The following is a 47,632-nucleotide window of genomic DNA, read 5'->3' as shown; positions in this document are numbered from 1 at the left end:
CAGATCTTCCGCAGATCCCGCATCAGCCCCAACCGCATGACCGTCATCGCCAAAGCCGTCCTCACCCTGGAGAGGCAACGCTGAAAACGCTCAGTAAGGCACCGTGCGCCACGTTCACGCGTGCCCGACCTGGGCTCACCTGGTGGCCACTCACAGGGGTGCAGCCGGACTCTGCAGCGCTGCGGGTTGGGATACGGACAGACAGTAGCTTTCCGGTGGTCATCGTCGCGCAGCCGCCTTTACTTACGGCGGTCCTGCTCCCCATCGTGGCTGGTCAAGCACACCCTCCCCATGCCCCCGGCCTACGGACCGCCGCCTACGACGCGACCCTCCGCAGCGTCCACCGCGCCCCCTTGATCACCGAAGGCCTGCTCGTCTTCAGCCCCAGCACTCAGCACTCCCAGCGCAGTCCCTGGAGCGCAACCAGGACAGCCCCTGCCAACACGATGTCTACGTCGCCGAGGCCCGGGGCTGCAAACGCCACATCACCGTCGACGGGCAGACCCACTACACACCGCTCCCCGTCGAGGAACTCAAAAGAGACGCTTCAATCGCACCGAGCACCTCCGGCAGTCCCGCCCGACACACCCGCAGGCCGCCGTCTCAAAAGGCTCCGCCAGGACAGCGAATCCACACATTCACGATTCGGCCAGAGCTACCCACATAAGTGGGTTCCCGCCTACGGAGCCGAAGGGGCCTGCTCATCTACATCGGCCACGCCTGGCTGAACAACTCCGTCACGCGAGCCATGCACCACCAGGCGCCCCTCGTCGCCTCACACCGTCCCTCGCCCGGACCCGCCGGCTCAGCACCCGCTCCGATGCCCCCAGTCAGTTCGACCCAGGAACCACTGATCACACACCGACACCGATCTCACCCGACCCGCTACACTGTCGGCGGTGGCCAGTCCTCGCCGGTCTGCCCACTACGACACTGTCGGCAGCAGGTCTGAAGCCCACCGTCATCCGCGCCGGGTCTTGGACACGTTTTCCGACAGATCCCCGCCTTCGTAGCTCAGGGGATAGAGCACCGCTCTCCTAAAGCGGGTGTCGCAGGTTCGAATCCTGCCGGGGGCACAGAGAAACACCAGGTCAAAGGCCCTGTCGCCCGAGTGGGCGGCAGGGCCTCCGGTCTTGCGGCACATATATGGCACACATACGGTGCGCACTGAGGGTGGGGAGTGGCAGACGATGCCTGTGAAGGACGAGCTGGCCCGGCGCCGGTACGAGAACCTGGTCGACCGCCTGGAGCCGCTGATGAGGGCCGCCCTCAAGCCCCAGTACAAGGGGTTCTACGGCCAGCTCGTCCTGAGCATCAGCGACCTCGAAGAGATGGGCGAGCTGAAGGACGTCCGGCGCGCTGCCCGCGAGGCCGGCCGCCGTCTCGGCTGGAAGCCCACCACCACGCTCGTCGGCGGTCGGCTCTTCGCCATCGACGAGCGAAAGGTGCCGGAGGAGATCGAGCAGCTTGCTGCCGATGCGGCTGCCGAGGCAACGGACCGGGCCTTCCGCAAGGGCCACTGAGCGCGCGGCTGGACCCGTACCAAGAGGAGCCGAAGGGGCCGCCCCGCCATGTCAGCACGGTGGGTGGCTCCTTCGGCACCGGCTCCTCGGCACGGATCAGACACACCTCACGCGGCGGCATCCTCCAGGACGGCCACCGTCTCGGCGGCCTTGCGTGCCTTCTTCTCCGCCTTCTCCAGCTTGGCCTTCGCCTTGGCCAACTGCTTGGCCCGGCGCTTGTGCATCTTCTTCGAGACCTCGTCGAGGCGGTCGGGGAAGAGATGGCCGTACGTGTCCAGCGTCAGCGTCGCGGACTTGTGGCCGAGCATGGTCTGGACGACGTTGATGTCCGCGCCGCTGGCGATGGCGAGAGAAGCCGCCGTGTGGCGCAGCTTGTGCGGCGTGAGCTTGAGGTGGCCGAGGCCCGCCTTGGCAACGGCCGGGGCGAAGAACCGTTGACGGAAGTTCCGGGCCCGTAGCGGTCCGCCCTGCGGAGCCGTAAACAGGAGCTCGCCCTCGCCCCGCCCCTCGACATGGGGCTTCAACTCCTCGGCGAGGAACCGAGGGATCGGGACGGACCGGCGCTCATGGTTCTTGGGCGAGTCGAGGTAGAGCTTGCCGTTGTCCTCGACGTACGCCTCGACGATGTGCGCGCGGCAGGCGTCGAGGTCGACGCGCCTCACCTTCAGCGCGGACGCCTCGCCCCAGCGCAGCCCCGTGTAGGCCAGCAGCAGGATGAAGACCCGATATGCCCCCGCCGCGTCGGCGAGCGCTTCGGCTTGAAGGTCGTCGAGGTAAACGTGGTCAGCCGGTACCGGCTTCGGCAGGGGAACGCCGGCGGCCGGGTTGAACGCCAGGCGACGGGACTTGACCGCGAAGCCGAGTACGCGGCTGAGGACGACGTACGCCTTGCGCACCGAACGCGCGCTGAGCTTCCTGCCTCCCGCCGCCTCACCGGACAGCATGTCCGCGAGCCATTCGGCGATGTCCTCGAAGCGGACGCGGTCCACTGGCGTGGTGCCCCACTTGGGGATCACGTGCACGTCGAGCACGCCTCGGTAGCGGTTGCGAGTTGACCGCTTGAGGTGGACCTGCGCAGCCAACCAGGACTCCGCCACCTCGGCGAACTTCACGCGCGCTGCGGCTGGGTCGCGGTAGGTGCCATCGGCGATGCGGGACTCCACCCTCGTCCGCTCAGCTTCGGCGTCGACCTTGCGGGCCAGGGTCTTCATCTTCGGTTTGCCGTCCGGGTCGTACCAGCGCACGCGATAGCGCCCAGGAGGGGTGCGGCCTGCCTGCTTGGCCGCTGCCACAGCCTGCACGTATGCCGTATGCCCAGCGCGGTCCTCTATCCAGACGCGCGCCATCAGACCCCTTCTCCAACGCCGTTGGACACGGCGGTCGCAAAGTCGGCTGCGGAGGAAGGCAGCAGCAAGGCCAAGGGCGAGACGCCGAGAGCGGCGGCGATGGCGACGAGGTCGTCGATGTCGCAGCGACGCCGGGCCCGTTCGGTGCGGCTGAGGACGTTGCTGGTCATCGGGCGGCCCAGGGTGGTGCATCGCTCGGCGAGCTGCCGCTGGGTGAGGCGGCTCGCCAGGCGAGCGGCCTCGATATTGCGGGCTGCGCGGATTCCGGCCGGGCCGAATGCGATGGGGTGAGTAGCCATGACGGATAGCTTTAACTCGAATTCGGCAGGCATGGCAAGAGTTGGTTCTTAAACTCTATAGAACTTGCAGAGGGCAAGTAGTTGGCGGGGGAAAAGCGGTCTGGAGTGCCGGGGATTCTGTGTGCGGTCCACGCCGCTGCAGCGGTGCCAGGTGGCGGCGGGCATCGCTGCGTGCTCTCGACCTGCCGATTCCCGTGCTGAGTTGCCGAGTTCCTATGGGATCGACCGGAGGGAACTGGATGGTTGGGCAAACTTTTTGGTTGACCGGCGATTTGCCCTTACGGTTATGGCCGCTTCGTTCGACCTGCGGTTTGGGTCGTCCGTTGAAGTCCACGAGATGGTCGTGGCCAGAGTTCGAAGCGTGTGGCTTTCTTGCCCATGCATGTCGCCTGCAATCGATATGGAGTTCCCTTGCCCAACGGATTCCCTCGCCGCGCCACGGCCGCCGCGCGCGGCCCGCTCGCCACGCCCGCTGAGATCGCCGCCTACCTCGGGGTGCCGGTGAAGACCCTCTACCAGTGGAAGTACCGGGGTACCGGCCCGATGGTCCACAAGGTCGGCCGGCACCTGCGCTACCGCTGGTGCGAGGTCGACGCCTGGCTCGACCAGCAGACCGCGTACGACCTCACGGCATGACCCGAGGGGAAACAGAGCGGCCCTCGGCGCGCCAACGCCGGGGGCCGGAGATTCCTCTACGCATCGCCCATCCCTGAACGAACGAGCCTGTGAGGGGCGGGAGCTAGCCCGTCCTGCCCCTCACCAGAGAGGAACGTCTATGGACAACTCTACGTCCTCACGTGCTTCGAGCCCATCTGCTGATGCGGAAAGCAGGCCCAAGGCCGTCTGGCCGCCAGTGGCGCCGGTCCCCGGCCAGCAAGCCCTCTGGCGGGGCGGGGACCGAGCCGAGTCCCGGTCCCCTCGCGTGGGGACCGGGGACCAAGCACACCATCGGATATCCGCTGACGTCGAAGAGACGCAGGCCAACGGCGTGCGGACGGGACCACCGGCAGAGGGGGACCAGGAGCCTGGTCCCGGTCCCCGGGTCCCCAGCTCGGGGACCGGTCCCCAAAATGCGGCCGCAGCAACAGGGGACCGTAGTGGGGACCGTGACCACGGTCCCCACCGGGACGCGGGGGCCGGCGGTCCCGTGGGGACCATGCAGGAGGGGACCGTGGCCTCGCACGACGCGTCGGGGACCGGGGACCGCGATGGCGCCGACGGCGAGGCAGACGGTGCTGCGCTGCTGACCGAGCTGCAGGCGGCGATCGGTCGGTACGTGGTGCTGCCGAGCGAGGAGGCGCTGACTGCGATGACGCTGTGGGTGGCGGCCTCCCATATCCAGCCGGCTCTGCAGCACGCGCCACGTCTGGCGGTGGTGGGGCCGACCAAGGGGTGCGGAAAGTCCCGCGTGCTGGATGTGCTCCACGAGACCGTGTACCAGCCGATGATGACGGTGAACACCTCTCCGGCCGTGGTCTTCCGCGTCATCGGCAAGAACCCGCCGACGCTGCTGGTGGACGAGGCCGACACCATCTTCGGCCCCAAGGCGGGCGAGAAGGAGGACCTGCGCGGCCTGCTCAACGCAGGGCACCAGCGCAACCGGCCCGCCTGGCGCATCTCCGGGCCGGAACACAAACCGACGGCCTTCCCCACCTTCGCTATGGCCGCACTGGCCGGGATCGGCGACCTGCCGGACACGATCATGGACCGGGCGATCGTCATCCGCATGCAGAAGCGCAAGCCGGGTGAGCGGATCACACCGTTCCGCTCGCGGTACTCCGTGCCTGAACTGCACGCGGTGCGTGACCGGCTGACTGCGTGGCTCACGCCGCTGCGCGAGGCCGCGGGCCGTCTGGTACCGAAGATGCCGGTCGAGGACAGGGCCGCAGACACCTGGGAGCCGCTGATCATCGTCGCCGACCTGGCCGGCGGCCACTGGCCCACCAGCGCACGCGCGGCCTGCCTGGCGATGACGCGGCATGAGGTCGCCCAGGACGAGCAGACGACCCTGAAGACACGGCTGCTGCGTGACGTCCGCCGCATCTTCGAGCAAGAAGGCAACAAAGAGGCCCTGCGCACGCAGGACCTGCTCGCCACACTCCTGGGGGACGCCGAGTCTCCGTGGCCGGACTACGGCGCCAAAGGGCTGAACGCCTACCACCTGTCGTCGCTACTCAGGGACTTCGACATCCGCCCGGCCAACTACCGCTTCGAGCAGGGCCGCCAGGCCAAGGCGTATGCCCGCAACCAGTTCCTCGACGCCTGGGCGCGCTACTGCCCCGACCCCGCACAGCCCACCTCCGCAGCCGGGCACGCATTCGCGCCTGGGCGGCCAGCCCAGGGCAAGCCGCCTGCCCCTCCGACCGGGTCGCTGCCTGTCGGCCCGCCCGGCGGCACTGTAGGCCCCAAGCCCGCCCGCTGACCCACCCTCTGGGTCCGTCTCAGTCCGTCGCATCCGTCCCCGCGCAGGTCAGCGCGGGGACGGACTTCCTCGCTGGGACGGAGTTAGCCGTACCTGCGACCGAGTCCGTACCTGTCCTGACCAGCCACGGGACGGCTGCGACGGACGTGACGAAGCCCTGCCCACATGCCACCGGAGCACCACCATGCACGACAACAACACGGACGACGCCCCCTCCCGCCACCGCAGGGGACTGTTCAGGCTGGCCCGCCGAACAGCAGCAAGCTGGAGCGAACGAGCCTCTAACGAGGCTTCGTCCGCGCTTGTCCCCGCCTCAGGGACGGCGGAGGAAGAGGCCGGGCGCCAGCGGGCGCCCGGGCCTGGGGAGGGGACGACCGAGCCCAGCATCGCACCCGTCGCCGACTGCGCCACCCCGTGCCCCGAGCAGCCTGCCGATGCCTCACCGCCCGTTGAGCAGCCTGCCGATACGACGCCTTCCGATGAGCAGCCTTCGTGGCGCGAGCCCGACGCCCCGGCGCTGCCCGCGCTGATGAACCGCAAGCGCACCACCGAGAAGCGCGACCAGGAAAAGACCATCCGCTTCACCCCGACCGCGGTTCGCATCATCGCCAAGGAGGCCGAGCGGCGCGGTCAGAAGTTCGCCGGGTTCGTCGGCGACGCCGCGCTCGCTGTCGCCGTCGGCAAGGCGGGCATGGTCGGCAGTCCGGAGGACGATCCCATCCGCCCGCTGATCGAGGCCGTCGAGGCTCACACCGTCGCGCTGAACCGCATCGGCAGCAACCTCAACCAGATCACCGGAGCCATCCACCGGGGAACCATTCCCAAGCAGGCGGAGGCCGTGCTTGCTCGCGTCGAGCGGACGGCCAAGAGTAGTTACCGGCTGATCGACCAGCTCCTCGCGGAGGGGGCCAGCCATGGTGCCTGACGTCTCCACCGGCTCCAGCAGCCTCGGCCTGATCAACTACCTCTTCGGCCCAGGGCGGCGTGACGAGCACATCGACCCGCACATCGTCGCAGCCTGGGACATGACCGGCGCCCCCGACCCCGGCCGCGACCACGAAGCCACCTACAGCCAGCTCGCCAGGCGCCTGGACACCACGTTGATCTACGCACCCGCGAGCTGGGCGGCCACAAACCGCCGCAGCATGTGTGGCACTGCCCGGTACGCACCGCACCTGGCGACCGCTACCTCACCGACGCCGAGTGGGCAGAAGTCGCCTGCCGCATAGTGGCGGCCACCGGCATCGCGCCCGAGGGCGACGAGAAGGCGTGCCGGTGGATCGCGGTGCGGCACGCGGACAACCACATCCACATCATGGCCACCACCATCCGCGCTGACGGCCGACGCCCCCGCACCCACCGCGACGGCCAGCGGGCACAGCAGGAGTGCCGCAAGGTCGAGGCCGAGTTCGGCCTGCGCCGCTTGAAGTCCGGCGACCTCACCGCACCGCCCACACCGACCGGCGCCGAGCGCGCCAAGGCCGAGCGCCAGGGCCAGGACGTCACCGCGCGGGAGTGGCTGCGCGAGCAGGCGTACGCCGTCGCTGCCGCCGTACGCAGCGTTGACGACTACTTCACCGTCCTCACGTCGCTCGGCATCCAGGTCAGGCCGCGCATCGGCCCCGAGTCAGGCCAGGTCACCGGCTACAGCCTGGCCGCCCCCGGCGACACCGCTCAAGGCGATCCGGTCTGGTACGGCGGCTCCAAACTCGCCCCCGACCTGTCCTTCAACCGCCTGTGCGAACGCCTCCCCACCCAGGACGTAACCGACCGCCCGCAGCACATCGAGGGCCCCCACACGTCATGGCGCCGTGCCGAGTGTGCCGTGCGCACAGTCCACACTGTCCTCGACTCGGGCGACGACGACGCCGCCCAAGGCCACCTGGATGCCTTCAGCGACGCCCTGCACAACCTGGCCCGTGCCGCACATGGCCCGCACCAGGCCGAACTGCAGGCTGCAGCAACGGTGTTCACCCGTGCCCGCCGCTCTGCGATCCGGGCCGACCACCAGGCCGCCACCTCCCTGCGGGACGCCGTCAAGGAACTCGCCTACGCCACACACGAGCCGGGCGGGCTCGCCATAGCCGTGCTCTTCGCGGCCCTTCACCTGGCCCGCACCGCCGCCAAGTGGCACGCACAGCGCGGCCACCAGCAGCAGGCCGCCGCGGCCGAGGAAGCTTTCCGCCACCTCCAGGCGGGCTACCAGCAGGCCAGCGAGCCGGTCCTGGCAGACCTCTCCCGCCGAGCCCCACGCCAGCAGACCATCGACCGATTCGAGGCCACCGTGCGCCAAGCACTCCCCGACCACGCCGACCAGATCCTGGCTGATCCAGGCTGGCCCGCCCTCACCACCACGCTCGCCCGCGCCGAGACCGCCGGCCGCAATGCCCGCCAACTCCTGAGCGAGGCTGCCGCCGAGCGTGAACTCGACACCGCAGACTCACCGGCACAGGTCCTGGTGTGGCGCATCACCGCTCAGCCGAACAAGCGCGTGCAAGCAGCGCGCAGGCGAAGCACCGTGAACGCCACGTCCTTCATGTCCGCACCTCAGCCTGCGCCCACGGCAGTGCGCGAGCAGAGCGCTGATCGCAGCCAACGCCAAGCACGTGGCGGACCACGCCATGGTCGGTGATAGCGAGCAGTCAGTGGGTCTGCTTCAAACCTGCCTGTGCCTGGCCGCAGACAGCGCCGCCACGAGCGCGTCCAGGTCTCCGGTGTAGACGATGACTTCTTCATCGTCGGCCGGGGGGTCGAATCGGGCGAAGAAGTCGTCGAGGGCTTCGGGTGTGACGGCGAGGGCGTTGGCGTCCTCACGCTGGTTGCGTTCGGCGAGGCGTCCCAGCAGCTCTTCCCTGCCTGCAGGGAGGTAGACCACGAGCGGGTGGCTGCCCGCTTCGCGGGCAGCCTGCTGCCAGGCGTCGCGCTCGGCGCGCCGCCACAGCCCGTGGTCCAAGACGACGTCGTTGCCGGCCTCTAGCTCCTTGACGAACCGCTGCCGGATCGCCTCGACCACGGGCCGTTCGCGCTCGAAGTAGGTGTCCTCGGGGTAGTCCACGCCGTATCGGCCGTGGAGGCGGTGCACCTCCTCGTCCACGGACAGCCGCATGTAGCCGTGGTCGGCCAGGGCCTGGGCGACGGTGGTCTTCCCGGAGCCGGTGATGCCGGCCAGGAGAACGGCGAGGGGCACGTGGTCATCCCTTCCGCGACGAGCTGTCCGTGGGCGCGTTCATTGTCTCTGCTCCTGGCCGGCCTGCGCGTGCGGTCGCCAGGCCGTGACGATGCTGCGGGCCTCGCTGGACCAGCTGAACGGCATGCGGTCCAGGCTCACCCGGCGGAAGGCGAACCGCGGATCGCTGGTGTTGATCACGCCGCCGTGCTGGCCGACGTGCGACAGGAGGCGGCTGGCCTCGTCGCGCACGGCCGGGGTCTGTTCCTGCCATGTGCCGGTCGAGAAGTGCTGGACCCGGCGGCGGAGGTCGTCCAGGACGCCCGAGCGCCACTTGAAGTGGTGAACCGCACAGATACGGTCGGCATCCGGACGCTGTCCGGGGGCCCTGTGGTTGCCGCCCGCCACGGTGACATCGTGGCGGGCGAGAACGATCTTGCGGGGGTCTCCGTGCAGGAGCCGGTGGGTGAGGTGCCCGCCGAGGGGATAGGCGAGATCCAGTCCGCCTTCGGGCCTCCAGCCGGTCAGGCGCCCGCTCGCGGCGATCCGGTCGAGCATCAGGCCGCCCACCACGCGGTGTCCGGACTTCTCGGCCTGGGCGACCACCTCACTCAGCGGGGCGGGGTACTGCTGGAACTCGTCGGCGTCGGCAAGCAGGTGCCAGCCCGGGCCAGCCCGGTGCCGCAGGGCTTCCCTGAGCTGGGTGTTGGTGTGCTCGTGCCACGGGCCGGTGCTGGTGCCGGTGGGGATGATGCCCAGTTCGCGGCTGGCGGCCTGTAGTTCGTGCCGCTGCTGGTCGGGCACGTGCTCGGGGAAGTGGAAGGCGATCAGGAACCGCTCGACGCCCAGCCACCGGTAGTGGTGGACCCAGGCGGCCAGCAGCGGGGGTTCGACGGGGCCGACGACGGCGATCAGCGCGGGAGGGGTGCTCAGCATCGGGAGTCCTTCGTACGCAGTGAGGCGAAGGTGCGGGTGAGGAAGTCGGCCTGCCCGGCGGCCGACCACATCCCCAGCAGGCCGGGAGCGTCGGGGTCGGGCAGCGGAGGCGGCTGGCAGATGACGGTATGCAGGGCGTCGGCGAGGGCGTCCGGGGCGCTGGCGGTGAAGGTCAGGGCCCAGGGCCGGCCGCTCAGGCGGGCGGTGAGACCGGGGTCGTGGTCGGAGACGACCAGGGGGACGCCGAGGCGGGTGGCGTCCATCACGAGCCCGGACTCCTTGCCGACGCCGGGGCGGCGGGTGACCAGGGCGGCGTCGGCAGCGGCGTAGACCAGCCGCAGCACCGATTCGCTGACCGGTCCGGGCACCGTGTGGAGGCGTACGTTCGGCAGGTCACGCCATCGGGCGAGCACGGCTTCGTCGAGTGGGATGCCGGTGACCACCAGGTGCAGCGGCTCCTTCAGCAGGGGCAGGGCGGCGTCGATGACTCCGATGTCCTTGTAGGGCCACCAGCCGCCGACGAGGCACACCGCGGCTTCGCCGGTGGGGATGTCGAAGGCGGTACGGCCGCCGTCGCGTTCGGCGTCGGTGAGGCGGCGGCCGTCGTCGACCGCGAAGGCCCGCACCACCGCGGGCAGGTTCGGGAAGGCTGCCGTGAACTGATCGCCTACGGCCTGGGTCGGGCACACCGCCAGAACCTGCCTCTCGCCCCGGCGGGCGAGCCGGCCGAAGAACCGCACTGCGGCGTCCTCGGTAGTGACTTGTTCGTGGACGAACCGCAGGTGCGGCAGCCCTCCAAGGAGAGCGACGGCACCGTGCAGGGCCTCGCTCGCGCTCAGGATCACCACCGCCTCGGCGCCGGGCTCCAGCCGGCGGGCGGTCCGCAGGGCCGACGCCTCCGCAAGGCACCGGGCGATGAGGGTGATCTGGTGCGGAAACCGCCGCAGGAAGCGCGGCCAGCGGCGCGAGCGGAAGACCCGCAGCCCAGCCCTGGAGAGCCCGGCCGCGAGGCGGGAGGCGGCCAGCAGTACGGCCGCCGAGTGCCCGGCCGGTGCGGTCACCAGCCGGGCCCCGGCCTCGCGCAGGGCCGCCACCGCCTCGCGGACGATCCCGTGCGGGGTGATCACCAGGCTGCCGGGCCGGGCCTGGGCGAGGGCCGCCAGCGTGCGCTGGTGGTGCCCGCCCAGGCGGTCGGCGTACGGCTCGATCAGCACCAATGGGCTGGTCACCCGCCCACGCCCTGGTCCCCATGGGCGGCGGTGAACCTCGTCCGCAGCCACGTGGGGTCGTTGAGGTGGTCGAACTGTCCGGGGGCGCGGGCGAATTCCCTGGCGAAGGCGACCCCTTCGCAGGCCCCGGCGGCGGCGTACGGGGCGAACTCGCCGTTGCGGCTCTTGGTCCATGCCTCCACCCGTTGGTGGGCGTCGTCGTCGGCCATGCCGTACTCGCTGCCGCGGGCGAGCATCGCGCACTCGCGGAAACCGGCCTTCCACGCGTGGAAGGGGCTCTGGTTGAACCTCGTGATCCCCGCGGTCTGCTGGGCAAACTCGATCCGTCCGGGCAGGGCGGCCAGCACGTCCACGGCCTCGCCCATCTCGCGCAGGGCACTGCGGCGGACTAGTTTCAGCCCGCCGTAGCCGTAGGTCAGACCGTTGACCGGGTTGACCGCCCGCCACACCCGCATTGACACGCCCTCGTCCAGCGGCTCCACCGCGGCGGGGTCGAAGCCGGCGTCGATGGCGAAGTCCCCATCGGCGAGGAAGAACTGCTCGTGGTCGACGACCTCGGCACACAGACGGTAGGCCCGGCGCATCCCGTGTACGCCGTGCAGGCGCTTGACCTTGCCGCCGAGCGTGCGCTGGAGCCGGGAGTGCAGAGAGGTGGCCATCGGCTCGTCGTACGAGAGGAGAACCGCGTCGAAGCCGTTCACGAGACGGCCTCCAGGTAGCGGGCCGCGATCAGGGCGGGGGCGAAGTCGGCAGTGGAGGCGTGGGCCCGCTTGGCGTGCAGGGCATGGAATTCGGCGTCCGTGGCGAGCCGTTCGGCCAAAGCAACGGCCTCGGCCGGGGTGGTGAAGCACAGCTCGGGGTCGATGTGCTCGGCGAGCCAGCCAAGGCGGGGCGAGATGACCGGAAGGCCCATGCCCTGGCAGTCGATCACGCTCATCGACCGGGGGCAGCCGGGCCGGAACGGGGCGATGCCGAAGCGCGCGTCGGCCAGCAGGTCCTTGTAGCGGACGCGGTCGCCCCGGTCGGAGACGACCTGCACGTGCGGCAGGGCGGCAAGCTGGTCACGCATCTTCTCGGGGCTGTCGTCCAGGCCCTCGCGCTCCGCCCGGCGCTGGCCGAACAGGTCCATGACCCGCAGCCTGACGGTGCCGGACGCAACCAGGTCGCGGGCCAGGTCCACGAACTGCCCGGTGCCGTAGTGCGCATACAACCGGTGGTTGTAGACGCCGATCGCCCCGGCGCCGGAGGCGGGCTGCGTGGTGGCGGGGTCGCGTACCAGACGCTCGTCACGCGGGGCGGGCACCACTCGTAGCTGCTCGCCGATGTCCACGGTCATCCGGGCAGCTGCCGCCGACACCCAGGACGCGGCCGTGGAGGAGTGGACCAGCACCCGGTCACAGGCGGCCAGTCCGGCGGCGAACGCCAGCAGCACCGGCCACCCGAGCCCCGCGTCGTTCAGGGACGGGTCGAGCTGGAGCCGGCCGCCGCCCGTGAAGGAGAACGGCAGGTAGTGGCAGTAGCCGGCCAGTAGGGCGTTGGATCCGGCCTCCAGTAGGGCTGTGCGGATCGCCGGGGCCTCCTCGATCTGGTTGGCCACGACCACGTCGGGCTTCTCCCCCCGGATCAGTGCCACCAGCTCGTCAATGTCCGCGGAGAAGCGGGCCCTGTACTTCGTCCCCGGCACCTTCATCTGGTGGAATCCGCAGCGTGCATCCCCGGCCGGAGCCGGGGATGCGACCGTCACCTCAGCCCCGGCATCCGCCAGAGCAGGGGCAAGCAGGTCCGCGAAGATCCACCCCGAGTCGGCCGAAAGCCGGTCGGGGTTGGAGATGTTCAGCAGGTACAGCACGCGCATGGCGCTTCGCCTCCCTCATACGCCCGGAGGGTCGTTCCGGGCCAGTAAGGGAAGGAAAACGGCGACGCAGACCGTGACGGGATGGTGAACTTGGATCACTCACGGTTCATTCATGCTCACCAACGATGACGCGGGGCTTCGATGGAAGCGCAAGGCGAGGAGATCACCGCCGAGCAGGCGGCCGAGGACTACGCGGCCGAGGTGGCGCGCTGGCGGGAAGTACGCGGCATGTCCAAGAGGGCGTTAGCGCTGGCCATGGGCTTCGACCCGTCCTACGTCAGCCACGTGGAGTCGGGCCGCCACAAGCCCAGCGAGGAGTTCTCACGTCTCGCCGACGAGTCACTGAACGCCGGAAAGGCGATCTGGAGGCGCTGGTGCGACTACGAGCAGGCAAAGGCCCGTACCCGGCGGCCAGCGGCGGCGCCGCCCGCCCAGCGCAGGCCAGAACAGCCGTATGCGACCGGATCGGCCCTCGTCGTCGAACACGACGCGGCACGGCTCCAGTACGACGGCACCTCGTACCGGCTGACCATGCGCCGACGGCTGCGGAACACCGGCGAGGAGCCGGTGACCCGCTACCTGATCCGCATCTCCGTGGACCGCTACCCCGGCGACCCTGAGGAGTCCAACGCGCACTACCGAGCCCACCCGCTGACCTGGGATGAACTCGACCTCACCGCCACCTGCCGGGGCGAGGCGATGCGGTGGCAGGTCAAGCACGACCGCGACGCCTTCAAGGAAGTCTGGCTGCTGTTCGACAACGAGCACGGCCGCTTTCCGCTCTACCCCGGCGAGTCTGTGTGGATCGAGTACGCCTACACCGTCGGCGACGACAAATGGGGCAACTGGTTCCAGCGAGCCGTCCGCCTGCCCACCGAGCAACTGGAAGTCCAGCTCGCCTTCCCCGCCGCCCTTGACCCCGTCGTGTGGGGCACCGAGACCTCTATGACCGCCGAAGCCTCCCCGCTGCGAACCCCTCCCGTCCGCAGCGACGTCGGTGAACTACGGCAATTCACGTGGATCACGACTACACCCGCCCTGCACGCTCGGTACCGTCTGGAGTGGCGATTTCGGGCACGGACCGAACGCGACACAGATCAAGGGGAGTCCAGGTGATTGACGTGCGGCCCAGCCAGCAGATGCGAGACCTCGGAGTCGTCCAACACGGCGCCGGCATCCTCGCCGAACCGGCCCGCGCTTTCGACCTGCCCGCCGAGCGCGACGAGGCCGAGCGCATCACCGACGAACTGTTCGCTGCCATGGAGCGAATCGGCCAGGTCCACCCCTTCGCCAAGGGCATGGGTATCGCCGCCCCGCAGATTGGCATCGCGCGAACCGCCGCCGTTGTCCAACCGCCCGACGACGCCCCCGCCATCATCCTGCTCAACCCGCGGATCACCACCCACTCCGACGAGATGGACGAACAGTACGAGGGCTGCCTGAGCTTCTTCGACGTCCGTGGCCTGGTCCGCCGCCCCCTGACGATCGCTGTCGAGACCACTGCCCTGACCGGCGAGACCGCGACCACTGTGTACGAACGCGGCCTCGCCCGCCTCATCCACCACGAGATCGACCACCTCGATGGGCTCCTCTATACCTCCCGGATGCTGCCTGGAGTCGAACCGATCCCCGTGGACGAGTACCGGCAGACCGGCCGGGCGTGGGTGTACAAGGAAGCCTGATCAGCCTGCCCTCATGGACTGTGCACTGGGCCTGTCGTTCACTTCAGGGGCGCAGGCTGAGCAGCTCAACGGTTCACCAAGTAGAAGATGAAGGCTGCGCCGATTCCGAGGCCCCAGAAGAATGCGACGGCTCGCGCCCGGTGGTCGGGAAGGATCTCCGGTGGAGGTGGTGTCACCGTGGCCTCGATCCGCTCGGCCACGCCATTAAGTGCGGTCCCTATCTCCTCCACCCGGCCAAGAGGCTTGTCCCTGTTCTGCAGTCTGTCCATGTCCCTGACCAGTTGGTCCAGAGAACTTAGACTGCCCTCAAGGCGCGTGACCAAGCCGCCGAGGTCATCGCGGCCTTGCGAGCTGACGGTCTCCTCGAAGCGACTAACAACCCTGCTGAGCTCGTTGAGGTCGAGCTGCTTGGACGCCTTGTCGAAGGTGTCTGCGGCGTGAGAAAGCTGACCTGCGACGTCCTCGTTGATGCTGTGGCTTGCGCGCGTGAGCAACGCGGCGACATCCTCGTTGATGCTCTGGGCAGCACGCGAGAGAGAGTGAGCTACATCTTCGTTTATGCTGCCCGCCGCCAGCGCGAGCAAGCTCGCTGTATCAGGGGAGATCAACCCGTCGTCCAGAGCCTCTTCAAGCAGCTCGGCCAGAGCGGGGGAATCCTTAGAGACCTTCCTGAGCAGCGCTTTGGTCTTCGCATCGACCGCCTCGATGCGGATCTCGCCGTGGTTATCACCACCGACGAAGGCACCGTCTCCGTGGTTGTGCTGCTCAGTGACGTGCCGCTCCGGCTCCGGAACGGAGGACGTCACTGCCCCTCCTGCCCATCGACGCGGATAGTGCCGTGGTTGTCGCCGCCGATGAAAGTGCCGCGCCCGTGGTTGTGCTGAGAACCGATGTCGACCGTCTTCGTGGCGGACTGCGTCGCAGAGCGCAGCGCCTCGATGTCCGCTCGAGCCTCGGGGTAGGCGGTGAGGAACGCGGTCAGCACGCTGCTCCACTGAGCAGTGACCTCGGCCTGGGTAACCCGGCGCTGTTCCAGGGCCTCGGCGTGCTCATCAAGCGCACGCAGCGCATGGGACTCTTCCTGCGCGGTCCCGCGCCGGAAGATTGCAGAGATCCGGGTGCGCAGGACGTCGGCCCGGCCTTGAAGCAGGTAGGCGAGAACGTTGCTGGCGGCGCCGGTGGCGACGGCTATGGCTGCTGCGTCAAGCATGGAAGCCCCCCGAGGTAGATGTCGAGCACGGCGCTACGCGTCTCCGTGACGGATAGATAGTCCCTCGCAGCAGAGCCCAAACACCGACGTTCTTGAGTAACCGTCCACTGTTTCCCGGTAGTTGGCTGGAAAGAATACTTCTGAACGACGGAATCACTGTGGATCGGGCATGAACCACGCCCGCTGCGGCAACTCTGATGATCGGAGCACATTGGAGGGGCGCGCCGTCAGGGGCAGGATGTGCAGCCGGCGCAGAGTGGCCACAGTCTGAGCACTTCCGGGCGCGTGCCATCAGGGTGCACAACGGACATGCCTTCGGAGTTCGTCACGGTGAGCCGGAGGATGCCGTCGAGCCTTGTGATGTTCATGCCCATCTTGAGCGTCGCGTCCGGATCAGGTCGAAGAAGGACGGGCTCATTCCTGGTGGCCAGGGCTGCCCAAAGAGAGAGGTGCTGTGGCACCTCGCCGGACTGCCGTAGGTCTGCGAGGAGGGCCGGAACCTCTGCGCTTGACGGGAAACCATCCTTGGCTTTCCATGTCAGTCCTGTGTAGTGAAAGCGAGAATGGTGGCACATCAGGACCGTTTTGATGAGCCACCGAGACAGCGAAGCGATATCACTCCGTGATGACGTGAATATCATCCGACCCCGGAGCAGCTTCGGCAGGTGCTCAGCGGCCGGCTTCTCAAAGGTCTCGTTCAACCACTGGTTGCACGAGACACAACAAGGCACCCGGATGGCGCTGAGACTGCTGTTCAGCTTCCTGGTCTCTTTCTCTCTGCGCCCCTGGTACGTCGCGGCGTACATGTCGTACGCCTCACCAAGCACGAGGTCGTTCGCATCACCTAGGAGCTTCAGCAGCTGCTCAGGCAGCGCGTGCTCGCCGGTGGCCTTCTTCACCTGAGCCGGACAGAGGGCACAGGTGTGCCTCTTCGCAGACATGAGTCAAAAGCCTAGCGACCCGCGTGTCTGCGTAGCAGCGGATTCTCAAAGAGCCGTGCCGGGTGGCCCGTCAGATAGACGCACGCGGAACGGGTTCAGCCCGGGCAGCAGCGCACCGACCGAGATACGCCGTCGACATACTCGCGCCGTAGGTCACCCGGGTCATCGCTGAGCCGAAGTACCTCCCAGCAGATGGATGAAGTCCGCCAGATAAGCCCGTTCCTGGACCGCTCGCAGATGGCAGCCTGCGCTCCCCTGTGCCGTCGCCGCGACCACGCGAAGCCGCAGGCCCAGTTCTCCAGATCACCGCGTCGCTCAATCAAGGTGTTGTCGAGGTCGAAGAGCGCCAGCACACCGCGACACTACGCGACAGGTGGCGGCGGGCTGGCGTCACGGATGGCGGCCAGAAGCCCGCAGCTCGGCAGCGTGTCGACGCAATTGCTCGACCTCAGCCAGATCGCGCTCCAACTCGTCGAGCCAGCCCCTTACACGCTCCTCATCGGCAGCGTGCTTCAAACATGCCCCCCGCCTTCGTCCTCGCAGCACACATGCGGCTACGGGCAGCGATGGGGAGCTGCGCGACATGCCTACGAAGGACGAGCTGGCCCGGCGCCGGCACGGGAAGCTGGTCGCCCGGCTTGAGTCGCTGATGCGGGCCGCGCTCAAGCCCGAGTACCAGGGCCATCACGGACAGCTGGTCCTGAGCGGCGACGACCTGGCGGAGATGGGCGACCTGAAGGACGTCCGGCGTGCTGCCCGGGAAGCGAGCCACCGCCTCGGCTGGAAGCCAGCCACCAGACTCGTCGGGGACCGGCCCTTCATCCTCGACGAGCGCGAAGCGCCCGAGGAGGTCAGGCAGCTCGCCGAGAAGACGGTGGCCGAGGCGATGAACCAGGCCCGACAGGAACGTCAGTGAGCTTGACAGCCCTGCCCGAGACCGCGACGGTGCCGGCCAAGACCGTGTGGAGCGCCCTGGAGCACGCCTACGGCACAGCGGAGAAAACCCCCGCGCAACTCGTCGCACTGTTGGACGCCGACCAGGGCGTGCGCTCAATGGCTATAGATCGCCTCGACCACGCGGTGCTGCATCAGGGCACCCTGTACTCCGCGACAGCACCGGCCGCTCGCTATGTGGCCGGCATGCTCACCGACTCGCGTACCGCTGTGCCCGTCGGCGCAACACCCCGCACCTATCCCGGTCCGTTGCACGCGGAACTGCTGGACTGGCTGTACTCGGCCGCCAACGAGGTCACCGACGAAACCGAAGCGACCAGCCGACACTATGGATCCCCGCCCGAGGACTACCCGCCGTTCGTCCGGTTCCGCGAGATCCGCCCCATGCTCCACGCCGCGGTCTCTCGCTGCCTCGATGACACCGATCCGCATGCATCCCGCTCTTGGACGACTCACGCCTGCTCGACCGTCGGACGGATCTGGTCTCCCTGCTGCGGAAGACACTGGCTGTGGGCGGACGGTGGCAATGCCGCGAACGGGCGATCGAAGCCCTTGCCCGGTAGGGCGAGGACACAGCAGGGCTGGAAGTCCGCCGTGAGGCGTTCGAGATGTGCGACTCAGAGAAAGACTACGCCGGCGATTGGCCCACGGAACCGCCACCGCTGACGGGCTACGCGCCCGATCTACCGTTCTGACCGGCGACCCTACCGGTGCGGCCTCCTAGCTTCGTCGGCTTCTACACGTCGGCACGGATCTGACACACACCAGGCTGTGGCGCCCTCCAGGACCGCCACCATCTCGGCGGCCTTGCGGGCCTTCCTCTCCGCCTTCTCCACCTTGCCTTTCGCCTTGGTCAACTGCTTGGCGCGGCGCCTGTGCATCTTCTTCGAGACCTCGTCGAGGCGGTCGGGGTAGAGATGGCCGTACGTGTCCAGCGTCAGCGTCGCGGACTTGTGGCCAAGCATGCTCTGGACGACGTTGACATCCGCGCCGCTGGCGATGGCGATGGCGAGAGAAGCATCCGTGTGACGCAGCTTGTGCGGCGTGAGTCCGAGGTGAGCGAGCTCCGCCTTGGTGACGGCCGGTGAGAAGAACCGCTGCCGGAAGTTCCGTGCCCGCAGCGGTCCGCCCTGCGGAGTGGTGAACAGGAGCTCGGCCTCGCTTCGTCCCATGACACAGGGTTTCAGTTCCTCGACAAGAAACCTCGGGATCGGCACGGACCGGCGCTCGTGGTTCTGGGGGTGTCGAGGTAGAGCTTGCCGTTGTCCTCGACGTACGCCTCGACGATGTGGGCGCGGCAGGCACACGATCACGGCGTCCAGCGCGCCACACAGAGTGGAACAGATGCGCTGGCATGTGGCCGGAACGACGATACGACGGTCGGGCTTCAGCCGGACCGACGGGAGACCGATCTCCTCGCACAGCTCAACGAATCAGCGGGCACGGAGGCACATCCGCAGGGCTATCTGGGTCACGGCCAACCAACCGAGGGGCGGACCTTTTTAGCAATGCCCCCCAACTCATGCTCCATTAGGCTAGGTTCACTAACGGAGTCGTGCCCATGACCGGCGTGGCTCGCATGGCCTGTCGCGCAATTGCGGCGGGCCGGTCACCGTGAGACCAACCAGAAGGCGCTTCCGCATACCTGAGCGGGCGTTGGTTGGTCGCATCGGTGCGGGCGAGCCGTGGCCGGTGGGCTGTCACTGCCGCCACTCAGGCGGATGCGACGCAACGTGATTGGCAGGCAGGTTTTCGGACCGGTCGCCCGCTCCCCGTGACCCAACCGGGTCGCCGGTGACCGGGACGGCCTCTCGCCGCCCCACGTTGTGAAAGGCATCCGTCATGGGCAGGCCCTCCGACAACCACCACGCCGAGCTGCACGTGCTGCGCAGCATGGTTGATACGTTGACCAAGAAGGTCGATGATCAAGGGGCGCAGATCCAGGAACTGCAGACTCGCCGTTGGCCGGTTCAGCAGGTGATGGTGGTGGCGGCCGTGTGCTCCCTCTTCTGCGCCTTCGCCATGCTATTGGTCGCACTCAACCGGTGAACGGCGGGACGGCCCCGCGGGGCCGTCCCGCACCGCAATGGATCTAGAAAGCGCAGGCGCCCCGATGGCCAGCCCGACCGATGGCCCCTTCCCCGTCCCTTCCACGCGTGAGTGGCAACGCAGGTGGGTGGAGGCTGTCCTGTCGACTGAGGGCGCCAGCGTGCCGCGGCACGCACTGGAGGCGATCGCGCCGTTTGTAGTCGCTCCCAAACTTGCCGTGCTTAGCTCTTCGCAGGCTAGGCAGGGCAAACTCTCGCTGCGGCCGGATCGAATGCGGGTGCTGAACACCACATACGGTCAGCTATTGGTGGCCACCGTACAGTTGCACGGCGCGGCCGGCTGTCTGTGGCCACACAACGAGCGTCTCACCGGCGTGTGGCCCTCAGCCGCCGATCCAGTGCACGCCCCAGACAGGGCATCGATCCTACCTTCAGTACGCCCCTGGACCCAGCAGTCAGAAGATGGCGGAGAAGAGGAGAGGTGCGCGCTGTCAAGCACAGTTTGCAACACAGGCGAACTGGTCGAGTTGCTGCGGCGGACCGACGCCGCAGTGGCCGACCAAGACACCGCACGTCCGCGGAGCCTCATCGAGGGCATGGCCGTTAACGGCCAGACAGAGCCTTGTCTGTACGTCCCGCACGCCATTGAAGTCGAGGAGGCGACGGACGGCGCGGACCGCAGACCGGGCCCGTACTGGGCATGGATGGCGGCCGACGGCAATTCCCGCACGCGCTGCCGCCATGAGCTGCTTGGCGTTACCTCCGAGGAAGTCCTAACCGGGGTACCGTTCGCCAAACTGCGCCGACCGGGTACCGGCCTCGCCACCAACCCCAGCTTCTGGCTCACCTCCCTGTCCTCCTCACTCAACGCCGAATACGCCGACGCCGTGCAGGCGAAAGATATCGATTCGCCTGCCTTCCGAGCCCACAAGATCGCTGTGGTAGAGGCTCACTTGGTCATCGGTACGCCAACACCCCGGCGGTTGCTCGGCATCCTCCGCGACCACATCCGCCGTGAACATCTTTTCCAGCCACTTCCCCACAAAGCGGCCGACCTCTCGCTCACTCTCGGACTCAGTGTGCTCGACGCCTACGTGGCGCAGGGCCTTCTGGACGAAGTGACGGCAAGCGTCCTGACTGGACTGCGCCCTGCCAGAGACCTACCCGAGGCCCCTCGCGACGCCTCGACCGCTGTGCTGCGGGACCTCCGATCGATGCGGCTGTTGACCGAACTGTTTCCCACCGATCCGGGCCGACGCGCCCTGCTCCGGCGCGCCCTGGACGAACCGCCGCCGTCCCGGCTCTCCGTACGGGATGTCCGGCACCGGACCCGGCTGTGGTCCGCACTCAGCGCTCAGAGCTACCCACGGGCGTGGAACCCCCGGGTAGCGGAAGTCCTACCGGCCTCCAGCGGGCGTACGGGAGTCACCCTGTCGGGCCGCCCGCTGAACGAGTTGCTCGCGGCTGCGGACACCGATATGTCCGCTCTAGAGGAACTGCTGCTCTTCCGCGCCCCGCACTGGCTGGCCTTCTTCGGCATCGTCAATCTCGGGCCGGGGAGTCCCCTACGCCGAACGATGCCAGCCCGCATCGCAGCGTTGCGGGCCAACCCAGTCATGGCAGCTGGGCTGTTGCGCGAACTTGCGGCGGCCATGAACAGCGGGGACCGTACGCCGTCCCGGGTGGACGAGGCAGGCGAGGCCACCGGGAAGGGCGTTTCGGCTGCCTGGTTCGACCGAGCGTTCCCGCCGATCTCGGCCCGGCGCGAGCCCGCGCCCGAGCTGCTCGACACACCGGCCCAGTCGCTGTGGCGTGCGAAAGATCAGCTCGTACAGGAAATTGAGAAGATCGACAAGGTGACCGCCCGGCTCCGCGGTCGGCTCGCGGAGGTCGAGTCTGCCGCCCAGGTCGCCAAGGTGTACCACCCCTTCGACACGACGGAGGCAGACACCCTGGCCTCCAGGCTCTCTGCCATCCAGCACTCGCTGTTCGAGGTACGGGCAGCAGTGTCCGTCTTCGCCCAAGACGAGATGGCCCTCGAAGAGGAGAGCGCCCCAGGTTTCGCCGAGGAACGCCCCGGCCGGCGCCAGTAGCTGGCGCACTGTCTCGGCCGCACGGATTTTGAACGCTAGGGACGGCCGCGGCATGCGGCCAACGACGATTCGACGCGTACCATCTGGCTGGTCAGCTCCTTCCGCCATCCGCGGTCCGAGGAATGCGAGCGGGCTCTCGGGCTCCGCCCATCGCGTCCGCAGACCTGCACCACGCTGTTCGGCAGTACACCCGCCACAGTTCGCCGGTGGTCCCCGGTTTCCCGGCGATTTTCATCGCTGACGCCCCGGCCCGAGTAAGGTGCCCTTGTTGCCGGAGCAGTGCGGGGAGGGGCAGCAGTGGCACGGGTAGAGCATCAACATTTCGTTGCTGTCGTGGAGCAGTTGACTGCACGTTGGCTTCGGGGGAATGAGCGGGAGTTGCCGCTCGAGAGACGTGCCGGACTCATCGGGGAGCGGGCCCTAGACGCATACGAGAGCACGGGGCAGGAGGGAACCCTGCCTGACGCCGTCGCGGCGCTCGGTGCGGCTACTGCCCTCGGCTCCGACCTTCCGACGCTGCGGAGGCGGCTCGATCGCCTTCCCGACGTACCCGCCCCATATGCCGTGCCCCGAAGCGCCGAGCCCCAGGGACAAGTCGAACATGATGCAGACCGGTTTGACGAGCTGCGTGACCTGCTTCGCGTGCACGCGGACGGGAACCGAACCGCCTATCGAGTTCCTCGGCCTGCCCTGACAGCCGCCCGCGGCTACGAGAGTGAGATTCCCAGTCTCTCTCTGCTGATCCTCACTTGTCAGATCCGCGACGCGCTGAACGCATCCTCGGACGAGGCCGACGACGCCCCTACTGCGGGGCACATCCAACTCTCCGCCCTCGACCGTACCCGACTCCTCCGGTCAGTCAGCGCCCGCGACACCGACGCACTGGACCAGGCAGTCGACAGGCTACAGACGGCCATCGACTCCAGCACCGATGAGCCGCTTCCTTGGGCATGGAGCTTCACCCTCAGCGATCTGGCTCAGTCCCTACTGCTGCGCTACGAGGCTGTTGGGCAAACTTCGGACCTCGAGCGCGCGGTCGACAACGCCCAGGCGGCCATCCGGCTCGCTCAAGGAGCCGGTGAGCGTGACGCGTCCCTGGTGTGGACGGGCGTGCTCGGGGCCGCGCTGTGGATGCGGTACGAAGCTGGAGGTGACGTCGGAGATCTGAAAGCCGCAGCCGATTCTCTGTGGGAGACCACAAACCCGAATTCTCTGCGCGTCGAACAAAGCGCGTGGACAAGCTGGTTGTGTGCGGTCGGGGCTCTGCAGCGGTATCACTACGCGCTCTCAGATGAGAATGCCTACCTGGACAGGGCTTACGAGACCCATGTCAGCCTCGCGCGCGCACGGGAATCACGCGATGTGCACGGCATCCAAGGTGTTTCCATCTCACCGGCGGTGTACGCGAGTCTCGGCTACAGCTGCCTCGCCATGTACGAACGCTCGGTCGAGCCGGACCTCCTGGACAGAGCGGCGGCCGCCCTCGATGATGCCCTCTCCCTGACCGGTTCCGGTGAGCTCGACCCGGCCGAATGGGCGGAGTGGACGGGGGCGTTCGTCACGGCCCTTCGGCTCAGCTTCGAGCGACAGGGCAGCCTCACCCTTCTGGAACGGCTGATCACCATCCTCACCCGCGCCCTGGAATCCCCCGCCCTACCCGAGTTGAGCCCGGCCCGTATGACCTGGCTCGGCACGCTCGGTGAGGCGTTGCTGTGGCGCTACGAAATAACCGATGCCGCATACGACTTGCGCACAGCTCGCGCTTTTCTCGGCCGTGCTCGGTCTTTCGCAGCGCTAGCCGCCGCACACCACGCCGAGTACCTGCGCGCCAGCGACCTGCGCGCTTTGGACAACGCGGTCCTGACCGCCGTCGCAGCGGTGCGTGCCGCCGTGAGACCGGACGGGGCGCACCTTCCGGCGGCCTTCGAGCTCGCCCAGTGCTTACTCGCCCGTGCCGACGTGCTGCGCGCACCGGCCGACGCAACGGTCGCCGCCGATCTCCTCAAGCACTGCCTACTGTGGTCCGATCAGCCCTCCGAAACGATGGCGCTGCAGACCGTCGAGTACGGACGTTCCCTACTGACGGCGCACGACCTACGGACGTTTCCGGCAACGGCCCACGACGAGGACGACCCTCACAGCGTCCATGCTCTCGACACTGCCGCGATGGCTCTCATCGACGTACTGGTCGATCCTCGCTTCCACGAGAGAGTCAAGACGCGAGCCGCCAGCTTCTTGGAGCGAGCCATGGCACTGGCCACGGAACGCATGGCTCGTGCCGAGCGACGTGGCCAAAGGGACTACGGCCACAGCACCGAGACCGAAGTGTGGCGGCGTGCCCGCGCCGTACTAGACGCGCGGGCCACGTCACACGGGCGTCCTCATCGACCGCGGACGACGGCCGAACTTCGGAACAACGTTGAGGCGATCCGCGACGAGATGCACCACCGCGTCGTTGAGGTGGTGATGGGACATCCCGGCTCCGGACCCGTTGAGCAGGCCCGACTCGTCGCCGCCGAGACGGACGTACTGGCTCGCTGGTGTCTGGAAGCCGGTGAGCGCTACGCCGCTCTGGAAGTCGTCGAGTCGGGGCGAGCCGTACTGACGGCGGCAGCGGCCGGAGCTGATATTCTCGGAGCCCGGAACAGTCGGCTGGGGCTTCGATCACCGCGTGGGCAAGGGCTAGACACCGAACTTGCGGTTTACTCTGACGGGAGTACCTCGGAGTCCGGCGTCCCGCACCGCCAACTGTCCGAGATCGTCAGGGAACAGCGCCTACTGCCCTTGCCGGAAGGCATGCGCGAATCCTTGCGCGACGTCTTCAACGACGTTGCCTCCGCACCAACCCCGGAAGACATCTCCGAGTGGTGCGGTTCCCTCGGCATTGATGCCGTGGTGCACCTCCTGGCAGGTCGGCACTGCGGATGGGCTCTGGTCGTCCACCGGGACGGGCATATCACCTCCCTGCGACTGCCCCTCCTTCTGCTGCACGCACCCGAGTTGGTGAGCTTCACGGCAGCGCACAACGAGCAGCTACGCGCCGGGGAAGCTGTCAACCCACCGGCCGACTCGTCCTGGCGGAAGGCGCTTCACGGCGTCTGCGATTGGGCGTGGAAGGCAGCGATCAGAGAACTCTACGAACATCTCACCGCAGTGGAGATTGAGGACACTCCACGTGTCGTTGTCATTCCGTCTGGAACCCTCGGCCTCGTCCCCTGGCATGCGGCCCGGCACCGTGCGAAAACGCTTGGAGGGTGGGAGTACCGCTTCGCGATTGAATCAATGGCGTTCAGCTACGCGCCATCGGCACACGCTCTGTCCTGGTACACCTTGCGCGCATTCCTACCGCTCACGGGAAGCGGCGTGGTGGTCGTCGACCCAACCAGGGATCTGCCGCATGCCCGCCAGGAGGGCGAGGACCTATACCGCTGGTATTACTCCAAAGGACGGCGGTTCGGCGGGTCCGGCGAGCCCGGGTCGGTTCCCGCCACACCGCGAGCGGTGCTGTCCGCGCTGAGCGACCCGGTCGGTAACCCCGCGCCCGCCTACCCGGTGGCCCACTTCGCCTGCCATGCGCGCAGTCGTGCTCTGGCCACCGAGTCGCACCTCGTGCTGGCAAACGGACAACGGCTAAGCGTGTCCTCGGTCCTCGACCGGCTGCGCGGGGCGAGCCAGGGGCCGAGCCTCGGCCCGTTGGTCGTCCTATCGGCCTGTGCCACGGCCGTACCTGGCACTCACTATGACAGCGCATTGAGTTTGGCTACAGCGTTCGGATCGGCGGGCGCCGCGGCCGTGGTGGGGTCGCTGTGGGCGGTGGACGATGCAGCGACCGCCTCACTAATGCGGGACTTCCACACGCTGCTCAACTTGGAGGGACTGCCGCCCGCCGAGGCACTGCGCACAGCGCAACTGCGCGCTCTGAGGGAGGCCCGGGCGGGGACCCGAGGGAAGAAGACCAGGGCCAAAGCCCCGGCTGGAGACCCTTCGTACTGGGCCGCGTTTGTCCACCAGGGCCTCGGGTACACGGCGCCGCCCGGGGGCTCTGTGTCCTCAGCTGTCGCTACGCTGCCGGAACGCTGGGGCACGAGCGCTGACACAGAGGCATCAACCGACGGCCCAGGGCTTCGGCTGCCGATTTTCGCGAGCCTCCCCGGTCCGGATCCATCCGCCATCGTGTGGAGGTGCCCAGTGGCCGATTGCTCCGAAGAGGCAAACGGTGACATGGACTCCCCCTTCGACGCCGACTGCTGCCCGGTCCACCCCGGCAACGCTTTCGTCCTGGCTTAGGCGGCAAAGTTGGGCGACCTGGTCAAAGGACTGCTCGAACCCATCGCGAAGCGGTGGAGCGCGGTCATGGGCGGGCCTCTGCTCCTCTTCTGGTTGGCGGGCGTACTGCTCATGCTGTGGATGCGCGGCTCAGGCACTCACCCATGCCGCACACCTGGCTTCGCCGCCGACGTGCCGTGCACGATCGCCGCGCAGCGACCATGGGGGGCCGTCGTCCTCACGGCGGCGGCAACCGCGGTCGTGGTGATGTCCGCGTGGGCGCTGACGGCGTCGGCTGGCTTCGTGCTTGAGGTGCTCGCTGGCCGTTGGGGCACCTCCCGGATCGCGCTCACGTACACCCGGCACCGCATGGCCCGTCATCACGCCCGCCGCAGTGACCTGGCCGCCTGGCGCCATGCCCCACCAACTGGTCTGGCCGACGAAGACCTGGATGCCTGGAACAGTCAGAACGGTTGGCGCGCCACACGAAGGCGGGCCGCGTACGCGCGGTACCCACGGGTGAGCGACCCCCAGCACCTGCTCCCTACGGCTATGGGCAACGCGCTCGTCTCGGTGTCGGCCGAAGTGCACCGCATGTACGGACTCGACCTCGCCGTCTGCTGGGAGCCATTCGTCAAGGCCCTGGAGACACCCGTCCGAGACGAACTCACCGCCGCCGCAACCCGAGTGTTTGCTCGGGTGCAGGGTCTGGTGTGTGCGGCTACCGCTGCCCTCTGGGCGATCGTGATCCCGGGGGTGCTGCCGCGGCTGCTGTGGGTGGCGACGTGCGCACTGCTTGTCTGGGGCTCCCATCGTTCTCTTCGGGCCGGCGTCGACGCGTACTGCCGTCACGTGACTGGCCTTTTCGTTGTTCACCGTGTTCGGCTCTACCGAGCGCTGGGACTCGCTCCGCCCGCTACGGCACAGGACGAGGTGAGCTGCGGAACAACCCTGAGCGCCGTGCTGTCCCGTAGCCTCCGCGCCAGTTCGGCATCGGTACCGTACGGATGGGCGTCTCCAGGCGACTCGGCCGCCTAGCAGAACGGATTCAGCACACATGAGGCCGGGAAACCCCGCGAACACGTGAGAACTACGGAGGGGTGTTTTCCCAAGCCAGACGTTCCACAGTCGGCGTTTCCGCAGGTCAAGGACCCGCCCAAGGAAAACTCCTAAAGCGGGTGTCGCAGGTTCGAATCCTGCCGGGGGCACAACGCGTTACCGCTCTGACCTGGGGTTTATCCCCCGGGGAGGGGTTCTACTCGGCCTCGGACTCCTCGTCCGGGGCCGTTTGCGTGAGCGGTGCGTGAGCGGACGGGGAGCCGCTCTCCCCAATCCGTCCCCACGGATCAGCATCATCCGGCACGGACTCTTCGGCCTCGCAGGGCTGGGTGCCCGCCCCGGACCGGGTGTCCTCGGCAGTGGCGCGCGCTCGCGGCACAAGCCGGGTCGCGGCCTCCGCGATCGCCAGATCCGCCTCGGGGAGCAGACTCGTGTACGTGTCCGACGTGATGGTGATCGAGGAGTGGCCGAGCATCTCCTGAATGTCCTTGAGGCCGGCACCGGCCGCGTGAGCCAGAGTGGCGGCACCGTGACGGAGGTCGTGGAGCCGGATCGGCGGGAGGCCGATCTCCTCGTACAGCTCGATGAATCGCCGCGTGACGTTGGCAGGGTGGAGCAGTTCTCCGTTCTCGCGGGTGAAGACCCTGCCGGTCTCCACCCAGGCACTCCCCCACTTCTCGCGGTCCTTGTCCTGCTGAGCGCGGTGCCGTTTGAGGGCCTGGGCCGTGTCGGAGTCGAGGGCAATGGTGCGCGCTCCGGCATCGGTCTTGGGATCGTCCTCGTACACCTCCCAGCCGTTCACCACGAGTTGCTTGGCAACCGTGAGAAGCCCGGCGTCCAGGTGGGTGTCGGTCCACCTCTGCCCGCATGCCTCGCCTCGCCGAAGTCCGCGGAAGGCGACGAGGTGGAACAGCGCGTACAGGCGGTCCTCGGCTACATGGTCGAGGAATTGGCCGGTGTGTTCCGGCGTCCAGACCATCACCGGCGAGGGCTTCTCGCCGGTGCGCTTCCAGTGGAGGATGCGCTCCTCGGTCCATACAAGCGCCTTTGGGCGCCTACCCGCGTCCAACTCGACGTGGGCAGCCGGGTTGAAGGTGATCAACTGCTGGGCGATCGCGACGTTCAAAGCGGCCCGCAGCGTGGAGCGAACGCGCTGGCGCGTAGCCGGGCCGACGATGCGGCGGTAGGGATCCATCTCAGCGATGGCCGCCTTCGTCGCCTTACGGCGGGCGCGGGGCTCTCGCCCCTTCCAGGGGATCTGTGCGAGATCCTCGAACGCTTTGTGTCGTGCGGCGTTCCCCTCGGCGATCTCCACGTTGGCCTCGGCTATGGCCTCGAACATCTCCGACAGGTGAGTGACCCGAAGGCGGTCGAGCCGTAGGTGTCCGATGCGCGGCTGAAGGTGGACACGAATGTTGCTCTCATCGCGGCTGATCGCGCTCTGCCGCCCCTTCTTGCCTGCCAGCCAGATATCCAGCCACTCACCAACCGTGAGACGGCTGGTGAGGTCCAAGCCGTGGCTCAGCCGCCGACGGGTTGACTCGATGTCCGGCAGTGGGGCCTTCTCGTCTGCCACTTTCTCCAACAACTCGGCGATCTGATCCAGACCTTCGGAGTCGTCGGCGTCAGCAAGACCGAGAAGCGCGCGTATGTGGTCGAGGTCGGCTTGCGCGGCTTTGAGGCTCTCGTAGCCGGCACGGCTGAAGGAGCGGCGGGTTCCGTCGGGACGGGGCGGGAGCTCCTGGCGTACGGAGTAAGAGCCGTGCTTGCGGCCGGCGAGCCTGGGGCACTTCTTGCCGAGCGGCTTGCCGGTCTTGGGGTCGCGGCAGTAGCAGCGGCGATGGGTGGAGCCCTTCAAGTGCGTTCCTCCGGGGTGGTGTCAGGGGCCCATTCAGGCGGGTCTACGTCGTGGAGTGCGGATGGGAGGTCGGGGGGAGTGGCCCCGTCTTCGCGAAGGTCCCGGCGCAGGTGGCGGAGCTTGTACTTGGCGCTGATGGCCTGGTCGGCGTACGCGGTCCGTTTTCGTTCGGCTTCTTCCTGCTGGGCGCGGCTGGTTGCCGTCTTGGCCGCGAACCGCGCCTGCTCCTCTTCTTCGAGCGCGGCCAGGGCGGTGCGTACGAGGCTCGTGTGGGCTTCGAAGTCGGGCACGAGGCCCGGGTCGTACCCGAAAACTTCTTGTTCGCCGGTGAAGCGACGCAGGGCGTCCCAAGTAGGGACGAGGCTCTGGAAGGGGAGCTCCTGGGTCTCCTCGACGTAGCCGACCGGGAAGATCAGACAGGCCGGGTACGTCTCCAGCGCGGCGGCCAGAACGAGGACGTCCACCAGCGGCAGGCCGGCTCGGCGGCCGGACTCCATGTTGGCGATCACGTTGCGCGGGATCGGGTGTCCGAGCTGCTCGCACCGGTCGGCCAGGTCCTGCGCGCTCCACCCCATCTCCTTCCTTCTCCGGCGGACCTCACCGGCCACGTTCGCCTGGACCCTGTCCACCCACTCCGGGAAGTCGTCCTCTTCATCATCCGAACGGTGTTGTGTCATAAAGACACATTAGCTTGAGGATGCTGATTGGTAGACGCCTGGAGCCGGACGTGATGACCGCGTTCGCCGAGGGCTGTACCTAAAGGGATGCCGCATGCGCGAAAACACCGCCGGGGGGGCCGTCCAAGGGAATGAGCTGGGAAGACTTGCTGGCCCTGCCGGTAGCCGTTGACCTGGAGACCAGCAACCGTGCCTTGGGGCTCGGCCGAAGCAAGGGGTATGAGCTGGCGAAGCGGGGCGCGTACCCGTGCAAGGTCCTTCGGCTCGGCAACGCCTACCGCGTCGTGACCGCAGATCTGCTGGATCTGCTCGGGCTGGCGGCATGAAGGGACGGCAGCGTAGCAAAGCGTTCTGCGTTGAGCTGACACAGAATCGCTGGACTGTTGGCGGGTGGGGACGTACGGTCCGTGTTCCCTCGGGGTACGAAGTGGGCCTCCGGCGAGGCAACGCCGGAGGCCCGAGCAGCCCCGAACGGCCCTGGAAGAACCAACCCGGCGGCAAGGGCAGGCAAGCCCGCCACCGCCAGACGAGGAGCTGCCCCGTGGAACACGCGGGAACTGAGCCCTATTCCACCCCTAACAAGCCCTCCTGGCCGCCGGTCGCCATACCCGGCCAGTCGACGGGCCGCCCCGCTTCACCGGGAGAGCCGCCCGCAGCCGTTTCCGAGACTGCCCCGGTATCCGAGGGGGATCAGGTGCTGATGGAGCTGCTGGAGCAGATCCGCCGTTACGTCGTACTGCCGAGCGAGGAAGCGTTCACGGCCGTGACGTTGTGGGTGGCGGCGACTCATCTGCAGACGGCATGGCAGCACGCTCCGCGACTGGCTGTGGTCGGGCCCGCAAAACGGTGCGGCAAGTCTCGGCTGCTGGACGTGATCACCGAGAGCGTGCACGATCCGCTGATCACGGTCAACGCCTCGGCCGCTGCAGTGTTCCGGTCGATCACCGTTACACCGCCCACCCTGCTGGTCGACGAGGCCGACACCCTCTTCGGCTCCGCCAAGGTCGCGGAGAAGAACGAGGAGATGCGTGGCCTGCTCAACGCGGGACACCAGCACAACCGCCCCACCCTCCGGGTTTCCGGACCCAACCACGAGGTCGCGAAGTTCCCCACGTTCGCCATGGCGGCCCTCGCCGGCATCGGCGACCTGCCGGACACGATCATGGACCGGTCGATCGTCATCCGGATGCGCCGCCGCAGGCCGGGCGAGAAGGTGGCGGAGTTCCGTACCTTCCGTGACACCCCGCCCCTCCACGCGCTGCGCGACCGGCTCGTCGCCTGGCTGACCCCGCTGCACGCCGAGGCGATGGAGCTGACACCGGCCATGCCGGTCGAAGACCGCGCGGCCGACACCTGGCAGCCGCTTGTGACCGTCGCCGACCTCGCCGGCGGGACGTGGCCCGACCTCGCCCGCACTGCCTGCCGGGTCATGGCCAAGCACGAGGCCGAGCAGGACCAGGACAGCAGCAGCCTGGGCATCCGCCTCCTGGCCGACATCCGCCGCGCATTCGCCACCGAAGGCAATCCGACGGCGCTACGCACCAGCCGACTCCTCGACATCCTCAACCAGGACGCCGAAACGCCCTGGCCGGAGTACACCACCAACGGCCTGACCCCTCGGGGCCTGCAGATCCTGCTCAAGGAGTACGGCATCAGCTCCGCCCCACGCCGCTTCCACGGCAACGTCCAGGCCCGCGGATATGCCCTCCTGCATTTCACCGACTCCTGGGCGCGCTACTGCCCCCAGCCCGTACCGGAAGTCACGACCGGGACCTGACCCGGCACGACCCGTCGCGACTCGTCTCCGCGCAGGTCAGAGCGGTGACGAGTCGAGAACCGGAGACGGGTCGACTCGATGTCGCCGCCGCACCCGTACCTGCTCTGACCAGGCACGCGACAAGTCGCGACGGGTCTCTCCCACCCACCGCCGGTCCCACGCCAGACCCACCTCCGTATTCCTGGAGCGCTCCCCTTGTCTTCCCCCACCCTCACCGCAGTACCGTCCCCTGCCCCGGTGCCCTTGGCCGCAGCGATCCGCACGGGCGTGGCACTGCTGGCCGTGGCCGCCTTCGCACTGTCCTACGACGCCCTGCGTCAGATGGCCGCCGCCAGCCACATCCACCCGGCGCTCACCTACGCCTTCCCGCTCGTCATCGACGGGTTCATCGCCATCGGGATCGGCGCCCTGCTCGTCCTGCGGACCGCTCCTCTGTCCGCCCGCCTCTACGTCTCGACGCTGGTCGGCATCGCCACCGCCACAAGCATCTGGGCCAACGTCCTACACGCCATCCGCCTCAACCAGCAATCCCGCCACAACGGACTCGCCCTCGACGACTTCACCGTCGGAGCCATCTCCGCCATCGCCCCACTCGCCCTGGCTGGAGCCGTCCACTTCTATCTCCTCGTCGCCCGGCGCCCCACTATCCCTGACCGCCACAACCCCGACCGCCACGAACCCGCCGAGGAACACCAGATCAGCCCGCTCGCGCCGCCACCCGCCACGGACACCGACGACGACGTGCCGGGGCAACTCGCGAAGCGAGGGACGGAGATCCCACAGCAGTCTGGGAAACCGGGAAGCAAACGGCCGAGCGTTTCCCGAGAGGAGGCCGTGGCCATCGGCCGCTCGGCTCCCCTAGGACGAGCCGGCCGTGCCTCGCGCCGCAGCATCGAGAAGGCCGTCAGGGACAAGGGATTCGGGATCTCCCGGAGCCGTCTGGACGAGGTCAAGGACCTGCTGCAGGCCGAGCTGGACGCCGCCACCACAAGCACCGGTTGAGACGCGCAGCCCACGTCCCCCAGCCCGTTCCTCCCGCGAATCAGGACGGGAGGAACGGGCCCTCTCCCTCCACCACCACTTGCAGGAGCCCACATGCACAGCCCCAACCACGAACCCTCGTCATCCAAGCACCAGCTGCCCTCCTCCCCAGCACCAGGCGGAGCAAGGTATGGCGTTGGATCGTCCAAGGGCCGGTCCAACGCAGGTACCTCCGCCCCGGGGGTGGCGGAGGGACTCGGGCGCCAGGGGGCGCCCGAGCACGAACAGCCCGTCGGCAGCACCGCCGTTTCGCCATCACGCGCCGCCGAAGCCGCCGCACTGCATCGCGTCGCCCGACGCCGACAGCGCAAAGAGACCCAGCGCCGAGAGCGCGTAGACGTCCGCTACAGCACCGATGAGAAGGCCGCCATCTTGGCCATGGCTCAAGCGCTGAACATCGCCGCAGCCCACTACGTCGGCGCCGTCGTCATGGCCCACATCAACCGAGACCTCGCCCTGTCCAGCCAACGCACCTCGCTCGACGACTACATCGACGAGCTGACCGCTCTCCGTGGCGAGGTCGCCAAGATCGGCCACAACATCAACCAGATCGCCAGGAAGCTCAATTCCGGCGACCGCCCCCGCCTCGGGGACACCGCCTCCCTGGCCCAGGCCGAACGCAGCCTCGCCGCGGTCGGCACCGCTGTCCGCCACATCGCGGCAGCCACCAACCAGGCCGCTGCCGCAAAGGGCCACCGGTGATCGCCAAGATCAGCAGCGGCAAGAGCACCGCCGGCCTCATCCGCTACCTCTACGAACCAGGCCGCGCCAACGAACACACCGACCCCCACCTCGTCGCCTCCTGGGACGGCTACGCCCCCGACCCCGGCCGCGCCGACGACATCGCCACGACCAGGAAGCAGCTCGTCGCCGACCTCGACCTACGCGTCAAGCAAGCCGACCGACTGGGCCGCGCCCCGAAGCAGCACGTGTGGCACTGGAACGACTACCTCACCGCCGACCGCGAACTCGCAGCTGTGGAGACGGAGTACGGACTCCACCAGGTCGCCCGTGGAGACCGCACCGCCGCCAAACGCCCCACCCGAGCGGAACAGGAGAAGGCCCACCGAAACGGCCAGGCCAAGACCGCCCGCGAACGCCTGCGCGCGGCCGTCCGAACCGCTGTGGCCGCCGCTGCCAGCTTGGAAGAGTTCGTCCTTCTGCTCAGCAACGTCGACGACATGTTCGTAGAAGTCGTGTACTTCCCATCCGGTGACGTACGCGGCTACAAGGTCGCGCGCACAGACAACACCAACGCGGACGGTGAGCCCGTCTGGTTCTCCGGCTCCGAACTCTCCCCCGACCTGTCCTTTCCGAAGATCCGGGAACGCCTCAACGACCTAGACCCCCGGCCCATCGAGCAGCCAGGCCGACGCAACCCCAACCCTTGGCACCAGGCCACCGCCGCCGCCGAACGCATTCCCCACCACCTCGACCAGGACGGTGACGTAGCCGCGCAGAGCCACTTGGCAGCCTTCGGTGAAGCCCTCGATGCCCTCCCACTCGTTGCACCACAGGACCTGCGATACCAACTCCGTCAGGCGACAGCCGCATTCGAGCGCGCCACCCGCTCACACATCCACGTCGAACACCACCACACGCGCGCCCTCCGCAGCGCCGTACGGACCATGCTCCGCGAGCCCGTCCCCAAGGACGGCACTGCCCTGGCGATGTTCCTCGACGCTGCGATCCTCGTAGTCACCGCCTCCGCCCGTTGGCACCAGCTCCACCACCACGACCATCAAGTAGCTGCCGCGCAGCAGACCCTTATCCACCTTCAAGCCGCTTACGACCAGGTTGCAGCCGAGCCACTGGCCGCCCTCGCCCTGAACCGGCCACCACAGCAGACCGTGGACCGGCACATCCGCCACCTGCGCCGAGCCATGCCCGAGCACGCCGAACAGATCGTCCAAGATGCTGCCTTCAGCACTCTCGCCGGCGCCCTCGCCAAGGCCGAATCCGCCGGCCATGACCCCGAAAAACTCCTCCGGCAGGCCGCCGACCAGCGTGCCCTGGATGACGCCCGCTCCCCCGCAAGGACACTGACCTGGCGCATCCAGCGCCTCAGCGCCCGCCAGACACCCAGCGCACGAACACATGCGGCAATGGCCCGTAGCTCAGCACAGCGCTCCGCGGCCTCGGCCCACGCAGCAGCCGTCGCCCCGGCCCCGCAGCCGTCACGCACGCGGCGGCACGGATAACGACCCCGCAGACAGCCAAGGAAATGTTTGGCGACGGGCTGAGTAGTGATCCACGTACGCTCCGTGCATGGTTTACATAGTCGCGCTCAGCGCCGAGGAACTGGACCGCATCGATACGGACTTAAGGATTAAACAGTCCTTTACCAAGACGGTCGCCGTCGCTTCCCTCCCTCGCGATCAGACGCCCCGTATCACCCTGATCGTCACGCGGTCTTCCACCGAGCGCGACCAATGCCCGCTGCTCTGGTTGGGAGTCGTGCGGCGGCCCCGAGGGGAGAAAGTCGCGGCCGTCGATTCCCGAATCACCGTTGAGCTGGTGCGGGAGTGTCCCGTCCAGGTCCTTATGCGCCAGTTCCTCCACAGGGTGCCCCTTCACGTACGGCACGCCCTCGTACGTGCTCTCTCAGGCGAAGTGACCGTGCTCGGAGACGAGGACTCGGAAGAGGTGCTAAAGGCCCTCGCGCGGCAGCACGAACTGCTGCACAGGACACTCGACTTCCTTGGGGAGGCGGCCGAACCCGATCCGTTCGATCCTCGGCGCGTCGAGGATCGCTCCTGGCAGGAGCAATACGACATGACCCGGCTGGGTCTGGCCATCGGCAACATCCCTCCATCGCGGCTCGCGGCCTGGCGGCGTCCGAGTGACCCTGCCGCCCCTTACCTGGCCGGGCTGATCCCGGAACCGTTCGAACAGGGCATGATCGAGAACGACGCGCGTCACATCGATATCGGCACAGATGTGTTCACTGAAGCGGGGTGGCCTTCCGGAAGCCGCGCCACCGGGGCCTCATTCCGCTGCGACATCCAGGTCTTCGAACACCTCGGGAGCCGGATCGAGGTGGCGAACATCAACGCAACGCCGGTTGAAGCCCGACTCGGCGCAGACCTGATCTACTACCACGAGGCCACTCAGAGCTTCGTTCTCGTGCAGGCCAAACGGCTTCCCTCGGTCGCGGGCAGCCGATGGATGTACGTGGACAAGCAGCTGCTCGGGCAACTCGACCGCCTGGACCAGGTAGCCATGTTGAGCAAGAACCCGCAGACGCCCCACGAATGGCGGCTGGGTTCAGACCCCTGCTTCGTCAAACTCGCCTACTGGCCGCTGGAGGAAAAAGTCGATCCCGGTCCGGCGCCAGGCATGTATCTGCCGGTGCCGTACGTGCGACTGCTGCTGGATGACGACGTGACGCAGGGACCGAACGAGGGCACACGACTCGGGTACGGATACGTCGACCGGTACCTGGGGAACACGCAGTTCACTGAGCTCGTCAAAAATGGGCTCGTTGGCACAGTGGGCACTACCCTCGACGACCTGAGGACGCTCGGCATGCAGCGGGCAGAGGAGGGAATGTCCGTGGCCATCGTCGTGGACCGAGCCACCGCCCCGCCGCGCGAGACAGTCAAGGAACGGCACAGGCGCAACCACGCCCGAGGGTACGACAAGACCCTCGCCACCAGGATGCGCAACAGGAACTCCCGGAATCCCGGCACCGGACAGCAGTCGCTGTTTGGGCCTTGAAATCAGCCACGGCTGGCCGCCGGCGCGTCGACTCTCCGGCGGCCACCCAGGCCCGTCGGCGCCCCGGTACGGCCGGTCCATGCCTGGTCCGTCCCCCTTGCCGGCGAAGGTAGCGGTCAGGAAGGCGACGGCCACATGCCGCGTGATCAGGGATAAGTTCCCCGCCCGTTCCGCCGCCAGGTTCCTCCTCTCCGGGGTGACCGCAATCCGCCTCCGCATGCCGATCGGACTCGACTCTCCCCGTGATCGTCAGACCGACCAGATGGGGCGGCCGACCTGGGCGTTAAACGCCTCCATGTTGAGGAAGCCGAGTCCTTGCCGATGTCCCAATGCCGCTCCTGTGACGGCTTGTCGAACTGCTCACTCGCGCGGATCGCGGATCTTGAGTCGCTCATGGCCTTCGCGGCGTCGCCCGTCACAGGGTTCTTGGCGGCTGGCCTCCTGCAGCCGCTCATGAGCGACTTGGTGTGTGCGCCCATCAGGACCCCTTCATAGGGGTTGCACGCTCGGAATCGAAGGAAGTTGCAAGACTTTCCCGGATCACTCCGTCACTGGCGCGCAGTGCCACCGTCAGTTCTCCTCTCAGATCGTCCGGCATGGTCCCTGCCCTGAGGGCGCAGGAACGCAACAATGCGCGGCAATTCTGCACCTGCCGATCCGTGGCGATCGCGGTGAACAGAGGATGCGCCAAGTTCTCGCGAGCCGCGCATCCGTCTTCGGCCTTCGTCGTCCTGCGGTGCAGCTCCTCGACGATGCGGCGTGCGCCGGGCGCCTCAGCGGAGCCGATCGCGTCGAGGGTGGTAAGTCCGAGCCGGATATCGAAGACGGTCATCCCGATTTCGGTCTTCCGCTCGGAGAAGGTCGTCACCAGATCCGCCAGTTGCCTGCCGACCGAATGCCCAGCGTCGCGGCGACACAAGACAGTCAGGCATGCCGCGACGGCCTGCTCCCACAGCTCGCCGGGCATCGTGTCAGCCAGGATGGCCGAGGCGTGTGCCGTGTCCCCCCTGACGAGCGAAGCCAGTACCGCTACTTGGCGCCCGTCGAGCATCCGTTTGCCCACGCCTCTGTGGGCCTCAATGTGCGCCAGTGCCTCGCCCCAGCGTCCTTCGGTGGTGAGAGCACGCGTGCCGTCGGCGAGAAGCACGCGCCACAGCCACGCGACAACCTCATGGCGGTCCTTGTCTGTGGCAGTAAGGTCCGCCGGAATCGCAACGCCTTCAAACCTGGCTGGTGTGCCCGCCTCGACAGCCGCGTATAGGTCGAGCAGCCGCTGACGACCCACATCGGCGTGGCCGCCGCGGATCTGGAGGCGGGCGAGATTGACGACGGGCTCCAAGCCGCGAATCGCGCTGACGGCGGGAAGGGGGCAAGCATGGAGATAGGCGGCGGCGTGCTCGTGGCACATCGCGCGCGCTAGGTCGGGAAGGCCGAGATCGGAGGCAATGAGCGCAGCCTGGTTGTAGACGGAGGACGCCACTCCCTGATCGGTCTCCGTCACCGCGCTGTCGGCCAGGTCGACGAGCGCGCGCACGCGCTTCGGCAGGGGAAGGCAGGCGGGCCGGAATCGGGCGACGAGCGGGAAGCGCTGAGCTGTGGTTCCGTGCGGGTCCATGGACTCCCCCAGGTGTGCGTAAGAACGGGTAAGACGACGGTGGCCGCCGGCGCGCAACCGGCGGCCACCGTCCACTACGCGTGGGGTGTCACCGCCAGTCGACGACGATGCGGTTCAGCGGGGTGTCGAGCGCGAAAAGGACGGCGCGCTGCTCGATCGTGGGGGCGTCGAGGGGCTGGATCTCGAACGTGGCCTCGCGGTCTCGAAACTCCAGGTCCCACGCGCGGATGGCTGCAGCGACCTTCGCTGTTAGTTCATCGCTGCCGGGACCGTGGCCCACGACCCCGAACTCCCACAGCTTGCCGCCCTCGGGGGTCCTCTTCTCCGACAAACGCCGGGCGAGGTAGGTGACGGCGCCCTTGTCGACGGCTGCGGTCGAGGAGGGGTAGGGGTCCTCGGTGAGCAGAGTGCCCTTGGCTGCTTGCGGGAACAGCATCCGGATCAGGCCGGAGGGAAGGGAGCAGGTGAGGAACAGTTCCATCCACTCCGGCGACTCCATGGCGCGGACCGTCATGCCCGTCCACTCCTCGGTGCGCGGCTCGTGCAGGACGCCGGCCAGGGCCTCGGCGTCGATCTTCTGCCCGGCGGGGGCCTGAAGCCGTACGGTTCCGTCCGCGCTGAGCGGGATGACCCGGCGGTCGTCGTCGGCGATGCCCCGCCTGAGCGGCATGAAGGTGTTCATCTCGCTACCGAGGGACATCCACCGGCCATCGCGCTGCTCGTAGGCGATGGACCGGGACACCGTGCCCTTGAGGCGCTGCGGAACGAGGAGCCGGCCACCGGGAGCGAGCTGCTGCAACCAGGCATGTGGCACGCCGTGCGCGCCCACAGTGGCGATGATTCGGTCGTACGGCGCACCTTCCGCGTAGCCGAGGGCCCCGTCTCGGGTCACCGCCTCAACGTTGGTTGTTCCGGCGGCGGAGAGATGTGCGCGGGCGCCCTCCACGAGGTCGTCGTCGACATCGAGCGTGGTGACGTGCCCGCTCTCACCGACCAGATGGGCGAGCAGACCGGCGTTGTACCCGGTGCCTGCGCCCAGTTCGAGGACGCGCTCGCCGGGCCGGGCGTCGAGCTGGTCCAGCATGAGGGCGACCACGCCCGGCTGGGAGGCGCAGGAGATCGAGCTGCCGTCGGTGTCGTACTTGATGTGCACCGGCGCGTTGGCGTATGCGTCTCCGAGCGGTACATCGGGCACGAATACGTGACGGGGCACGGTCCGCAACGCGGTCTCGACGGCAGGCGTGCGAACGTTTCCGTCAGCGCGGAGCTGGTCTACCAGGGCGTTGCGGAGGCGCTCGGCTTCGGACGTCGGGGTGGTGATCGTGTCGGTGTTCACCGCTTTCACGCTATCGGCGTTGGCCGTTGACTCGGTCGGCGACGCGGTGTGGTCACTCGTTCCCATGACTGCCTCTCGTGCAATGTTGGACAGAGCGCTCTGGTCGTCCCGGAAGAGACCGGCGCGGTTGGCGTGGAAGATGATGTGGTGGGCGATGACGGCTCGCAGGCCGCGTGTGAGAGCGCCTCGTTTCGCGAGGCCGGCGAGTGTGGCCCCCGTCCGCTCGAAAGCGGTCACCCACGCCCCGTGCCCGTGGAGCGGGCCGTCCCGGAGGGACAGGCCGTGAGCATCGGCGCTCATGAGCTTCCGCACGAACGGAGTCAGTTCGGCGACTCGTGCCGGTGAGAGAGCGCTGGTGACCGGCCGGAGGGCGGCGACCTTCGCCCATACGTCGCCCTGCTCGAACCAGTCGAGTCCGGCGCCGCGCATCATGGCGCTCGCCAGCAGGACCGCAGTCTCCTTGCGCCCCAGGTGCTCCGGGCCCGGCTGGTAGGTGAGCAGGTGGCGGGAGTCGCTGTGGAACAGTTCGTGGGCGGCGTCCATGGCGTCCGGGCCGCCAAACGCGTCGGACTCGGGCTCGTAGACACAGGGCAGCCACGACACGACCGCCCCGTCGCCCACTAGATCGCTCAACAGCGACTCAATGATCGGGGAGGGCTCGTCGGCCAGGTACCGCAGCGGCCAGGGCTGTTTGTTCATGAACCACCAGCCGGTGAGCTGCCCCTCGGTCTCGGCTGTGATCAGGGCGGGCCCGAGGCGTTCGTCGATGGCGTTCCGGGCGCTCTCGCGGTCGATGAAGGTGATGTTGTGCTGGTGCCAGCGGTCGGGAGGCATCAAAGTCCTTCGGTCGGTGAATCAGGCAATGAGCAGGCACGAATCCCAGGCGGACTGGGGCGGTGCGGCGGTATCGGCAGCGAGAAGAGCCAGGGCTGTGCCGGCGGCTCCGTCGAGCAGGCCGGGCCCCGCTCCGGTGCCGCTGACGAGTGCCGTGGCCGCGCGCTCGAGCTCGTTGTCCACCGGGCAGATCGCGGTCAAAAGCCCCGGGATCGCGGCTCGGAGTCGACCGACGGTCGAGGGATGGGCGTCTTCGGCCGTGCGGACGGCGATGTGGGCGAGGCCGGCGAAACCGTGGCACAGGCCGTTGTCCGTCGTGGCTCCGAGCTGGTCCGGGTCACTGAGGGCGGCGGCGAGCGCGTTCTCCGCCGTGATCTGGCGTTCGGTGTCTCCGATGGCCAGCGCGGCAAGTTGCTGAGCGCGGGCAAGGCCGGAGGTGCCGTAACACCATGACGGCCGACGGAGCTTGGATGCGGCGCGGCGACCGGTGCGTAGCTCGCTCCGAGTGGCCCAGTACGGCCAGGCCGGTCCTCGGTCCGTCTCCTCCTGCCAGCGGTCGAGCCAGGCCAGGATGGCGCGCAGCGCTCTGAGATGCCCGTCCGTAACGGTGCTCTTCCGGGCGGCGAGGGCCAGAAGCGCGAGCACTCCGCCGATGCCGTGTGCCATGCCGGTGTTGGCGTGCCCGCCGGGGAATCGTTCGTCCGGGCTGCCCGAGGGCCCGTTTGCCGTCCACCAACCCGGAAGGTCCTCGCCGGATTGCCTGATCGGTTCGGTGAGGCGTACGCAGTAGTCGAGGACGGCGCGCGCCATAGGGCTGCCTGAGTTCCGGCGTAGAAGGTAGGCACCATATCCGGTCAGGCCCCGGATGGTGTCGAACTCGGCCAGCTGCGGAAGGCATCCGGCATCGATGCGGCGATGCGCTGCGTCGAGACGGCGTCTGACGTCGATCTCGATCTGCCGGTCCATGGCGTCCAAGGCGCGCTGGTAGGAGCCAGGAAGATAGTCGGCGGCGCAGGCAAGGGCGTGGGCGAAGGCTGGCATCCCGTAGAAGGGGTGGCTGTCGGGTCCGCTCGTGAGGGGCCCGTGAGACGCGGCAGCGAGCCAACCGTGCGCATGCTGCCACGGTCCGAGGCCGTTCGCGGCCCGCTCGATGTGGAGAAGCGCGATCCCGGGCGGGCCATAGGCGAGATGTTGCCGATGTGCCTGATGGACGGAAGGCGCCGTGCCGGGGTCGGCGAGCCGCGCAGCAACGGCATCGACCAGGCCGAGCATCGGGTGCACGGTCACGCCGCCCTCCCAGTGGTGCGGGCAGTCCATGCCAGAGCAGCAGCGCGCGCCAGGTAGAGGCACACCTCTTCCTCGGCAAAATTCACCGCGACGTGCCGCACGAAGTGGACATGCAGGAGGGAGGTCAGGACGTCATCGACGGCGATGCCCTGGGTATCCGGGCCGGGAGGGTGCAACCGATACGCGGCGAGCGCCGCATAGCGCTCTGCCCAACCCGACACGATGGCGTCTCCGCCCTGGACCTCGCGAAGGGCGGCCCAGTCGTCGGCTGGGTTCGCGAGCCGTACGGCCTCGCTGAATTGCGGGCAGGGAACGGACGCGGGCGCTGTCGGCGAGACATGTTCGGCCAGCCAACTCATCGCGGCCTCGGTGCTGCCGAGGAACGCGGAGACGATGGCGACGGTGTGGGCCGCCACCAACGCGCGTTGCGCCGGCCTCTGCGGCTCTGCGAGCTGGGCCAGGACGCTGCGCGAATCTGCCCGGAACACCTCCTCGGCAGCCTCCCAAGCAGCGCCCGAGCCCCAACGACCCATTTCCCGATAAGAGGTGGGGTAACGCAGGTCTGCCAGCAGGCCGGCGCTGCGCAGGTCGTCGGCCCACGCGCTCATGGTGCGCGCCGTCTGAGCGAAGGTTCCGCGGTCGGGGAGGGCGATGCGTACGCGGAGGTGCTGGTCCGGGTCACGGAAGCGGATGAACCACCACGGCGGGTTGCCCAGTCGTTCGAGGAGGCCGGGGAGGTGCTGGGAAAGTAGGGCGTCCTGACGGCGAGGGTCTCCGTACAAGGCGGCGAGCAACACCGACGAAGCGGCGGGAGTCTGCAACTGAGCCGCCGCGAGGGCGCGAGCCTGAGTGGGAACGGGCAGGGGCGGCCAGGACTGCGTTCGGGTCACCTTGAGGGGCGCCACGACCTCGTGGGCTCGCCCGCCACACCAGCCGTACGCCTCTGGTTCCGGAGCCTCAATGAGCACGGCCTGGTGCGAGCGGTCGAGATGTCGAAGCAGGGGCGTCCGATGGCCGGCCTCCTCGAGGTCGAGAAAGAGACGCCGGTCGTCCTCTACGAGGAGCACGCGGCGAGGCAATCCCCGCTGTACCCGCCATTCGGAGAGCGCGGTGTCCCACTCACTACGAAGGCGAGCGCGACTGGATAGTTCGGACGCCTCCAGACGCCAGCGCGCCGGGGTCAGCACCGTACGCCCGTACCGCAGGCGCGGCAGGAACGGCATCGCTGCTGCGACGCCCCAGTCGAAGACGGTGACCTGCGCGCACTGGGCGCGGGACAGCTCGGTGAGGAACCGCGCCAACGGCGGAGTGTGGGTGTGCAGGTTCAGGGCGTTCATGCCGACGGCCTCGACGCGGTGCCCCCGTTCCGGAGCGGCCAGGTACATGCGGCGGCCGTCGCACCCCACGGCCAGGTCCTCCGGGGCGAGAACGGTGTCCTTCGGTGCGCGGTGCTCTTGGAGGCTGATCACGGTAGGCAGGACCTGCGGGGCGCGGGTGACGTGAGCGCTCTCCGGGAGCAGCGGCGGGAAGGAGAGCTGAGCGGGCACGGTGTCGCTGTCCGCGGCCGGAAGATCAGCCAGTTCTGCGGCCAGGGCCGCCGGACGCTCGGAGGGTGCCAGTACGCCGAGGAACCGACCTGACGAAACGCCAGCCCCACGCGACACGCTCACGACCTCCAGCCGGAATCGCCCACGCTGCAAGTCCTCCAGACTGGCGGCGTGCACGCGCGCCCCCACCTCCAGATGTGGCGGCAGACGTGGCTCGTCGGGCCCCACGTCCAGGAGGTCAATCTGTTCGTCAGTGAGCACGACCTCGTCACAGCCGTCGAGCGCGGCGCTCTGCGCCAGTCGTACGAGGGCGTCATCCCGAGCAGAGACGCGAGGCCGACCTGGACCAGCAGGACTGCCTGGGTAGCCGTCGGGGTAGCCGGTCCCGCTGTCCGCGACGACCTCCGCGAGCGGGACCATCGTGCCGATGCCGTACCGCTCGTAGAAGCGCTGGTGGTAGGCGTTCCACTCGGCTGTCCCGTACGGGCGGGTGCTCACCCGGGTCAGGATGAAGGCGGCGCGCTCGATTTCCCGGGCCACTTCCTCGGGTAGGACGAGCTGCGCATCCAACTGCAGGTCAAGCGCAACAGGGTGCCGACGTAGGCCGGGCACGAGGGCCCGCATGCGCGCTGCGGTGCTGTCTCGGCCGCCGCGCGTGGCGCACTCCTTCAAGCCCATCCGGACCGCGTGCAGCTCGCGTGTTGTCTCCGCGACCGGCGCAAGGTTGTCGATGTCGATCGCGTCGAGTTGGTCGAGCAGGTACCCGAGGGCGTCGGTCTCGGTGCTTGGCGCGTGCAGGCTCGAGATCAGCACTCGCCGTCGGACCAGCTCCGCCAGTAGACAGCGCACCTTCTCCGGACCGGCCTCGGGGAACTCCGCCCGGAGCTTTTCCACGAGGGCTTCGCAGCGAATCGGCGTCCGGGTCACGGCGAGGACCGCACGCACCGGATCTGTCAGGGCCAGGGATGCCTCGACCGCGCGCATTCGGTCGTCATTGGCATCGGGTTGGAACGGCACGATGAGCCGGTCTCCCCGGCTCGTCACGGTGTTGTTGACGACGACGGGCAGCCGGTCGAGGAGTTCCGGGCAGGACTCCAGCCGTTCGACCACAGCGGCAAGCCACTCGGCCCCCGCACGACCGACGGCTACGTGTTCCTCACCCCAGTCCGCACGCACCCCAGGGCCGAACGCCGCAGTGGCCACGCCAGCGAACAGACCGAAGGGCGTCGCCCGGTGCTGGGCCCGCAACAGGTAGCGGCCCACCGACAGCGCCGCGCGCCGTACGTCTCGAAGGGGAGGATTCTCGGCAGTACACACGGCCCGCACCTGCACGGCCAAGGCTGGGCTGGAGTGCTCCACGGCCTCGGCGATGTCCTGGTCCGCCCAGACCTCACGAAGCCACGTCACGCAGGCAGAGGAGCCGTCGGGCGAGTAGTCATCCGGGTCAGGGCACGCAGGAACTGGCAGAGACTGTCGGGCCACGGCACGTACGAGAGCGGTGGAACCAGCGCGGAAAGCTGCGGGCTGAGCAACCACCTATGACCTCCATGGGCAAGGTGATGGTCGGCTGGTGCCGCCGCGCGGAGACGCGACGGCACCAGACCGAAGGTGCATTGGGGTTCAGGGCAGGCGTCAGGCGACGTTGGTAGTGCAGGCGCCGCAGGTGGAACCGCAGTTGTCGTCGGTCAGGTTGACCAGACCGGCCGGATCAGCGATCTCCACGAGCGAGACATCCAGGTCGAAGCCGTCTGCTGCACCCGGAATCTGCGGTCGTACTTCGGTACGGCTGGGCACTACGGTGCTGCGCGTCATGCTGCACTCCTTTTCATCGTTGGTTGTTGCTGATCTGGGCTGGAATGCCCACCAGGAGCCGCCAGAGGAGCGATGCGGACAGCTGGTCCCCAGACCAGCTCCTGGCCGCCCGGCACGAGGGGACGCGGCCGGCGCAGAAAGTTCTGGCCGGACCGCCTGCTCATGCCAGGAAGTCGTGCGCACAGGGTCTGATCGAGCAAAGCCCGATCAACGCCCCATGAGGTGGGTGAAGGCTTGGGCCTTGAGGCGATCAAGGCACGGCTCACATGCGTAGAAGGGGGCGTGCTGCCCGTCCCACTGCACGGGGCCGAGCCAGGTCACCCGCACTCCGGTGCGTTCGCAGCCGAGCCAGCAGTCACCGGTGATCCATGACGAATCCATCGAGGAACGGGCCCTTCCCCAAGTGGTCGAGACAGTCGATCCGGCAGCCTGATATCTGGCGGCGCCGGCCCAGAGCTGAATCGGCGGGCGGACGAGATCCGGAAGAAGCGAGGACACCGCAGCCGGGCTCTCACTCGTCGCCCTCAGTACGAAGTTCCGCCCAGACCTCTTTGCCCCGCAGACGCCCGCCCGAACTCTGGAGGTCACAGCCCCAGCGGTCGGCCACGGCATCGATGAGGAGCAGCCCGCGGCCCGACTCGTCCTCCTCGCCCGCGTGGCTGAGTGCCGGCAAACGCGACGGCTCCGCGTCCACGATCCCGACGCGCACCCGTGTCGCGCTCGGCCGCCCGACAACGAGACGGATCTCGGGGCATGGGGTGTGCCTGGAGGCATTCGCGATCAGCTCCGTGATGATCAGCTCGGCGCGGTCCACGAGGTCGTTGAGGTGCCACATCCCGAGAACTCCCCGGACGAGCTTGCGTCCGGTCTCGGCCGTGGACGGCTCGCACGGGAAAATCTCGCTGTACATGGGATGGCTGGCGAGGACCGCCTCAACCGGCTTCTTCAAAATCGGCATTGGATGGAGCCTTCGTGTCGTCTCGGCGCGCGCCCCACCCCATGTGACTCTTCAGGGGCGGACCGAACCGTCAACAGCCGCTCGCGGGGAGTGGCCGACACCCAGATAACTCCGGTGCCTGGCACCTTGGTTAGGGCTTTCGCGCGCCCGTCCGGCGGCCTGACCTAGGGCGTTTTGACCTACCCTTTACCTGGTGAGGAGGGAGCGTGCGGGCTACCGTGCCCGCATGGACGCGATCCGCAACACCGTCCTTGAGGCGTGGATGGCCGAGCACGGATACAGCTCAAACAGCCTGGCCGATGCCGTGAATAGTGCTGTTGAACAACTGACGGGCCGCGCAGGCGGGCTCGATGGGTCATCGGTCCGGGCGTGGAAAGCGGGCCGGGTTATCTGGCCAAAGTCAGCAACACGTTGCGCACTTGAGGTCGTCACCGGATTACCCGCCGTCGCCTTAGGGTTCGTGCCACGGGGCCGGCCTTCGCCCACCCCAGCGTCATCTCAGCAGGAGGAGTCCGACATGAAGCGCCGTACCCTCGTCGGCGGCATCGCAGCGGCGGCTGCCGCAGCAGCAGCCCCAGGGACCGCGTCACCGCGCCGGATCGGCATGAGTGACGTCAACCGGCTGAACAAGCGCTTCGCCGAGATCATTGCCAGCGACCACCGCCACGGCGGGCAGCCCGGCATCGAAATGCGGGCCGCCGCGCTCGCCGACGAGGCGCTCAACCTCCAGAACGCGGGCAGCGCCACGCAACGGGTACGCAGCAGTCTCTACGCCTCCGGAGCCGCATTCCGCTCGTCCGCGATGTGGGCGGCCATCGACGGCCGGCGCTACGACGTCGCGAAGGCACACATGCGCGAGGCCCAGGCCCTCGCCGAGATGTCCGGCGACCAGGCGATCAAGTTCCGCATCTGGAGTCATGCAGGCACCATGTACCGCCACATGGGCCGCCCCGCCGACGCGTGCGCCGCCAACGATGTCGCCCGCAACCTCCACCTCACCCGCCGCGACCCGCTGTTCGCGTCCCTCGGTCTGGCCCGCCAAGGCGCCATCCACGGCACGGCCCAGAACCGGACCGATACACGTCGCGCGTTCGAGCAGGCGCAGGACGCCATGCTGCGCGCCGATCCCGCCGACCACCGGCCGGTCTGGTTGCTCGCCTTCTACGACCAGGCCGAACTGGACTCCTTGGCCCTCTCCGCGTACCTGGCGCTCGGCGACTACCCGACCGCCGAGTACCACGCCCACCGTTGCCTGTCCTCACTCCGGCCCCACATGGTCAGATCCCGGGCCATCACCACGACCCGTCTCGCCCACGCCCTGCTCGCGCAGGGGGCCGCCGAGGCCGCAACAGCCACCGCGATGAGGGTCCCCGCAGACGCCGCCACCCGCCACGCCCGCGTGTCGCGCATGCTCGAAGAGTTCGGGGCCGCGCTCCGCGCCACCGCCCCGCGCAGCACCACCGTCCAAAACTGGACCGAGCACACCACTACCTGGAGGACGGCCGCATGACCATGGCGCCTGCCACCGAGCTGCGCACGTTCACCAACCTAGACACCGTCCGCGGCGACCTTCTCGACGCGTACGCCGAGGTACGCGCCCCGCTCCTCCACCTGCCGAACTACGCGGTGACCGCGTTCGGCGAACGCATCGACCGGCACTCCACCGAGCCAGGGTTCACAGCCGTCCTCGCGTACGCGGACGGCCAACCGGTCGGCTACGCGTACAGCAACACCATCGAGCACGGTGACCGCTACTGGCAGCGCACCAGCCCGACGCCGGCGGAGAAGTACACCGAGCGCCCATCAGTGGCCCTGAAGGAAATCGGCGTCCGCCCGGCCTGGCGCAAGACCGGCACCGCCCGCCGCATCCATGACGCCCTTCTCGCCACGCGCAACGAGCCGTACGTGACGCTCATGGTCAACTCGGCCGCCGGGGACGGAAAGGTCCACGCGCTCTACAGATCATGGGGGTACGACGATATTGGGCAAAGCCAGCCGTCACCGGCCTCACCGGTCCTCACCGTGGTGATCCGTGCCACCCGCTAACCTCAGGCTTTCATGAAGCGGGCTGTCCGACAGGCGGTCAGGAAAGCAGAAAGTGCCTCTGACCAGCAAGAATGAGGATTGTCGAGGTCCTTGTT

40 protein-coding genes, 1 tRNA gene and 2 pseudogenes are annotated in these 47,632 nt (G+C 68.1%); 23 read left to right on the top strand and 20 right to left on the bottom strand.

What is annotated here, in order from left to right:
- The 3 genes and pseudogenes from ACIHCL_RS33720 to ACIHCL_RS33710 form a co-directional block, all read left to right on the top strand.
- Positions 1-84: pseudogene (locus ACIHCL_RS33720) on the top strand (IS5/IS1182 family transposase); the annotation flags it as partial.
- Between the two features lie 919 nt (positions 85-1,003).
- Positions 1,004-1,076: transfer RNA gene (locus ACIHCL_RS33715), tRNA-Arg, on the top strand.
- 114 nt (positions 1,077-1,190) lie between these two features.
- Positions 1,191-1,523, top strand: coding sequence for a hypothetical protein (locus tag ACIHCL_RS33710; protein ID WP_399868032.1), 333 nt, complete (start codon positions 1,191-1,193; stop codon positions 1,521-1,523).
- A 107-nt stretch (positions 1,524-1,630) separates the two neighbouring features.
- Here the strand turns inward: ACIHCL_RS33710 and ACIHCL_RS33705 are convergent, their stop codons facing one another.
- Together ACIHCL_RS33705 and ACIHCL_RS33700 are read right to left on the bottom strand one after the other, a co-directional pair.
- A complete protein-coding gene (locus ACIHCL_RS33705) occupies positions 1,631-2,824 on the bottom strand; it encodes a tyrosine-type recombinase/integrase (RefSeq protein ID WP_399868030.1) in 1,194 nt (397 codons plus the stop codon).
- A gap of 44 nt (positions 2,825-2,868) precedes the next feature.
- Positions 2,869-3,168: a helix-turn-helix domain-containing protein gene (locus tag ACIHCL_RS33700; protein WP_399868028.1), complete on the bottom strand. Its 300-nt coding sequence runs from the start codon at positions 3,166-3,168 to the stop codon at positions 2,869-2,871.
- Positions 3,169-3,579: 411 nt separating this feature from the next.
- Here ACIHCL_RS33700 and ACIHCL_RS33695 point away from each other — a divergent pair, with 411 nt between their 5' ends.
- The 4 genes and pseudogenes from ACIHCL_RS33695 to ACIHCL_RS33680 all read left to right on the top strand — a co-directional run bounded on the left by ACIHCL_RS33695 (position 3,580) and on the right by ACIHCL_RS33680 (position 8,222).
- The gene (locus tag ACIHCL_RS33695; RefSeq protein ID WP_399868027.1) at positions 3,580-3,804 is read left to right on the top strand and encodes a helix-turn-helix transcriptional regulator; all 225 of its coding nucleotides are present in this window, start codon (positions 3,580-3,582) and stop codon (positions 3,802-3,804) included.
- A 520-nt stretch (positions 3,805-4,324) separates the two neighbouring features.
- A complete protein-coding gene (locus ACIHCL_RS33690) occupies positions 4,325-5,590 on the top strand; it encodes a DUF3631 domain-containing protein (RefSeq protein WP_399868026.1) in 1,266 nt (421 codons plus the stop codon).
- Positions 5,591-5,774: 184 nt separating this feature from the next.
- Positions 5,775-6,515 carry a hypothetical protein gene (locus ACIHCL_RS33685; RefSeq protein ID WP_399868025.1) on the top strand — a complete coding sequence of 247 codons (741 nt, stop codon included), beginning with the start codon at positions 5,775-5,777 and terminating at the stop codon, positions 6,513-6,515.
- Positions 6,505-8,222, top strand: a pseudogene (locus ACIHCL_RS33680) (relaxase/mobilization nuclease domain-containing protein). Before ACIHCL_RS33685 ends, ACIHCL_RS33680 begins: the two are co-directional and overlap by 11 nt.
- 24 nt (positions 8,223-8,246) lie before the next feature.
- Here the strand turns inward: ACIHCL_RS33680 and ACIHCL_RS33675 are convergent.
- Genes ACIHCL_RS33675 through ACIHCL_RS33655 form a run of 5 tightly spaced genes read right to left on the bottom strand, consistent with a single transcriptional unit; the run spans position 8,247 to position 12,776 of the window.
- Complete coding sequence (locus tag ACIHCL_RS33675; RefSeq protein ID WP_399868023.1) at positions 8,247-8,777, bottom strand: AAA family ATPase; 531 nt, start codon at positions 8,775-8,777, stop codon at positions 8,247-8,249.
- Between the two features lie 39 nt (positions 8,778-8,816).
- Positions 8,817-9,692 (bottom strand): glycosyltransferase family 2 protein, encoded by an 876-nt coding sequence (locus ACIHCL_RS33670; protein ID WP_399868021.1) that lies wholly within the window; start codon positions 9,690-9,692, stop codon positions 8,817-8,819.
- Complete coding sequence (locus tag ACIHCL_RS33665) at positions 9,686-10,921, bottom strand: hypothetical protein (RefSeq protein WP_399868019.1); 1,236 nt, start codon at positions 10,919-10,921, stop codon at positions 9,686-9,688. The genes ACIHCL_RS33670 and ACIHCL_RS33665 overlap by 7 nt, the downstream gene beginning before the upstream one ends.
- On the bottom strand, positions 10,918-11,622 hold the full coding sequence (locus tag ACIHCL_RS33660; protein WP_399868018.1) for a hypothetical protein: 705 nt from the start codon (positions 11,620-11,622) through the stop codon (positions 10,918-10,920). The genes ACIHCL_RS33665 and ACIHCL_RS33660 overlap by 4 nt, the downstream gene beginning before the upstream one ends.
- Positions 11,619-12,776 carry a glycosyltransferase gene (locus ACIHCL_RS33655; RefSeq protein WP_399868016.1) on the bottom strand — a complete coding sequence of 386 codons (1,158 nt, stop codon included), beginning with the start codon at positions 12,774-12,776 and terminating at the stop codon, positions 11,619-11,621. The genes ACIHCL_RS33660 and ACIHCL_RS33655 overlap by 4 nt, the downstream gene beginning before the upstream one ends.
- 141 nt (positions 12,777-12,917) lie before the next feature.
- Between ACIHCL_RS33655 and ACIHCL_RS33650 the strand changes: the two genes are divergently transcribed.
- Both ACIHCL_RS33650 and ACIHCL_RS33645 read left to right on the top strand, forming a co-directional pair.
- On the top strand, positions 12,918-13,892 hold the full coding sequence (locus ACIHCL_RS33650; RefSeq protein ID WP_399868015.1) for a multiprotein-bridging factor 1 family protein: 975 nt from the start codon (positions 12,918-12,920) through the stop codon (positions 13,890-13,892).
- Positions 13,889-14,458 (top strand): peptide deformylase, encoded by a 570-nt coding sequence (locus tag ACIHCL_RS33645; protein ID WP_399868013.1) that lies wholly within the window; start codon positions 13,889-13,891, stop codon positions 14,456-14,458. The genes ACIHCL_RS33650 and ACIHCL_RS33645 overlap by 4 nt, the downstream gene beginning before the upstream one ends.
- Positions 14,459-14,523: 65 nt before the next feature.
- Here the strand turns inward: ACIHCL_RS33645 and ACIHCL_RS33640 are convergent, their stop codons facing one another.
- The 3 genes from ACIHCL_RS33640 to ACIHCL_RS33630 form a co-directional block, all read right to left on the bottom strand.
- Positions 14,524-15,264 (bottom strand): hypothetical protein, encoded by a 741-nt coding sequence (locus ACIHCL_RS33640; RefSeq protein ID WP_399868011.1) that lies wholly within the window; start codon positions 15,262-15,264, stop codon positions 14,524-14,526.
- The gene (locus ACIHCL_RS33635; RefSeq protein WP_399868010.1) at positions 15,261-15,668 is read right to left on the bottom strand and encodes a hypothetical protein; all 408 of its coding nucleotides are present in this window, start codon (positions 15,666-15,668) and stop codon (positions 15,261-15,263) included. The genes ACIHCL_RS33640 and ACIHCL_RS33635 overlap by 4 nt, the downstream gene beginning before the upstream one ends.
- 227 nt (positions 15,669-15,895) lie before the next feature.
- Positions 15,896-16,609: a hypothetical protein gene (locus ACIHCL_RS33630; protein ID WP_399868008.1), complete on the bottom strand. Its 714-nt coding sequence runs from the start codon at positions 16,607-16,609 to the stop codon at positions 15,896-15,898.
- 583 nt (positions 16,610-17,192) lie between these two features.
- Here ACIHCL_RS33630 and ACIHCL_RS33625 point away from each other — a divergent pair.
- Positions 17,193-17,525, top strand: coding sequence for a hypothetical protein (locus tag ACIHCL_RS33625; protein ID WP_399868007.1), 333 nt, complete (start codon positions 17,193-17,195; stop codon positions 17,523-17,525).
- Positions 17,522-18,229: a hypothetical protein gene (locus tag ACIHCL_RS33620; protein ID WP_399868006.1), complete on the top strand. Its 708-nt coding sequence runs from the start codon at positions 17,522-17,524 to the stop codon at positions 18,227-18,229. Before ACIHCL_RS33625 ends, ACIHCL_RS33620 begins: the two co-directional genes overlap by 4 nt.
- A 38-nt stretch (positions 18,230-18,267) precedes the next feature.
- Here the strand turns inward: ACIHCL_RS33620 and ACIHCL_RS33615 are convergent, their stop codons facing one another.
- Positions 18,268-18,735 carry a tyrosine-type recombinase/integrase gene (locus tag ACIHCL_RS33615; RefSeq protein WP_399868004.1) on the bottom strand — a complete coding sequence of 156 codons (468 nt, stop codon included), beginning with the start codon at positions 18,733-18,735 and terminating at the stop codon, positions 18,268-18,270.
- Between the two features lie 670 nt (positions 18,736-19,405).
- Here ACIHCL_RS33615 and ACIHCL_RS33610 point away from each other — a divergent pair.
- The 4 genes from ACIHCL_RS33610 (at position 19,406) to ACIHCL_RS33595 (ending at position 27,008) form a co-directional block, all read left to right on the top strand.
- Positions 19,406-19,612: a hypothetical protein gene (locus ACIHCL_RS33610; RefSeq protein ID WP_399868003.1), complete on the top strand. Its 207-nt coding sequence runs from the start codon at positions 19,406-19,408 to the stop codon at positions 19,610-19,612.
- Between the two features lie 595 nt (positions 19,613-20,207).
- Entirely contained in the window at positions 20,208-21,704 is a 1,497-nt protein-coding gene (locus ACIHCL_RS33605; protein ID WP_399868001.1) for a hypothetical protein, read from the top strand.
- Positions 21,705-22,037: 333 nt separating this feature from the next.
- Positions 22,038-25,991, top strand: a complete 3,954-nt coding sequence (locus ACIHCL_RS33600) for a CHAT domain-containing protein (protein WP_399867999.1) — start codon at positions 22,038-22,040, stop codon at positions 25,989-25,991.
- A 9-nt stretch (positions 25,992-26,000) separates the two neighbouring features.
- Positions 26,001-27,008, top strand: a complete 1,008-nt coding sequence (locus tag ACIHCL_RS33595) for a hypothetical protein (protein WP_399867997.1) — start codon at positions 26,001-26,003, stop codon at positions 27,006-27,008.
- A 217-nt stretch (positions 27,009-27,225) separates the two neighbouring features.
- Here ACIHCL_RS33595 and xerC read toward each other — a convergent pair whose 3' ends face one another.
- Positions 27,226-28,887, bottom strand: a complete 1,662-nt coding sequence (xerC, locus tag ACIHCL_RS33590) for a tyrosine recombinase XerC (protein ID WP_399867995.1) — start codon at positions 28,885-28,887, stop codon at positions 27,226-27,228.
- Positions 28,884-29,564, bottom strand: a complete 681-nt coding sequence (locus ACIHCL_RS33585; RefSeq protein ID WP_399867993.1) for a transcriptional regulator — start codon at positions 29,562-29,564, stop codon at positions 28,884-28,886. The genes xerC and ACIHCL_RS33585 overlap by 4 nt, the downstream gene beginning before the upstream one ends.
- A gap of 131 nt (positions 29,565-29,695) precedes the next feature.
- On the opposite strand from ACIHCL_RS33585, the gene ACIHCL_RS33580 reads away from it, so the two are divergent.
- From ACIHCL_RS33580 to ACIHCL_RS33555, 6 genes are all read left to right on the top strand, one after another.
- Complete coding sequence (locus ACIHCL_RS33580; protein WP_399867991.1) at positions 29,696-29,890, top strand: hypothetical protein; 195 nt, start codon at positions 29,696-29,698, stop codon at positions 29,888-29,890.
- A gap of 215 nt (positions 29,891-30,105) precedes the next feature.
- On the top strand, positions 30,106-31,341 hold the full coding sequence (locus ACIHCL_RS33575) for a DUF3631 domain-containing protein (protein WP_399867990.1): 1,236 nt from the start codon (positions 30,106-30,108) through the stop codon (positions 31,339-31,341).
- A 195-nt stretch (positions 31,342-31,536) separates the two neighbouring features.
- Positions 31,537-32,343, top strand: coding sequence for a DUF2637 domain-containing protein (locus ACIHCL_RS33570; protein WP_399867988.1), 807 nt, complete (start codon positions 31,537-31,539; stop codon positions 32,341-32,343).
- Between the two features lie 222 nt (positions 32,344-32,565).
- A complete protein-coding gene (gene mobC / locus ACIHCL_RS33565; protein WP_399867987.1) occupies positions 32,566-33,084 on the top strand; it encodes a plasmid mobilization relaxosome protein MobC in 519 nt (172 codons plus the stop codon).
- On the top strand, positions 33,081-34,583 hold the full coding sequence (locus ACIHCL_RS33560) for a mobilization protein (protein ID WP_399867986.1): 1,503 nt from the start codon (positions 33,081-33,083) through the stop codon (positions 34,581-34,583). Before mobC ends, ACIHCL_RS33560 begins: the two co-directional genes overlap by 4 nt.
- 67 nt (positions 34,584-34,650) lie before the next feature.
- Entirely contained in the window at positions 34,651-36,102 is a 1,452-nt protein-coding gene (locus ACIHCL_RS33555) for a hypothetical protein (protein ID WP_399867984.1), read from the top strand.
- A gap of 478 nt (positions 36,103-36,580) precedes the next feature.
- On the opposite strand, the gene ACIHCL_RS33550 is transcribed toward ACIHCL_RS33555, so the two are convergent.
- The 7 genes from ACIHCL_RS33550 to ACIHCL_RS33520 all read right to left on the bottom strand — a co-directional run bounded on the left by ACIHCL_RS33550 (position 36,581) and on the right by ACIHCL_RS33520 (position 45,491).
- Positions 36,581-37,717, bottom strand: a complete 1,137-nt coding sequence (locus ACIHCL_RS33550; RefSeq protein WP_399867982.1) for a hypothetical protein — start codon at positions 37,715-37,717, stop codon at positions 36,581-36,583.
- An 88-nt stretch (positions 37,718-37,805) separates the two neighbouring features.
- Positions 37,806-39,887: a methyltransferase, FxLD system gene (gene fxlM / locus ACIHCL_RS33545; protein WP_399867980.1), complete on the bottom strand. Its 2,082-nt coding sequence runs from the start codon at positions 39,885-39,887 to the stop codon at positions 37,806-37,808.
- Positions 39,888-39,908: 21 nt separating this feature from the next.
- Positions 39,909-41,204, bottom strand: coding sequence for a lanthionine synthetase C family protein (locus tag ACIHCL_RS33540; protein WP_399867978.1), 1,296 nt, complete (start codon positions 41,202-41,204; stop codon positions 39,909-39,911).
- Complete coding sequence (locus tag ACIHCL_RS33535) at positions 41,171-44,128, bottom strand: lantibiotic dehydratase (RefSeq protein WP_399867976.1); 2,958 nt, start codon at positions 44,126-44,128, stop codon at positions 41,171-41,173. The genes ACIHCL_RS33540 and ACIHCL_RS33535 overlap by 34 nt, the downstream gene beginning before the upstream one ends.
- Before the next feature lie 225 nt (positions 44,129-44,353).
- On the bottom strand, positions 44,354-44,533 hold the full coding sequence (locus tag ACIHCL_RS33530; RefSeq protein ID WP_382067282.1) for an FxLD family lanthipeptide: 180 nt from the start codon (positions 44,531-44,533) through the stop codon (positions 44,354-44,356).
- 207 nt (positions 44,534-44,740) lie between these two features.
- Entirely contained in the window at positions 44,741-44,914 is a 174-nt protein-coding gene (locus ACIHCL_RS33525; RefSeq protein WP_399867974.1) for a hypothetical protein, read from the bottom strand.
- 130 nt (positions 44,915-45,044) lie between these two features.
- Positions 45,045-45,491, bottom strand: a complete 447-nt coding sequence (locus tag ACIHCL_RS33520) for an ATP-binding protein (protein ID WP_399867972.1) — start codon at positions 45,489-45,491, stop codon at positions 45,045-45,047.
- Between the two features lie 226 nt (positions 45,492-45,717).
- On the opposite strand from ACIHCL_RS33520, the gene ACIHCL_RS33515 reads away from it, so the two are divergent.
- Together ACIHCL_RS33515 and ACIHCL_RS33510 are read left to right on the top strand one after the other, a co-directional pair.
- Complete coding sequence (locus tag ACIHCL_RS33515) at positions 45,718-47,001, top strand: XRE family transcriptional regulator (protein ID WP_399868034.1); 1,284 nt, start codon at positions 45,718-45,720, stop codon at positions 46,999-47,001.
- The gene (locus tag ACIHCL_RS33510) at positions 46,998-47,537 is read left to right on the top strand and encodes a GNAT family N-acetyltransferase (protein WP_399867970.1); all 540 of its coding nucleotides are present in this window, start codon (positions 46,998-47,000) and stop codon (positions 47,535-47,537) included. The genes ACIHCL_RS33515 and ACIHCL_RS33510 overlap by 4 nt, the downstream gene beginning before the upstream one ends.
- The last annotated feature ends 95 nt before the right edge of the window (positions 47,538-47,632 follow it).

This window comes from Streptomyces sp. NPDC052042 (assembly GCF_044548345.1).
In the GTDB taxonomy this organism is placed as follows: Bacteria; Actinomycetota; Actinomycetes; order Streptomycetales; family Streptomycetaceae; genus Streptomyces.
The sequence above is the reverse complement of the archived record's forward strand: the minus strand, read 5'-3'. Positions and strand labels throughout refer to the sequence as shown.

Excerpts from the sequence above, each read along its gene's own strand:
- ACIHCL_RS33670 (WP_399868021.1), bottom strand. The coding sequence starts at position 9,692 with ATGCTGAGCACCCCTCCCGCGCTGATCGCCGTCGTCGGCCCCGTCGAA.
- ACIHCL_RS33605 (WP_399868001.1), top strand. The coding sequence starts at position 20,208 with ATGGCCGTTAACGGCCAGACAGAGCCTTGTCTGTACGTCCCGCACGCC.
- ACIHCL_RS33580 (WP_399867991.1), top strand. The coding sequence starts at position 29,696 with ATGAGCTGGGAAGACTTGCTGGCCCTGCCGGTAGCCGTTGACCTGGAG.
- ACIHCL_RS33625 (WP_399868007.1), top strand. The coding sequence starts at position 17,193 with ATGCCTACGAAGGACGAGCTGGCCCGGCGCCGGCACGGGAAGCTGGTC.
- ACIHCL_RS33585 (WP_399867993.1), bottom strand. The coding sequence starts at position 29,564 with ATGACACAACACCGTTCGGATGATGAAGAGGACGACTTCCCGGAGTGG.
- ACIHCL_RS33630 (WP_399868008.1), bottom strand. The coding sequence starts at position 16,609 with ATGTCTGCGAAGAGGCACACCTGTGCCCTCTGTCCGGCTCAGGTGAAG.
- ACIHCL_RS33610 (WP_399868003.1), top strand. The coding sequence starts at position 19,406 with ATGGGCAGGCCCTCCGACAACCACCACGCCGAGCTGCACGTGCTGCGC.
- ACIHCL_RS33635 (WP_399868010.1), bottom strand. The coding sequence starts at position 15,668 with ATGCTTGACGCAGCAGCCATAGCCGTCGCCACCGGCGCCGCCAGCAAC.
- ACIHCL_RS33615 (WP_399868004.1), bottom strand. The coding sequence starts at position 18,735 with ATGGGACGAAGCGAGGCCGAGCTCCTGTTCACCACTCCGCAGGGCGGA.
- ACIHCL_RS33515 (WP_399868034.1), top strand. The coding sequence starts at position 45,718 with ATGGACGCGATCCGCAACACCGTCCTTGAGGCGTGGATGGCCGAGCAC.
- ACIHCL_RS33655 (WP_399868016.1), bottom strand. The coding sequence starts at position 12,776 with ATGCGCGTGCTGTACCTGCTGAACATCTCCAACCCCGACCGGCTTTCG.
- fxlM (WP_399867980.1), bottom strand. The coding sequence starts at position 39,887 with ATGCCTCCCGACCGCTGGCACCAGCACAACATCACCTTCATCGACCGC.
- ACIHCL_RS33700 (WP_399868028.1), bottom strand. The coding sequence starts at position 3,168 with ATGGCTACTCACCCCATCGCATTCGGCCCGGCCGGAATCCGCGCAGCC.
- ACIHCL_RS33520 (WP_399867972.1), bottom strand. The coding sequence starts at position 45,491 with ATGCCGATTTTGAAGAAGCCGGTTGAGGCGGTCCTCGCCAGCCATCCC.
- ACIHCL_RS33650 (WP_399868015.1), top strand. The coding sequence starts at position 12,918 with ATGGAAGCGCAAGGCGAGGAGATCACCGCCGAGCAGGCGGCCGAGGAC.
- ACIHCL_RS33510 (WP_399867970.1), top strand. The coding sequence starts at position 46,998 with ATGACCATGGCGCCTGCCACCGAGCTGCGCACGTTCACCAACCTAGAC.
- ACIHCL_RS33685 (WP_399868025.1), top strand. The coding sequence starts at position 5,775 with ATGCACGACAACAACACGGACGACGCCCCCTCCCGCCACCGCAGGGGA.
- ACIHCL_RS33550 (WP_399867982.1), bottom strand. The coding sequence starts at position 37,717 with ATGGACCCGCACGGAACCACAGCTCAGCGCTTCCCGCTCGTCGCCCGA.
- ACIHCL_RS33690 (WP_399868026.1), top strand. The coding sequence starts at position 4,325 with ATGCAGGAGGGGACCGTGGCCTCGCACGACGCGTCGGGGACCGGGGAC.
- ACIHCL_RS33555 (WP_399867984.1), top strand. The coding sequence starts at position 34,651 with ATGGTTTACATAGTCGCGCTCAGCGCCGAGGAACTGGACCGCATCGAT.
- ACIHCL_RS33540 (WP_399867978.1), bottom strand. The coding sequence starts at position 41,204 with ATGGACTGCCCGCACCACTGGGAGGGCGGCGTGACCGTGCACCCGATG.
- ACIHCL_RS33710 (WP_399868032.1), top strand. The coding sequence starts at position 1,191 with ATGCCTGTGAAGGACGAGCTGGCCCGGCGCCGGTACGAGAACCTGGTC.
- ACIHCL_RS33525 (WP_399867974.1), bottom strand. The coding sequence starts at position 44,914 with ATGGATTCGTCATGGATCACCGGTGACTGCTGGCTCGGCTGCGAACGC.
- ACIHCL_RS33530 (WP_382067282.1), bottom strand. The coding sequence starts at position 44,533 with ATGACGCGCAGCACCGTAGTGCCCAGCCGTACCGAAGTACGACCGCAG.